Origin of the sequence: Methylobacterium adhaesivum, assembly GCF_022179065.1 — a bacterium.
Classification (GTDB): Bacteria; Pseudomonadota; Alphaproteobacteria; order Rhizobiales; family Beijerinckiaceae; genus Methylobacterium; species Methylobacterium adhaesivum.
Genome location: NZ_BPQD01000045.1, coordinates 1 through 48574, shown reverse-complemented (window position 1 = coordinate 48574; position 48574 = coordinate 1). Strand labels below are relative to the sequence as shown.

General features: G+C 67.8%; 32 protein-coding genes and 2 pseudogenes. 25 read left to right on the top strand and 9 right to left on the bottom strand.

What is annotated here, in order from left to right:
- Both MFF01_RS21295 and MFF01_RS21290 read left to right on the top strand, forming a co-directional pair.
- On the top strand, positions 1 to 190 hold a 190-nt coding region (locus tag MFF01_RS21295; protein WP_238228398.1), incomplete at its 5' end, for a hypothetical protein.
- A gap of 106 nt (positions 191 to 296) precedes the next feature.
- Positions 297 to 1988, top strand: a complete 1692-nt coding sequence (locus MFF01_RS21290; protein WP_238228396.1) for a methyl-accepting chemotaxis protein — start codon at positions 297 to 299, stop codon at positions 1986 to 1988.
- A 318-nt stretch (positions 1989 to 2306) separates the two neighbouring features.
- Here the strand turns inward: MFF01_RS21290 and MFF01_RS21285 are convergent.
- A pseudogene (locus tag MFF01_RS21285) lies at positions 2307 to 3109 on the bottom strand (IS5 family transposase); the annotation flags it as partial.
- Positions 3110 to 3248: 139 nt separating this feature from the next.
- Here MFF01_RS21285 and MFF01_RS21280 point away from each other — a divergent pair.
- Positions 3249 to 4061: an IS5 family transposase gene (locus tag MFF01_RS21280; protein ID WP_238228394.1), complete on the top strand. Its 813-nt coding sequence runs from the start codon at positions 3249 to 3251 to the stop codon at positions 4059 to 4061.
- A gap of 39 nt (positions 4062 to 4100) precedes the next feature.
- Here the strand turns inward: MFF01_RS21280 and MFF01_RS21275 are convergent, their stop codons facing one another.
- On the bottom strand, positions 4101 to 9194 hold the full coding sequence (locus tag MFF01_RS21275; protein WP_238228391.1) for a beta strand repeat-containing protein: 5094 nt from the start codon (positions 9192 to 9194) through the stop codon (positions 4101 to 4103).
- Between the two features lie 1672 nt (positions 9195 to 10866).
- Here MFF01_RS21275 and MFF01_RS21270 point away from each other — a divergent pair.
- The 10 genes from MFF01_RS21270 (at position 10867) to MFF01_RS21225 (ending at position 26817) form a co-directional block, all read left to right on the top strand.
- Positions 10867 to 13143, top strand: coding sequence for a response regulator (locus tag MFF01_RS21270; protein WP_238228390.1), 2277 nt, complete (start codon positions 10867 to 10869; stop codon positions 13141 to 13143).
- 206 nt (positions 13144 to 13349) lie between these two features.
- Positions 13350 to 14072 carry a cellulose biosynthesis protein BcsS gene (gene bcsS / locus MFF01_RS21265; RefSeq protein ID WP_238228401.1) on the top strand — a complete coding sequence of 241 codons (723 nt, stop codon included), beginning with the start codon at positions 13350 to 13352 and terminating at the stop codon, positions 14070 to 14072.
- A 75-nt stretch (positions 14073 to 14147) separates the two neighbouring features.
- Positions 14148 to 16574, top strand: coding sequence for a UDP-forming cellulose synthase catalytic subunit (gene bcsA / locus MFF01_RS21260; RefSeq protein ID WP_238228388.1), 2427 nt, complete (start codon positions 14148 to 14150; stop codon positions 16572 to 16574).
- Positions 16575 to 16679: 105 nt separating this feature from the next.
- On the top strand, positions 16680 to 19202 hold the full coding sequence (locus tag MFF01_RS21255) for a cellulose biosynthesis cyclic di-GMP-binding regulatory protein BcsB (RefSeq protein WP_238228387.1): 2523 nt from the start codon (positions 16680 to 16682) through the stop codon (positions 19200 to 19202).
- Positions 19199 to 20386, top strand: coding sequence for a family 8 glycosyl hydrolase (locus tag MFF01_RS21250; RefSeq protein WP_238228386.1), 1188 nt, complete (start codon positions 19199 to 19201; stop codon positions 20384 to 20386). The genes MFF01_RS21255 and MFF01_RS21250 overlap by 4 nt, the downstream gene beginning before the upstream one ends.
- Complete coding sequence (locus MFF01_RS21245) at positions 20371 to 22335, top strand: tetratricopeptide repeat protein (RefSeq protein ID WP_238228385.1); 1965 nt, start codon at positions 20371 to 20373, stop codon at positions 22333 to 22335. Before MFF01_RS21250 ends, MFF01_RS21245 begins: the two co-directional genes overlap by 16 nt.
- Positions 22336 to 22388: 53 nt before the next feature.
- On the top strand, positions 22389 to 23351 hold the full coding sequence (gene bcsN, locus MFF01_RS21240; RefSeq protein ID WP_238228384.1) for a cellulose biosynthesis protein BcsN: 963 nt from the start codon (positions 22389 to 22391) through the stop codon (positions 23349 to 23351).
- Between the two features lie 187 nt (positions 23352 to 23538).
- Entirely contained in the window at positions 23539 to 23688 is a 150-nt protein-coding gene (locus tag MFF01_RS21235; RefSeq protein WP_238228383.1) for a hypothetical protein, read from the top strand.
- Positions 23689 to 23703: 15 nt separating this feature from the next.
- Entirely contained in the window at positions 23704 to 24510 is an 807-nt protein-coding gene (otnI, locus tag MFF01_RS21230; protein WP_238228382.1) for a 2-oxo-tetronate isomerase, read from the top strand.
- A 342-nt stretch (positions 24511 to 24852) separates the two neighbouring features.
- Complete coding sequence (locus tag MFF01_RS21225) at positions 24853 to 26817, top strand: alpha/beta hydrolase domain-containing protein (protein ID WP_238228381.1); 1965 nt, start codon at positions 24853 to 24855, stop codon at positions 26815 to 26817.
- Between the two features lie 73 nt (positions 26818 to 26890).
- Here the strand turns inward: MFF01_RS21225 and MFF01_RS21220 are convergent, their stop codons facing one another.
- The 6 genes from MFF01_RS21220 to MFF01_RS21195 all read right to left on the bottom strand — a co-directional run bounded on the left by MFF01_RS21220 (position 26891) and on the right by MFF01_RS21195 (position 35131).
- The gene (locus tag MFF01_RS21220; RefSeq protein ID WP_238228379.1) at positions 26891 to 28363 is read right to left on the bottom strand and encodes a methyl-accepting chemotaxis protein; all 1473 of its coding nucleotides are present in this window, start codon (positions 28361 to 28363) and stop codon (positions 26891 to 26893) included.
- Positions 28364 to 28893: 530 nt separating this feature from the next.
- On the bottom strand, positions 28894 to 29097 hold the full coding sequence (locus MFF01_RS21215; RefSeq protein ID WP_238228377.1) for a hypothetical protein: 204 nt from the start codon (positions 29095 to 29097) through the stop codon (positions 28894 to 28896).
- Positions 29098 to 29318: 221 nt separating this feature from the next.
- Positions 29319 to 30938, bottom strand: a complete 1620-nt coding sequence (locus MFF01_RS21210) for a porin (protein WP_238228375.1) — start codon at positions 30936 to 30938, stop codon at positions 29319 to 29321.
- 370 nt (positions 30939 to 31308) lie between these two features.
- Complete coding sequence (locus tag MFF01_RS21205) at positions 31309 to 32367, bottom strand: ABC transporter ATP-binding protein (protein ID WP_238228373.1); 1059 nt, start codon at positions 32365 to 32367, stop codon at positions 31309 to 31311.
- Positions 32360 to 34030: an ABC transporter permease gene (locus tag MFF01_RS21200; protein ID WP_238228371.1), complete on the bottom strand. Its 1671-nt coding sequence runs from the start codon at positions 34028 to 34030 to the stop codon at positions 32360 to 32362. Before MFF01_RS21200 ends, MFF01_RS21205 begins: the two co-directional genes overlap by 8 nt.
- Before the next feature lie 3 nt (positions 34031 to 34033).
- Complete coding sequence (locus MFF01_RS21195) at positions 34034 to 35131, bottom strand: ABC transporter substrate-binding protein (RefSeq protein WP_238228370.1); 1098 nt, start codon at positions 35129 to 35131, stop codon at positions 34034 to 34036.
- 152 nt (positions 35132 to 35283) lie between these two features.
- Here MFF01_RS21195 and MFF01_RS21190 point away from each other — a divergent pair, with 152 nt between their 5' ends.
- Together MFF01_RS21190 and MFF01_RS21185 are read left to right on the top strand one after the other, a co-directional pair.
- Positions 35284 to 35967 (top strand): response regulator, encoded by a 684-nt coding sequence (locus MFF01_RS21190; RefSeq protein WP_238228369.1) that lies wholly within the window; start codon positions 35284 to 35286, stop codon positions 35965 to 35967.
- Positions 35964 to 37400, top strand: a complete 1437-nt coding sequence (locus MFF01_RS21185; protein ID WP_238228368.1) for a sensor histidine kinase — start codon at positions 35964 to 35966, stop codon at positions 37398 to 37400. The genes MFF01_RS21190 and MFF01_RS21185 overlap by 4 nt, the downstream gene beginning before the upstream one ends.
- An 88-nt stretch (positions 37401 to 37488) precedes the next feature.
- Here the strand turns inward: MFF01_RS21185 and arsH are convergent, their stop codons facing one another.
- Complete coding sequence (arsH, locus tag MFF01_RS21180; RefSeq protein ID WP_283207220.1) at positions 37489 to 38235, bottom strand: arsenical resistance protein ArsH; 747 nt, start codon at positions 38233 to 38235, stop codon at positions 37489 to 37491.
- Between the two features lie 50 nt (positions 38236 to 38285).
- On the opposite strand from arsH, the gene MFF01_RS21175 reads away from it, so the two are divergent.
- From MFF01_RS21175 to MFF01_RS21130, 10 genes and pseudogenes are all read left to right on the top strand, one after another.
- Positions 38286 to 38645, top strand: coding sequence for an ArsR/SmtB family transcription factor (locus MFF01_RS21175; protein ID WP_238228367.1), 360 nt, complete (start codon positions 38286 to 38288; stop codon positions 38643 to 38645).
- Between the two features lie 7 nt (positions 38646 to 38652).
- Positions 38653 to 39078, top strand: a pseudogene (gene arsC, locus MFF01_RS21170) (arsenate reductase (glutaredoxin)).
- A gap of 118 nt (positions 39079 to 39196) precedes the next feature.
- The gene (locus MFF01_RS21165) at positions 39197 to 40492 is read left to right on the top strand and encodes an arsenic transporter (RefSeq protein ID WP_238228366.1); all 1296 of its coding nucleotides are present in this window, start codon (positions 39197 to 39199) and stop codon (positions 40490 to 40492) included.
- A 174-nt stretch (positions 40493 to 40666) separates the two neighbouring features.
- Entirely contained in the window at positions 40667 to 42598 is a 1932-nt protein-coding gene (locus MFF01_RS21160) for a methyl-accepting chemotaxis protein (RefSeq protein ID WP_238228365.1), read from the top strand.
- Entirely contained in the window at positions 42591 to 44063 is a 1473-nt protein-coding gene (locus tag MFF01_RS21155; protein WP_238228364.1) for a chemotaxis protein CheW, read from the top strand. Before MFF01_RS21160 ends, MFF01_RS21155 begins: the two co-directional genes overlap by 8 nt.
- Positions 44060 to 45154, top strand: coding sequence for a chemotaxis-specific protein-glutamate methyltransferase CheB (gene cheB / locus MFF01_RS21150; protein WP_238228363.1), 1095 nt, complete (start codon positions 44060 to 44062; stop codon positions 45152 to 45154). The genes MFF01_RS21155 and cheB overlap by 4 nt, the downstream gene beginning before the upstream one ends.
- On the top strand, positions 45154 to 45702 hold the full coding sequence (locus tag MFF01_RS21145; RefSeq protein WP_238228362.1) for a HEAT repeat domain-containing protein: 549 nt from the start codon (positions 45154 to 45156) through the stop codon (positions 45700 to 45702). The genes cheB and MFF01_RS21145 overlap by 1 nt, the downstream gene beginning before the upstream one ends.
- Positions 45703 to 45706: 4 nt before the next feature.
- Complete coding sequence (locus tag MFF01_RS21140; RefSeq protein WP_283207219.1) at positions 45707 to 46570, top strand: CheR family methyltransferase; 864 nt, start codon at positions 45707 to 45709, stop codon at positions 46568 to 46570.
- The gene (locus MFF01_RS21135) at positions 46563 to 46967 is read left to right on the top strand and encodes a response regulator (protein ID WP_238228361.1); all 405 of its coding nucleotides are present in this window, start codon (positions 46563 to 46565) and stop codon (positions 46965 to 46967) included. Before MFF01_RS21140 ends, MFF01_RS21135 begins: the two co-directional genes overlap by 8 nt.
- Positions 46964 to 48574 (top strand): Hpt domain-containing protein (locus MFF01_RS21130; protein ID WP_238228360.1); only part of this gene is annotated, 1611 nt, incomplete at its 3' end. The genes MFF01_RS21135 and MFF01_RS21130, both read left to right, overlap by 4 nt.

Sequence of the window (48574 nt, the reverse complement as noted above, 5' to 3'; positions counted from 1 at the left end):
ACTTTTCAGGAGGCAGGCCATCGGCAACTTTGCAGGCGCTCAAACTGTCGAGGATGACGGTATCGCCGACCCTGAGCACAGGAATCTTGGTGTCGGTGATATAGGCTCCAGCGCTGACGTGTTCATTGCCCGATCAAAGATCGTGTTGGCGGTCACTGCCGTGGTACGCCGGATTTTTGACGTCGAATGAAATGTTCTGTTCCATTGTTCGAAGGAGACGTAAATTTTTTTACATCATTTGTTAGCTCGCATGCCTGCACAGTCATGATTGCCATTGTGTTAAACGGTGCACGATCATGCTGCGCAACACCAACGCCCTGCTCAAATCAATCATTCCGATCCTGCTGATGACGGCGATCTCCAGTGGATTGATTTACTATGCTGTTGCAAAATTCAACGATCTGGCAAAGCAAACGCGCCAGATCGTTGATCTGCAGGCCGTCCGATTGGAAAAAATCCTCAGTATCCGAATAAATGTGAATGAATCCGCGGTCATGACCCGGAACATCATTCTCGAGATGCGTGAGGACCAACTAGTCGGCCACAAGGTACGCTATGACGAGGCGGTGAAGGCATCGCTCGACGCGGCAGACACGCTGATCGCACTGGCGGATTCCCCCGATCGAAAGACAACAAATCAGACGCTCAAGGGCTTGCTCAAGGAGTTCTTCGCCGCCATCGAAACGTCGAACGCGCTCGGTCTCAAGGGCGATAAGCAGGCCGCCGCTCGCCTGCTCCTGACCGATGGAGCGGCGGCCCGTGCCAAGGTCCGGGATTTCGTTCAAAATCGCATCGATCGATTGACGGCCGAGTTGCGGCAGGCGCGCGACAACGTTGAGCAAGCGGCGACCACGATGATGATGGTCCTCATCGGCGCTGCCGTGGCTGGCCTTCTCGGAGCGGTCGCTCTGTCTGTCCTGATCGTCGTCTTGGGTATTACGCGCCCGCTCGGTAGTCTGGTGAATGTTCTGCATCGCATGGCCCGCGGCGAGCTCGACACCGAGATCCCGGAGGCCACGCGCGGAGACGAGATCGGCGCCGTCGGTAAGGCGGTGGAGGGCATCAAGGCCATGGTTGCCCGCAAGGCCGCCGAGGAGGCCGACCTCAAGCTCCGCGCCGACGAGGCCGCTGCGGCCGCGCGGAAGCGCACCATGATCGAGCTCGCCGACGGTTTTGAGCGTGCCGTGGGTGGCATCGTCGGCTTGGTGGGCAACTCGGCCACCGAACTGCAGGCCACCGCCCAGCAGATGACCGCCACCGCCCAGCAGACGGCAGCGCAGTCCACCTCCGTGGCCGCCGCTGCCGAGGAGGCCGCCAACAACGTCAACACCGTCGCGGCCGCCGCCGAGGAGCTAGGCTCGTCGGTGCTCGAAATCAGCCGGCAAGTGACCGGCTCGGCCCATCTCGCAAAGGCGGCGGTGGGCGAGGCGAATCAGACCGCGCACCTCGTCCAGGCGCTTAGCCAGAACGCCGCCCGGATCGGCGATATGGTTGGAATGATTTCTGGCATCGCCAGCCAGACGAATCTCCTGGCGCTCAACGCCACGATCGAGGCAGCACGAGCCGGAGAGGCCGGTCGCGGTTTTGCGGTGGTTGCGTCGGAGGTGAAGGCCCTGGCTGAGCAGACCGCCAAGGCGACCGAGGAGATCGGCCGCCAGATCGGCGAGGTGCAGGGCGTGACCGCTCAGGCGGTGACATCGATCGGCGGTATCACCGGCCGGATCCGAGAGATCGACAGCGTGGCGACCTCGATCGCAGCGGCCGTGGAGCAGCAAGGCGCGGCCACGCAGGAAATTGTTCGCAACGTGGCGCAGGCCTCGGCGGGGACGAACGAGGTGACCGGCAACATCGCGGGCGTGGCCCAGGCCTCGGAGGAGACCGGCACCGCGGCGACTCAGGTTCTGTCGGCGGCCTCCGAGTTGTCGCGTCAGTCCGGGTCCCTCGGGTCTGAGGTCGCCCGCTTCCTCGCGACCGTGCGCGCCGCGTGAGGGTGCAATGGCCGAGATCAGCATCTTCCTGATCCGGCCTGACGGCTCGGAAAAGACCGATCACCGAGTACCCGGGAGGGACCCCAGAGCGATCGGACTATCTTCCGGTCGAGGGCAGCCTTTCACAGGGTCAAGCTGATTAAGCTCCGATCTCAGCTTGCTCGAGTACAACGTACACGTTCCTCAGCGAAAATGCCGAGGGCGCGAGCAATGGCCGTGGATTCCCCCGCCGCTTAGTGGCGTCGGCGGATCTCTCACGCGATCAGGGGTTTCGGCAAGCTTATGCCGGCAAGGGCGTCCGCTGTCTAAGAGCGCCTGACAGAACCGTTTGATCTGGTTGAGGGTGATGAGGCTGGCGGCGAGGCTTGTGAAGGCCTTGGAGATGTCAGCTCTGCGCTCGTGGCGGATGGGGAGGCGTCGGAAGCGGTTGAACCACGCATGGGTTCGCTCCACGACCCAATTGTGACGACCGAGCTTCTCGCTGCTGTCGATGCCGCGTCGAGCGATGCGCGGCACGATCCCCCGTGCCCGGCACTCCTGGCGGCGGGGTCCGGCATCGTAGGCCTTAGCAGCGTGCAGCTTGTCCGGACGGCGTCGCGGTCGCCCGCGCCGGCCGTTGCGCCGGGGCGGGATGGCATCGAGCGCCTCCGCCATCATCGCGCTGTCGTGCCGGTTGGCTGCGCTCAGGCAGAAGCCGAGTGGCGTGCCCCGCGCATCGGTGACAAGGTGGCGCTTCGTCCCCGGCTTGCCCCGGTCCGTCGGGGTTGGGCCGGTGGCAGGCCTCCTTTTTGGGCCGGGACAGACGCGCTGTCCAGGCAAGCCCGGCTCCAGTCGATCTCACCCGCCGCGTGCAGGCGCTCCAGGAGCACGTGATGCAGGCGGCGCCACACGCCCGCCGCTTGCCAATCCCGCAGCCGACGCCAGCAGCTCATGCCGGAGCCGTAGCCCATCTCGGCCGGCAGCATCTCCCAGGGCAGCCCCGAGCGTAGCACGAACAGGATACCCGTCAGCGCAGCCCGGTTCTCGATCGGACGACGCCCACCCTTCGGACGCGGCCGAGGCGGCGGGAGCAGCGGAGCGATCTCATCCCGGAGATCATCGGGGAGAAGCGGTCTGGCCATGCCAAACCAACGCGGAAAACCACTCTCAGTGCCGTTCTGTCAGGCGCTCTAGGAGCCCGCCCGATGATGTTCGACCGGGGTTGAGTGGCCGGGATGGCGGTGATTCCAGAAGGGTGCTGAAGCCTGATCTGGACGTGCCGTGTGGACCCTGACCGATCGCCGGCAGCATAACCGTGCGAACCGTCGATACGAAACCGACCTGACAGATGCGGAATGGGCGGTGATCGCGCCCCTGATGCCGGATCCCGACACGCGGGGTCGTCCGCCCGTCTGGACGATGCGGGAGGTCCTGAACGCGATCTTCTACGTTCTGCGCGGCGGTATCGCGTGGCGGTTGATCCCGAAGGATCTCCCTCCACGCAGCACGACGTTCGGGTACTTTGCCCGCTGGCGGGGCGAGGACCTGTTCGGCCGGATCAGCCACACCTTGGTCATGGCCGACCGTGAGCGGGCCGGTCGCGCGGCGTCGCCGACGGCGGCCGTGCTCGACAGCCAGAGCGTGAAGACCACCGAGCGCGGCGGACCGCGCGGCTACGACGCTGGAAAGAAGGTCAACGGCCGCAAACGCCAGGCCCTGGTCGACACGGACGGGCGCGCCCTCGTGCTCGATCCGCAGGCCGCCGACATCCAGGATCGCGACGGCGCCGGACCGGTGCTGCGCCTGTCGCGGCGGACCTTCGCGTTCATCGTCAAGGCCTTCGCCAATGCCGGCTATGCCGGCGACAGGCCGGCGACCGCCACGCGCGTCACCGTCGAGATCGTGCGCAAACCCAAGGATCGGGTCGGCTTTGCCGTGCATCCACGCCGATGGGTGGTGGAGCGCTTCTTCGGCTGGATCAGGCGCAACCGCAGTCTCTGGAAGGACCCGGAGGCCACACTCGCTTCCGCCCAGGCCTTCCTCTACGCCGCAGCCGTCATGATCCTCATCCGGAGGCTGGGGCGGACGCTCTAATTTATCGGACGGACTCTCACTCTTTGCTGAACCGCCGGATCACCACGTCACATCGAGCCTCGCTCGGGCATTGTAGTTGGAGGCGAGCGTGGGGCCTGTCGTTCGTCCTCCCTCGATCAAGATGCTGACTTGATCGTGCATGCGGATGCGGCCACCGATGCTGTAATCGACCGAGAGGCGGTTCTGGTCCAGGATCGTCGGTGAGATCGTGCCGTTGTCCTTGCTCGCCGTAAGAACGAGGTTGTCGCCGAAGGGCTGCACCAGCGCGACGCGGGTGTAGAGGTTCAGACCGCCCCGGAGGGTGGTGTCATCCTGATAGCCGAGTGTCAGGCCGGCCGTTCCGGAACCGGTCATCAGTTTGTCCGACCGGATGGAGACGCCATTGCTGTCGATGAAGTCCCTGACCACGAAGGTGCCGTATCCGAGGGTCACGTCGGGTGCGAGATAGAGGCCGTCGAGCAGGGCAAACTTCGATCCCAGCGAGACCGCCACATCGCCGGCCAGAACGCTCGTTCGACCACGCGCAGTGTTGCCGAACGCGTTGCCGGAGCCGTAGTCGAGGGACATGCTCGTGAGGCGGCCGATGGCGGCGAGGAAGATGCCGTTGTCGGCAATCCACGTCGAATGAACGCTCGCCGCGATATCGGATGAGAAACCGGTTCCGGTTTCGAAGGAAGACCGGCCGTAGGTCTGCTTCAGCGAGAGGCCGAGGTAGTTGCGGTAGCCGTCATAGTCGAAGCGCCGATCGCTCCGCGAGCTGATCTGGGTGAAGCCCTGCTGGAAGCGTCGGCCGTAGGCGGTGCCCCCCTCAACGGTGCCGACCGAACTGACGACCGACGACGTGATGGCCGGAGCGTTCGGATCGAGACGATAGATGTCGAGATCGCGAAGGGCCTGGAGGGCACCGAAGCGCCAGGAGGTAACGGCGGCGAGGGTCGCGTCCTGTGCGGTTAGCACGGCGTCGGAAGGGCGGATCGCGGCGTCCGCAGCGGCGGTCGCGGCTGCAACCGCGGTCGCGGCCTCGGGCGTGAGAGCCGGAGCCGACGACGTTACCGCCCCGGCCGTGGCGGTCGACGCCGTCGATGTTGCGGCCTCGGGCGCGGCGGTCAACGCGGCCGAAGCCGTGACCACGGCGTTGGCGCTATCCGTCGAGGCCAAGGTGACGGACCGGACCGCGGTGGTGGCCGAGCCCGAACCGATGGTGATGCCCGTCAGGACGATCGTCTTCCCATCGGCGCCCAAGGCGACGTTCGGGGTGTAGCCGAACCGGACCAGGGCGTTCTCGTAGGTTCCGCTCCATTGGCTCGTGACGCCGGCAGCGGCGGCGAACCTGGCGTTGCCGCCCGCGGCGGCGCTCGCATCGACTACCGTGATCGGCGCGGAAGCCGCCACGGTCACACCCGTCCTGAGCGTACCGGCATTCACCCAGGCGGCGTTCTGCAGGACCGGATCGTAGGCGATCCGAATGCCCTGCGTGCCGGCGGCCGTGAACGCGGTGATGCCCGATCCGAAGACGACCTTGTCGGCCGTCCCGCCCAGAATATTGCTGAGGATCGTGAACCGCGCGCCGTCGCGCAGATCGACGGTGGCGCCGCCCGTGGCGCCGCTGCCGATGTTGAGCGTCCGGTACTGATGTGCCGGGACGCTGCCGGGCGCGAAACTCCCCCACGCTCCCGACAGGTCGATCCCGCCGGACGCGCCGAGCACCAGCGCACCGCTGCCGAAATCGTTCGTCACCGTGCCGGTTCCGGTCGGCATCCACTGCGCGCCGTTGAGAACGGTCAGCCGCATGGCGCCGCTGGCATAGGTCGTGGCATCCCGGACGTTCGGGTCGACGGGTGCGACGAGCCGCCCGCGGAAGTAGGAGTCGGACGTGTCGAGGCGCGCCGCGACCGTTCCCGTCGTGGTGTTGCCCCGCGTGGTGAGGTTGGCCGCCAGGATGTCGCCATCGATGCGGACCCGCTGCCCTCCACCCTGGTTCACGGAGATTGCGGCCTGTTGTGCGCTGCCGAGGCTCCATAGGGCATAGGTGCGGCCGGAGCCCGTGCTCGTCGCGCTCACGTCGAGGCCGCCCGCCACCGACACGATGCCGTTCTCGTTGCGGATGCCGTAGGTCGCGCAGGTCGCGCACGTCGTCGCGACGCTCAGGGACGAGACGTTGTTCGCACCGCCGAGGGTCAGCGTCCCGGAGTTACGGACCGCGTTCGCCTCGCCGTTACTCGAGACCGCGACGGTCGTGGCGCCACCGATCGAGAGGGTCGCGTCCGTCTGCGTGTTGTCGAGGCCGAAGGCCGGGCCGGGACCGCTCACCGTCAGACCGGCGTTCCCGCCGATGGCGAGGGTGCCGGCATTCCGGATGCCCGTCACGTTGCCGCCGGTGGCGGTGGCCGACACGGACAGATTCTTGGTGATGGACAGGCCCTGCCCGGTCGCCTGATTGGTGATGCCGGCGACCTCGCGGCTCACGCCCGTGCCGGTTGCGACGAGGGTCGCGTTGCCGTTGACGACGATCTGATTGGACGCACCGCCCCGGTTGTAGATCGCGAAGGTTTCGTAGAGGGGCGCCTGCGTCGTGATCGACAGGTCGCCATTGACGGTCACCCGACTGTCCCGCGACCAAAGTCCTTGCGAGTACCCAGGCGTGCTGGTGCTGATGGTCGTGGCGCCGTTGAAGGTCGCGCTCGATTTGTCGACCCAGACGCCGAGGGCGGCACTGGTGGCCTTGTCCGTCGTCGCGCTGATGGAGGTCGCGCCGTTGACCACGAGGTTGGATCCATCGACCACCCGGACGCCCGTGACGTCTCCCCACGCCCCGACCCGTGTCCGTTGAGTGGCGATGCTCAGGAGCCCGTTGCCGGCGGCACCGACCTGCAGGACGGCGTTCGCACCCTGCAGAGACACCCCCTGGATATTCTGCGCGGTCGTGGTGGCGGTGGTGATCGCGTCGCCGCCGATGAAGTTGTAGACGCGCACGCCGTTGCCGCCCGAGGTCGCCTCGTAGGTGGTGTCGGCGGCGGTGCCGGACAGGGTCGAGGTGAAGGTCTTCGGCGCCGACGTGCCATTGCCGCCCAGGGTAATGCCGGTGAGCACGACCTGCTTGCCGTCCGCGCTCAGAGAGACGACGGGCTTATAGTTGAATTGGACGAGGGCGTTCTCGAACGTGCCGCTCCACTGGCTGATGGCGCCCGCGATGGCCTTGAAGCTCGCGGTGCCGCCGGCGGCCGCGCTCGCGTCGACGATCGTCATCGGGGTCGCGGCCGCGATGGTGGTTCCGCGCCGCAGGGTGGTGGCGTTGATCCACGACGTGTCGCTGAGGACCGGATCGTAGGCGATGCGGATCGACTGCGTGCCGAGAGCCGAGAAGGCGGTGATGCCCGAGCCGAAGACGATCTTGTCGGCCCCGCCGTTCCGCACATCGCTGAGGAGCGTGAACACGGCCCCATCGGCCAGGGAGACGCTCGCACCCGTCCTGGCGGTACTGTCGACGGTGAGCGTCCGGAAGCCATGAGCAGGCGCGCTGCCGGGCGCGAAGCTGCCCCAGGCGCCCGCCATATCGATGCCGCTGCCCGCCCCGACCGTCAGGGAGCCCGTGCCGAAGTCGCTCGTGACGCGCGTGCCGCCCGTGGGCATCCACACGGCCCCGTTGGCCAACGACACGTTGGTCCGGCCGGCGCTGAACACGTCCGTGTCGGCGGTGTCCGGATCGACGTAGCCGAGGACGTTGCCCTTGAGGTAGGACGCGGCCGTATCGAGCTTCAGGTCGGTGACGCCTTCGTAAGATATCGTGCCGCGCAGGTTGGTGCCGGTCACGACGTCGCCATCGATCCGGACCAATTGCCCGCCGGCCTGATTGGCGCTGACCTGCGCGCCCACGCCCGTCGCAAGGTTGAAGATCGCGGTGCGCGCGCCCGTCCCGGTGGTGCTGACCGCGACATCCAGCCCGCCCGCGACGGTGACGACGCCGTCGTTGTTGTTGATTCCGTAGGATCCGCAGGTTGCGCAGTCGACCGCGGTACGCAACGTGACGAGCTTGTTCGGATTGGAGAATGTGACGAGGCCGGTGTTGTCGATGGCATAACTGTCGGTCACGCCCTTGACCGAGACGGACGCAGCGCTTCCGAACGTCATCGTGCCGCCGCGCCCGTAGAGGTTCGAGAGTCCGGTCGGCAGGCCGAAGGGCGTATAGCCGCCCGTATTGGTGACTTTGACGCTGAGATCGCCGTCGATGGCGACGCGGGCGGTCCGATGGGTGTTGCTGATGCCACGGGCCGAGCGCGGGCCCGTGGCGTCCACGTCGGCCGTGCCCGTGACCGTGAGGTAGCCCTGGTTGCGGACGCCCATCACCGTCGAGCCGTAGGATCGGGCCGCGATGGACAGATTGCCGTCGATCGCGATGCGGCTGTTCTGACCATCGTTGTAGATGCCGTGCACGTTGTCGCTCGGCCATATCCCGGAGGAGGCCACGTTCAGGTTGCCGTTGAACCCGATGAAACTGCGTCCGCCACCGGAATTGTAGACGCCTGTCGTGGATTCACCTTTTGCCTGAGCCGAGATATCGGTCTGACCGTTGAAGACGACGTTGCCCTGATAGACCCACAAGGCGCGCCCCCAGCCCGGCGAATAGGCCGTGAGCTTCGTGTCTCCGTTGAACGTCGCGGCGGACTGGTGGACATGCAGGGCGTGCGACTCGCTTCCGCTCCCCGCCGTACCGAACACGACAGCACGATCGGACCGGGCGGAGATGGTGCTGTTGCCATCGACGACGAGGTTGGCGCCGCTGGTCAGGTCGATGCCGAAGGCGGTCCCGAAAGTGGTGAGATCGGAACGGATCGTCGAGATCGCGAGTGATCCCTTGCCGTCCGCCCCGGCGCGAAGAACGACCGGTGAGCCGCCCGCGATGTCGATGGCCGTCATATCCTGTGCGTTGGCCGACTGGGTGCTGATCGCGTCGCCGCTGCCGAACGTATAGGTCCGCGTGCCGTTCGCACCGACCGTCGCCGGATAGCGCGTGTCGGGGCTCGTTCCGGTCAGCGTCGTCGTGTAGGTCGTCTGCCCGACCGCCCGATCGGGCAGTCCTGTGAGCACGAGCACGCCGAGGGGCGCGTATAGAACAGTCTGTCGGATTGCGGACATGGTTCTCGCTCCACAAGGCCCGGCAGCGGACTGCGTCTGGTGGCGGTCTCGATGGCGGAACGCTTCGCTCTGGAGACGCTCGGAGACTCGGCTCATAATCCTACCCGTCATTCGCGCATCGCGGCACGACACATCGATCAGACTTTCAGCATGACTTGAATGTCATGACACCAGACCGTCAAGTCAAAATTAGTCTAAGTTTAGCTACATTTGAAATATAGACCCGCCCAATATCGACCCTCGCGCATTCTTGTCGATATTTATCAACATAATCTATATTATAATGGTTAATGATTTCTTAAATTTATAATCTTTTGTCGGACAATGGAATTGTACTTGTATCGAGAACGATATTGTCTTGCGATCGAGCGAGGATCTACGCGCTCCAGACGACGCGCTTGTCTCTCCGGATGGCGCAGACGGCCGCCCCACACCGAAATAAGGCTACCAATGTGCGAATGACGGGAGACTTCGGCGAGTGTACCCACGCGCTCGAGGCCGCCATGTTCGACCACCGACAGCGAAGCCCGTCGCCGCTCCGACGATAGCCGCTTGGGCCGCCCCTCCCCTCTTGGCTGTCCGTGACGGGTCGGACGCGGGCCCTCGCCGTTCGCACCGGCCCTGGACCGCCAGGGCATCAGGATCAACACCGGTCGGCCTCCCCGCGCTCGCTCACGGGTGTTTTGCCTCCGGCGGACCAAATCTTTACGGCCTGGGCACACCCGGGCGGTAGGTTCACCGCGCAAGCGGGACACACAATGCTCGAACGACTGTTGGACCATCTCAGATATGCCGTCGCCCTCAGGGCGTGCTCGGAACAGGCTCGGCATCCCGCCGAACGCCACCTCTTCATGACCCTTGCTGCGGTGCATGAAGCGCAGGCGCGCAGGGCGATGCGAAAGGTACAGCAGGCTCGATCGGCCAAGGCGGACACCACGACCGTCCCGGATCGCGAACGGCGCGATCCGGCCACGACGGGCATCGGGAGCCGGGCGCGGAATGCGTCGCATGGTCACCCACGAGCCCCCCTGTCAGGGGCACGCCCCCGATATCGGTGAGCCCCCACAACGCCACGGCACGCGCGCGCTTGGCGGCGTTCTCGGCCTCGATCCGCCCGGCCGCCGCACGGACCTCCCCGAGATCGGTGTTGTCGATAGCGGCCTCGGGCGCCCATCCACCCTTAGCCGGAGCGGTCGGAATCGCCGATTGGAAGTCATCGTTCGGTGCAATCTTCGGCTTACGACCGATCGTTATTGAATCCGGCGCGCCGAGCCTGAAGTCCTGAGAATGCGTGCCTGGATGGTAGCGGTTTTCAAGCCCGCGCCGCCAATCCGAGCGCGCACCGGTGAAGCGACGAATTCCGGGCGATACACCTCGTCGGCGCAGCCGGTCGGCCTGTCGCGGGAACTGCGACGCTTCGCACCCCCGGCCCTTCAGGCGGCACCCTGACCGCCCACGCCGGCGGAGGCGGGTCACCCGTGGGACGCTCCTGCACGAGCGGGACGCTTCGATCAGGACGTTGCTCGGCGTACGAATCACAATCCCGAGTGGTATTCGTCGATCGACCGGCAGGGCCAATATTTATGATCTGTTAACCAGTTTTAACGAAAGTCGGATGGTTGGCGGCCCAGCTGTCGGTCGTGCCTGTCTCGCACTCGTGTGCCGCGCTCCAATGAGCCATGGACCCTTTTCCTCGTTTCGCAGTCTTCTTCTCGTCCTGCTCGCGTCGGCGGCGGCCTTGGGCGGCCTGCCGCTCCTGATTCTCGACCCTGGTCCGAGCGGCTTTCAACCTTGCTGCGAGGCCGATCTGCGCATCCGAACGTCATCGATCGCAGAGCGCATCGATCAGGCGCTTCGCTCGGTGGAACGGGATCTCGGTCTCGTGACGGAAAGCTTGGCGATCCATCCGCCCGAGAGGGATGCCGACGGCGCCGACCGTCTGCTCGTGGCATGGCGCAGACTGCGTCCGGAATACGCGGACCTGTTGTTCACGGACCGAGCCGGGCGCATTCTCGCGGCCGCGCATCCGCGCATCATCGGCGCTGATGTCTCCGGCAGTCGATGGTTCGCCAGGGCGCAGGCGGGCTCGGTGATCGGAGAGGCCCCAGCCGAAAGTCAGACCGGCACGGCATCGGCGCGCAACATCATCGTCGCAGCGCCGGTGCGCGAAGGAGGTAGCGCCATCGGCGTCGCGGCCGTGCAACTCGCGCCGGACTGGATCGATGGCGTCGTCGCCGAAGCGAGGCGCGTCCAGCCGGATGCAAACCACCGTCTCTCGATCAGCGTTCTCAATGGCACCGGACACGTTCTCCACAAGTCGGGTCCCGACGTGAGGGGGCCAGAGTTCAGCGCCACGGTGGGTGATGTGAATCGGGGCGGCGTGGGCTGGCTCGTCACCGTACGCATCCCGGAGCCGGCGGCGCCCACCTCACCCGCCTTGGCGCTGCTCTGCGCGATCGTCCTCGCGGCTGCAGCGGGATATCTGATCGGCGGACGGCTCAAACGAAGCCTCGATGTTGCCGAAGCCCTCTGTGGACGAGCGGACACTACCCCTCCCGCGTGTTGGCCGCTGACGCGCGATCTGCACCACCTCACCGCCACGATCCGCTCGGAAATCGAGAGAAGCCTCGTTCGCGAACGGCTTCTGCGAGAAACCCGGGCGGCCCTCGCGCGCAGCCGGGACCGGATTCAGGCATCGCGTGTCCTATCGGGTTCGACCTGCTGGGAGATCGATCTGGCCACCGGGCAGGTCGTCTGGACCGACGGCGATGGCGCACAGGCGGAGCGCGTCTGCGTGCTCGATGACATTCTCGTCCACATCGAGCCCGCCGACCATGCGGTGATTCATCGGGCACTGAGAGAGGTCCATGCGCAGAGTGGAACGGTGCGCGAGATGGTCGTGCGAACGCGCGCCGGCACGCAGCGCATATCCGGACGTCTGCTGGCGCTTCGCATCTCGAAGATGGCCGGACCCAACTCCTCCCGCCTCTACGCCTTGAGCCGGGCCTCCATCGAGCCTGCCGTGAGCGGCCCATCATCCGTCCCTACGCTCAGGCACGCCGAGCATTGGATCGCCCCTTCCATGTTGCGGCGGACCGCGGAGCTGGCCTCGGGCGATGCGTCCGTCGACGGTGGGACGATCTCCGCCGCGACGAGCGACGCTCTGTTCGCGAATGACTTCGCATCCGCCCTGGATCGCATCGTGACGTTTCTGCGCGGGGCGACCCCCGCAGCCACGTCGATCGCCGTATCGCTCGATGCCGATCTGCCGCCTCTTTGCTGCCAAAGAAGCGTTTTGGCCCTTCTTCTCTTTAACCTTCTCGGTGCCTCGGGGGACACCGAGGACACGGACGGGTCCGTCACGCTTCGGATCGAGGCGGGGAGGAGGAACCAGGAGGACGGGATTCACGTCAGCGTGTCGGCAGGCTGCGACCTCTCCATCGGTGAAGGCATGCGCGCCACGCGCTTCCTCGTCGACGAACTCGGTGGCGGCATTGAAGTCGGCGGACATCCGTATGGGTGCGCAGTGACGGTCTGGCTGCCGATGAGACCTCTTCAGGTCGACCTCCGGACGACGACGCGGCTTGACTCGATCCTGGTTCTTGAGCCGGACCCGGCTCTGCGTGACGGTCTGACCCGGATGCTGACGGATCTCGGGTGTGAAATCACATCTGTGCGGGACACCGGGCGTGCCGCCGCCCTGATGGCGACGGACCGGCTCTTCGACCTCATCTTGTGTAGCCATGCCTTACCTGCGACGGACCGAAGCCAACTCGCGGCGATTGCTGCCCTTCAGGAACCTCGCATTCGGCTTTTGACGACCACGACGCGGGATACCCATCGGACAGATGTCCGCCATCCGAACGTCGTCTTCCGTGCGCCGTCAGATCCTGATCTGGTCCGTGCGTCCGCCGAATGGTCACCGCCCAGCAAAGCCAGGGCGGCATGAGACCGGCGCACACCGAGACTCAGGTTTCGAATTGTCGATGCCCTATACACATTGGATTTTATACTTATCACCCACTTGACATCACCGAAACATCATTAATGGACAATTAACCATACTACGCTCCTATGGTGCACCGCACGAAACGCAGTGACGACGCGCGCTCAGGGGGTTGCACCGTGTCCTTCCGTCCACAGACGTTGCCGGCCATGCTCGGCTTGCTCACGGTGACTTCGACGACCGCCGTCGCGGCGGATTGGTATACCGGCGCGGAACGTGAGGTCGCCGGGGAGGAATGGATCGTGGCGGTCGATGCCGGCGCGACGGTCACCACGAACAGCTCCGCGTTCGGCTCACTCACCGCGACCATCGCCCCCGTCGGTCATCTCTTGGAAAGCGGACCTCGCGTGCGCCTCCAGGGCGTCGCCGGCACCTACTCGTATCCGGGCGCGGCGGTCCGGCAGACCGTCACGGGTGTCCAACAGGAAGGTACGGTCCTGCTCGGATACGAATGGATCTGGCAGCAGGCCGCCCTGGCCGGCTTCATCGGCATGAACGTCCGAAGCAACGAATTGTCGATCCTCGATCCCGGCAACCCGGTGGTCGGGACCGGCATCGGCGTGAAGGTTGCCGCCGATCTCTATGTCACGCCAACCGAGAACACGATGCTTGCCGTGAACGCGTCCTATTCGACGCTGTTCAATGCCTATTACGCCCGTGCGCGTGCCGGCATCGCTGTCTCACCAGGCGTCTTCATCGGGCCTGAAGTGACGTTGCTGGGCGATGATTTCTTCAACGGCTGGCGTGCGGGCGGTCACGTCACGGGCTTCGCGATCGGCCCGATGAAGTTCTCCCTCGGTGCCGGCTATGCCTACGATCGGGTGCGCAAGGGTGGATACTACACGAGCATCGATAGTCGAATCGCCTTCTGAGATCGCGCGGTCGGCCCGTCGCAGTCCGGCATCGCTTCCATTCCATCCCACCATCGATCGACATGGACCGGTCGCATGCCGCCGTTTCTCGCACGTACAATCTGGCTGGCCAGTGCTGCGCTGACCTTGCTGCTGCTATCGCAGCCGTTGGGAACCACGGTTCAGCTCGAGATGAGCATCGGCGCCATCGTGCTCATGGGCATCGTCTGGCTGTTCGGCCGGGGGCGCAGGAGCAGGCTGGTCTTTCTCGCCATCGGCAGCCTCGTCGTCCTGCGCTACATCTACTGGCGGCTTTCGAGCACGCTTCCGCCGACCAGCGATCCGCTCGGCTTTGCGATGGGTGTGATCCTCATCGCGGCCGAATTGTATTGCTTCTACATCCTGGCGCTCAGCCTCGTCATCAACGCCGATCCCCTACACCGGGCGCCCGCCCCCCGCGACGAGGACGAAGACCTTCCGACCGTCGACATCTTCGTTCCGAGCTATAACGAAGACCGGCACATTCTCGCGACCACGCTCGCTGCCGCGAAATCCCTCGATTATCCAGCCGGGAAGCTCACCGTTTGGCTTCTCGACGACGGTGGGACGGATCAGAAATGCGCCGATGGGGATGCCGACAAGGCCGAGGAGGCGCGGGCGCGCCGCCAGGTGCTGCAGAGCCTCTGCGCGGATCTCGGCGTCTCCTATCTGACCCGACGCCGCAATCTGCATGCGAAGGCGGGTAATCTCAACAACGGCTTGCAGCATTCGGTCGGCGAGATCGTCGTCGTCCTCGACGCGGACCACGTTCCGTTCCGCTCGTTCCTGCGAGATACGATCGGACATTTCGGTGCCGATCCGAAACTGTTCCTCGTCCAGACGCCGCACGCGTTCCTCAATCCGGACCCGATCGAACGGAACCTGAAGACGTTCGACAGGATGCCGTCGGAGAACGAGATGTTCTACGCTGTGGGACAATGCGGTCTCGACAAGTGGAACGGCTCGTTCTTCTGCGGATCTGCGGCCCTGTTGCGACGCCGCGCCCTCGATGAAGCGGGCGGGTTTTCCGGAATCACCATCACGGAGGATTGCGAGACCGCGTTCGAGCTGCATTCGCGCGGCTGGACCAGCATCTACGTGGACAAGCCCCTGATCGCCGGCCTCCAGCCGGAGACGCTGTCGGCCTTCATCGGGCAACGATCGCGCTGGTGCCAGGGCATGCTGCAGATCATGATCCTGAAGAACCCGATGTTCAAAGGCGGTTTGAAGCCGATTCAGCGCCTCTGCTACCTCTCGAGCATGACGTTCTGGTTTTTTCCGTTCCCGCGCCTGATCTTCATGATCGCGCCGTTACTCTATATCTTCTTCGATATGAAAATCGTCGTCGCCAACGTCGACGAGGCGATTGCCTACACGGCCACATACATCATCGTGAATCTGATGATGCAGAACTACCTCTACGGACACGTCCGGTGGCCGTTCGTTTCCGAGTTGTACGAGTACGTCCAAGGGCTGTTCCTCATCAAGGCGACGGCCGCGGTGATCGCCTCCCCGCGCAAGCCGACCTTCAATGTCACGGCCAAGAACGTCAGCCTCGACCACGATCACCTCTCGCCCCTCGCGCTGCCCTACGTCGTCGTCTTCGCGATTCTCTTCGTGGGAGCGGGTGTTTCGATCTATCGCTACACGTTCGAGCCGGGCATCACGAATCTGATGCTGGTGGTCGGGCTGTGGAACCTGTTCAACCTGATTACCGCCGGCGCTGCCCTGGGCGTGGCGGCCGAACGGCGTCAATCCGAGAAGGCCCCCTCCCTGCCCGTCGATCGGACGGCCGTTCTGACGCTCAACGGCTCGGCCATCGATGTTACCGTCGAGCGTATCTCGAGCGCGCGCTGCCGGATACGGATGGACGCGATCGTTCCCATGCGGCGCAGCGACGACGGGTCCATCGGCACCCTGTCGGCCCGCGACCACGGCCCCCTGCCGCTGCTCAGCCATGCTCGCGCGATTCCGGTCCGCGTGGCCGGCGTGACGGCGGCCGGCGAGGAATCCGTCTGTGAGCTCGTCTTCGAAACCCTCACGCCCGGCAGTTACCTTGCCCTCGCGGATCTCATGTATGGCGACGCGGAGGCGATGACCCGCTTCCAGCAGCGCCGTCGCGGCCACAAGGGGCTGGTGTCCGGCACGGTGCAATTCATCGCCTGGGGGCTGATCGGGCCCTTCCGCGCCTTCGCCTATATGATGAGCGGATCGGCGCTGCGGCCAACGGCCGAGGCCGATCCCGCTCCCACGCAGCGGCGTGAGCGGCTCCGTGCGGTCGACCGCACGGTACCGGCCGATCCGGCGCCCGTCCAACGCAAGGCGGAGAGGCACGAGGAGGCTGATCTCACGCCGCGCCGAGCCGGGGAAGCGGCGAGCTGGCGCCAGATGATGGCCGATGCGGCGGACACGACCATCGGTTCCGAGCAGCGTCGGCGAACTTCGGACGGACCGGTGCCAGCGCCGGCGGGGCTGTCCGGTTGATACGCCCCGGCAGTGGAGCGGACGGCGGTCCACCGCCGGGGCGCCACGACCTCCGGGATAATCCACACAGAGCCAAGTTTTCAGCCTCGAGACCGAGCCCTGCTCATGCCCGTCAAATCCTTTCAGCGCCTCAAGCTGCAGCGTCTCTCGGCGCTGACCCTGACAGGCTTGTGCATCGCGGCCGCTCAACCGGCATGGGCGCAGAGCTTCCTCGGCCGCAGCGCACCGAAGCTGCTCACCGTTCCCGACTCCGCCTCCCCCTCCGGTTTGCCCGGAGCGGCCCGCGCCGAGAGCGAGACGACGACAGCTTCGGTTCCACCACTGCCACAGCGCTCGTTCCACGTATCCGCGACGGGCCTGCGCCTCAGCGGGGAGGAAAGCAGCCTGCAATGGCCGGTCTACCTCACGGAGGCTCAGGCCAGGGAGCCGACCCGCCTGCGCATCGGCTATCTCGCCGCGATCTCGGTGGTGCCGGACACCTCCTTCCTGACGGCGACGGTCAACGGCACCGCCATCGGCCGGAGCGAGATCAAAGCCCCCGGCGCGATCCGGATCATCGAGTTCGACATCCCCGCCGATCTTCTGAAAGCGGGCTACAATGCCGTCGCGATCACCGGCGTCCAGCGGCACCGGGTCGATTGCTCCCTCGACGCGACCTATGAACTCTGGACTCAGATCGACCCGGCCTGGACCGGCCTCGTCTCCACGTCGGGCAACGCGGTCGCCGCATCTCTCCGGGACCTGCCGGCCATCGCGCCGGACGGGCGCGGGGTCGTCCCGATCCGCATCGTGCTTCGCAACCGTCCCGGCTTCGGCACCTTCGAACGTCTCATCGGCCTCGTCCAGCGGCTCGCGCTCGCCGGAGGGTTCGGCCAAGTCGCCGTCGAGTTTGCGGCCGAGGCTCAAGGTCCGGCAGGCCTCGACATCGTCGTGGCAGACACCAATGCGGGTCTCGGTCGCCAACCGTTGATCTTCGAACCCGCGCAGGGGGAACGCGCGGCACGCATCGTCCTTCCCGGCGATTCACCGGCCGACATCGAAGCCGCCATCCAGATCGTCGGCGGGACGACGACGCGCGAACCGACGGGCAGTCCGGCGGGGCTTCGGGCCCTCGCCCTCACGCGTGGCGTTCCGGCTGAGGTCGGCGCGGTCCAGCCTCTCGCGGCCTTCGGCCTGGAGAGCCGGGACTTCGCCGGCCGCCTGTTTCGCACCGGCTTCGACATGACCCTGCCGACGGATTTCGTGCCAGCCGATTACGATAGGATCACGCTCGATCTCGCGGGGGGCTATGCGGCGGGCCTCGACCTCGGGGCTCAGGTGATCGTGGATATCAACGGGCGCAACGTCGCGAGCATGCCGCTCGCGCGAGCGGGGGGCGAGATCTTCCGCGACGCGACGATCGCGCTGCCCCTCAGCCGGTGGCGGCCCGGGCGCAATCGGGTCGAGATCAAGGCTCTGTTGCCGACGGCGTCCGATCGAGCTTGCGGCGAAGGACCGGCGCGCCAGCGCTTCCTCATCCTCAACCGTTCGACCCTGGCGGTGCCGCCGCTCGCCCGGGCCATGCGTCTTCCGGATCTGGCCTCGACCCTCGGGCGCGGTCTGCAGACGATCGCACCGGGCCGCCGCCCCCGCCTCGTCGTGCCGGCGCCGGACCGCGACTCGATGGCAGCGGCCGCGACCCTCGCCGTCAAGATGGCCCTGGCCGCCGACGGACCGATCGATTTCGAACTCGCCAACGACAGGGTTCTCGGGGGTCGGGCACCCACCATCGTCGTCGCACCCGCCCGCGCCCTCGATCCTGGCATCCTACGGAGCACGGGTCTCGATCCGGATCAGATCCGCGAGATCTGGCAGGGGCGGGCGGCGACGCCGACGCTCGGCGAGCCGACCGGTCGTGTCCCGATCATGGATGGGGCGAGCCTCGACCGTCTGCGCAACGGCCTGCCGCCCGCCTGCGCGCTTCCGGCGGCGGCCCCCCGGCCCGCCGGCACCGTGCCGCCCCGCAACTGGCCGGATGCCGACGCACGGCGCGAGCGCGATCTCGTCGCCGATTGGAACGGCACTCCGCCATCCCAAGGCCGTCTCGCCGATCAGCTCACGCGCATTCCCGCCAGACTCGCTGCCGCCGCCCACGAGGGGTGGGCGACCGCCACGACCTGGGTCGGCGATCAGGTCCGCGAGGCCGATATTCCCGTGGAGGCTCAGGCCTCCCTCGTCGTCAGCCAGGGTTTGATGGGCCGCGATCCGGCCGGATTGCTGACCGTCTTCACCGCTCCCAATGCGGCGAGCCTGCAAGCGTCGGCCGTCTGTCTGACGACGCCCGCGATCTGGAATCGCCTCGAGGGCCGGCTCGCCACCCTCGACGCCAATACGGGAGCCCTCACCGTCCACGAAGCAAAGCAGGTCCGCTTCCTGGAGAATGGCCCTCTGTCGCTGGCGAATCTGCGCCTCGTCGTTGCCGGCTGGTTCTCGACCAATCCCAGCATCTTCTCGCTGATCCTCTTCGCTGCGGCGATCAGCCTTGGCCTCAGCACCTCCACGATGCTGCGCAGCGTCGGCCGCGTCGATCGCGACGGCGGCGGCTCCACGCCCAAGAACGGGAACCGGGGGCGGGAGGAGAAGCGATGATGCGGTTTCGAGCGTACACCCTCGCGGCGGCTGCCCTCATGACCACGGGCCTCATCCTCGCGAGCGCGGCCCCCTCGGTCGCCGCCAGCGAAGTCAAGCCTGGCGAGATCGCAGGAACGGAGCTGCAACCTTCGGACGCGAAGCGTGGGAAGCCGGCAAATGCCGAACCCGCCGAATTTCTGCCCCTGCACAACAGCCTGGGCAGCACGGCGGCCTGGCGCAGCTACAAGGCGCGTTTCGTCACCGATCAGGGCCGTGTGGTCGATACGGGGAACGGTCGCATCAGCCATAGCGAGGGGCAGGGCTACGGCATGTTGCTCGCCGTCGCGGCTGGGGATCGCGAGACCTTCCAGCGCGTCTGGAGCTGGACGCGTGCCAATCTGATGGTGCGCGACGATGCCTTGCTCGCCTGGCGTTGGGAGCCGGACAAGCGTCCCGCCATCGCGGACATGAACGATGCCACGGACGGCGACATTCTGGTCGCCTGGGCGCTTGTCGAGGCGGGCGAGGCCTGGTCGGATGAGGGCTACCGCCTCGCCGCCCGACGCATTGCCGTCGATGTCGCACGACGGACGGTCTTGTTCCGCACCGACGGCCCCTCTCTGCTGCTTCCAGCCATGAGCGGCTTCTCGGCCGAGGACCGCGCCGATGGACCGGTCGTCAACCTATCCTACTGGATCTTCCCGGCCTTCCCGCGCCTCGCCACGGTCGCGCCGGAGTTCGAATGGGCGCGTTTGAGCGCCGCCGGCCAGGAACTCGTCCTCCAGGCCCGGTTCGGCCAAGCCCGCCTCCCCACGGAGTGGATCGCGATGCGTGGCGGCCAGCCTCAGCCCGCCTCGGGATTTCCCGCTCACTTCTCCTACAACGCCGTGCGAGTGCCGCTCTATCTCGCCATGGCGGGAGTCACAGAGCGTCGCTATTACGAACCTCTGCTCAAGCTCTGGGCCGAGCCCGATCCGGCGGGACTGCCGATCATCGACACCGCCAGCGACGCCGTAGCGGGACGCATGAGTGAACCCGGCTACGCGGCGATCCCGGCCCTCGCGGCCTGTGCGGTCTCGGGCACGCCCCTGGCCGCAGGGCTGCTGGAGCCGACCCCGACGGAAAACTACTACCCGGCCACGCTCCATCTCCTGGCCCTCGCGGCCGCCAACATGAGGTACCGGCCATGCCTTGGACGGTAAGTTCACAGCGCAAAGGTGCCCCCGCCCTCCTCGCCCTCGCCGGCACGTTGGGCTTGGCCGTTCCCGCGCTGGCGCAGCCCGCCCCCGTTCGCACCGGTGTGCTGCAGTTCAACGAACGGCACGCCCCGGTCATCCTCGAGACGCCCCAGACCTCGGCCGGAGGCGCGGAGATCATCGACGAGAGTGCCCTGCGCTACTACGCGGCCCAGCGTCAGGGCGAGCGTGTCCAGGCCGAGATCGCGCGCCTGAGACGCCGGTATCCGAACTGGACCGTCCCGACCGATCTCGACACGCTCAAGCCGAGCCCGCCCGAGGAGGCTCCGATGTGGGACCTCTTCACGGCGGGCCGCTTCGACGAGTTGCGCGCGGCCATCGCGGTTCGTCAGTCGGTCGATCCCGGCTGGCAGCCGTCAGAGGACCTCGCGCTGAAATTGAACCGTGGAACGTTGCGCAGTGCCGCCCGAGCCGCGGCCCGGGACGGGGCCTGGAGCGAACTCATCAGTCGAGTGAAGGCATCGCAGGAAAATATTCAGACCCTCGATATCGATATCGCCTGGACCCTCGCGGAAGCCTATGCGCGCACCGGCGACCGCGCATCCGCCGTCGCGCTGTATCGAACGCTCCTGACGGACCAGTCCGATCCGGCGTTGCGCCTCGCGACGCTTCAAAAGGCAATGGCGTCTCTTCCGATGTCCTCAGTCGAGCCGCTGCTGGCCCTGGGGCGGCAGGGCGCTGCCGGAGCGGACGAGTTCCAGGGTCTTCGCCACGACATCACGCGGGCCCGAATCGTGGCGATTCTCCATGGAGAGACGGCCGGACGCATCGAGGCAGCCGATCTCGCGGCCCTCGGCGAACAGACGCGTCGCGTCGGCGACCCATCGCAGATCGCGCTCCTGGGCTGGTTCGCCTATCACCGCCGCCAGTTTCGAGAGGCCCTCGATTGGTTCAGGGCAGCGCAGAGCCGCGGTGGCGGCGACGCGGCGGCGGCGACCGGACTGACTCTCTCCCTGCGCGAAATGGGACAGGACAGGGAGGCGGAAGATCTCGCCTTCGCGTGGCGAAGCTCGACCGTCACGAACCTCACATTGTACCTCGACATGATGGAGCGGCGTCTCTCCGAGGGGCCGGCGGCGGCCGTCGAGCCCGAACGGCTCGACCGTTTCGCCAAGGTCGTCCTTGCGGCGAGCGCTCCGGATGGCGCTCAGGCCTTGGGATGGTATGCCTACAACGCCTGCCAATTCGAGGCCGCTGCCGAGTGGTTTCAGCGGGCCGTGAGCTGGCGGCCCCGTGAAGCCTCCGTACTCGGCTATGCCTTGAGCCTCTCACGCCTGAAGCGGACCCGGGACTACCTCGAGATCGTCAATCGCTACGATGGATTGTTCCCGAAGGTTGTCGACCTCGTCTTCGAGGAGCCGCAAGCCCAAGCGAGCACCGCGGGGCCGTGTGGTCCGGTGGCCTCGCTTCAGCAAGCCGGCCCCGTGGCAGCGCCACGCGTCAAGGTCCCGAAGCCGAATGGAACCGCTGCCGTGAAGGTGGAGCGCCCGCCCGCCGTGGCACGCGGCGAGTTTCCCATTGCCGTGCCACTCGAGAATCCCCTGCGCTTCGGAGAGGGGACGTCCGTACCGGCACGGGTACGGGATGGGGAATACCTTCGCGAGCCGCGCGGGGCCCAGCCCCTCATCGCCCGGCGGGTCATCGGCGTCGGATCGATGCCCTACGAACGCTATGGGTTCACACTTCTCCCGAGCTGGACCGGTATCGCCCGGGTAAGTCTCCAGGCCGGACCGCCGACCCCGCCGATCGGTACCCTCGCGCAGGCGGATGCCGGCATCTTCGTCCAGTCCGCCACCGCCCGGCCGCTCCAGCCTCGCGACGGCGACCGCTTCGGTCCGTTCGATACGACCACCATCGGCCGGACCAGTTCGAAAGTCGGAGGACAGGATCAGTGAGCGGCCTCGTACCCTTCCGCCATCGCCCGCGCGCCGCGACGGCGAGAGCCGTGATGCGAACAGCCTCGATCCTCCTGGGACTGACGCTGGTCGGGGCCTGCCAAACCGCGACGGCGCGCCGGACGAGCCCCCGTTTCGAGACGGCGTTCAGCTCCACGGGAGCGATCAGCCCTCGCCCCCTCGTTTCGGTCCCCAACAGTGGGCCGGTGACCTCCGTCGAGGAAACCCGCTCGTCCGCCGGCTTGCGCCAGCGTATCCTGTTCGGGCAATCCCGCGACCGGATCGACGTGACCATCGCCTCGGACCGGACCTGGGATGATCCGGCCATGGCGAAGCCGAGCCGGGCCGGGATCACCGCCGAGCTTGCGACCCTCGACGGGTCCTACCGCGTCCTGCGTCAGCCGGTGCAGAATGCCTATGGCCCCCTCGGCGTCGCCGTGAGCGAGCACTGCGCCTACGCCTGGCAGTGGATTGATGCGCTTCAGCGGGTCGAGCTCGGACACGATGCGCTGCGCGGACCGGTGGCGGTCTCGTTGCGGGTGCACCATTGCCGGCCTCGGTCGACGAATGCCGACGCATTGCTGTCTGACCTCACGAGAATACGGCTTGGCGTTGTCGCGGATGCGCCGGCGAGCAGGTCCAGGCTCCGCGCGGCACGCCCGAGACCGCCGGCGGCATCCGCCGAGGTGATCCGACCGAGCGTCGCACCGAGCGCGCCAGCGAGCCCCCCCTCGGTGGTGGTGAACAGCAGCCGTACCCTCGTGAACCTGCCGCCGACCACGGCGACGCAACCCTATCTGGTGCAACCCGCGCCGCCGCCGGCCGAGCCGGCCATTCCGCTGGTGCCCCGCCCCTCGGCCACGGGTGGCGCCTCCGATCGAGCCCGCTTCCTCACCGATGCGATGCCCGCTTCCAGCCGTCCTGCGACTCCCACATCGCAGACGTCGCAATCCGGATCGAACGAGCAGCCGGTGCGCGCCGCCAGCGGATCGAAATCGCCACCACCCGGATGGTAGACCTCGATCCTCTCCGCTGACCGCCGTTTCCCTGCCAGGGCAGGATGACGCAAAGTCCACGAGGTCACCACCGCCTCGGCCGGCCCTTCCGGACGGTCCGAGCACCGCTTACCGCCCGAATTCGACGGCGGGCACAGCCCCGGGTACGCCGTCGGCATCTTCGCGATGAATCTCGGGATCGTACCGTATGGGGCGCGGGCGCGGACGATCCGGTGGCGGCGGCCGCCACTCTCCACACGGTTCGGTGGCGTCCCGTGCCGGCATGGGCCACGCCGCCGCCACCCTGGCACGCCTGGACATCCGGGTCGCCGGCATCACCCGGCCCGCCGGGGCCTGACGGAGTTTGTGAAACATGCCGCGCTTTGCCGCCAACCTGACCCTGATGTTCACCGAGCGGCCGTTCCTCGAGCGATTCGAAGCCGCCGCTGAGGCCGGGTTCACGGCCGTCGAGTTTCTGTTTCCCTACGAGCATCCCCCGGGAGCCATTGCCGAGCGGCTGCGGACGTTCGGGCTCACCCAGGCGCTGTTCAACCTGCCGCCTGGCGACTGGGCGGCGGGCGAGCGCGGCCTCGCGGCCCTGCCCGACCGGTTCGAGGAGCTGAGGGCGGGCGTCGAGACGGGCCTCCGCTACGCGAAGGCCACGGGCGTCGCGCGGCTCCACCTGATGGCCGGGGTGGCGCCGGCCGACGATTCGCAGGCGCAGGCCGCCTATCGCCGCGCCGTCGCCTGGACCGCCGAGCGGCTGGCGCGCGAGGCCCTCGACCTCGTGTTGGAGCCGATCAACGCCCGCAACATGCCGGGTTATTTCCTGAACGATTTCGATGTCGCCGCTCGCCTGATCCGGGATCTCGGCCTGCCGAACCTGAAACTGCAGTTCGACCTCTACCATTGTCAGATCCTGCACGGGGACGTGACCATGCGCCTGCGGGCGCTGATGCCGATGGTCGGGCATGTGCAGACCGCGAGCGTGCCGGGCCGCCACGAACCCGGCACCGGCGAGATGAACGATGCCCGCCTCTTCGCCGAGCTCGACAGCCTCGGCTACGACGGCTTCGTCGGTTGCGAGTACAACCCTGCCGGCGGCACCCGCGAGGGCCTGGGCTGGTTCGAGGCCTACCGTGCCTCCCAAATCCGGCAGCCGCCTTCGGAGGCCCCCTGATGACCATCGCCCTCGGATCGTCTGCAGACGAAGATTCGGCGTCCCGAATCTTGCCGACAGGCTGACCATGGCGGCCCTGCGCCGGGTGCCGATCATCGGCAACCTCGCCGGGCGATCGGGCAGGCGCGGGAAGTCCATCGATTACCCTGTTCGACGGCACCTCGAACAGCGCGCATCCGAAGAAGATTCCCGCACCGGTCGAGACGTTTGCGCTCGAAACGCCGATTGCAGCGGACGGCGGGCCGGAAACCCGATCTCCCCTGGACAGGGCCCTCGACGCGGGGGCTCAGCCGTGGTTGCTGAAGGGACCGGCCATCGTCGAGCCGGACATCAGGGGGAACCATGCCGATTGGCCGCGCCATCGCCGCCACGCTTGGCTGCGCGCTTTGCATCGCACCAGCACACGCCCGCATCGTCGGCATCGACATCGCCACGATCGAACCCTTCGCCGACGGTGCGGAATTCGGTGCCGCCGGCGCCTACGAGCGCCTCACCGGGACGGCCCGGGGCGAACTCGATCCGGCGGATCCCGCCAATGCCGGGATCGTCGATATCGCCCTCGCCACGCGAAACGCCCGGGGCATGGTCGAATACAGAACCGACCTGTTCATCCTGCGACCCAAGGATCCCGCCCGCGGCAGCGGGACGCTGTTGTTCGAAGTTCTGAACCGCGGTCGCAAGTTCCTGTTCAACTGGGTGCTCGATGCGCCGCCCCAGGCGGCGCAAGCCGTGAACGATCCCCGCACGGTCGCCGATGCCGGGACCGGCTTGGTTCTGCGCCGAGGCGATACCCTCGTCTGGTCCGGCTGGGAGGCCGACGCGCTGCGCCAGCAGGGCGGCATGGCCATCGATGTTCCGGTGGCGACGCTCAACGGCAAACCCATCGTCGAGACGGTCCGCGACGAGCTCGTCAGCGCGACGCGCGGGCCGGCCGAGGCTCCGTTCTTCCTCACCTTCAAGACGGCCAGCGCGGACAAGGCGCACGCGCAGCTGACGGTCCGCCGTCGGGAGAGCGATCCGCCCCGCCCCGTACCGTCCGAGGCCTGGCACTATGCGACGCCCCGCGAACTCGAGCTCCTGCCCAAGGGCACCAAGCCGCTGCCGGGATCGATCTATCAGTTCACCTACCAGGCGACGGAACCGAAGGTGCTCGGCATCGGCTTTGCCGCCACCCGCGACGTGGTGGCTTACCTGCGCGGCGAGGCGGCCGGCGGGGCCAACCCGGCCGGCGGTACGATCAGACACGCCGTCGCCCTCGGCATCTCGCAGAGCGGGCGTTACCTGCGCGACTTCATCCACCAGGGCTTTAACCGCGACGAAACCGGCCGCCGGGTCTTCGACGGGGTGCTGTCTCACATCGCGGGCGTCGGCGGCGTCTTCCTCAATGCACGGTTCGGCCAGCCCTCGCGCACCAACACGCAGCACGAGGACCACTTCTACCCGGAGAACGCCTTCCCATTCTCCGCCGCCCATCGGCACGACGCTGTCACGGGGCGGACGGGCGCGCTCCTGCGCGACGACGGTTTCGATCCCCTGTTGATCGAGGTGAACACCGGCACCGAGTATTGGCAGAAGGGCGCCTCGCTGCTCACCACCGACTCCCTCGGCCGCACCGACCTGCCGCTGCCGGAGACGGCGCGCGCCTTCCTGATCTCCAGTGGCTTCCATTATGGAAGGGCCGGCCTGACATCGACCAAGGGGCCGTGCGCCAACCCGCGCAGCATTCTGAACCCGGCGCCGGCCGTGCGGGCGCTCCTCGTCGCCCTGGAAGAGTGGGTGATTTCGGGCACGCTGCCGCCGGACAGCAAGGTTCCCCGCCTGTCGGACGGCACCCTGGTGGAGGCCGCCGCCATCGGCTTCCCATTCCTCGTGGGTGTACCGGTTCCAACGGCGCCGAACGCCATCGCGCGGTTCGACACCTACGTCGATCCGCGGCCCGAGAGCGGGCCACAATACCGGCCGCTGGTGCCACGGGTCGACGCGGACGGAAACGATGCGGCCGGTATCCGCCTGCCCGCCGTGGCGGCGCCGCGCGCGACCTTCACCGGGTGGAATCTGTATGCCGATCCGTTCCCCGCCGGTGCCTTGTGCGACCGGGAGGGCAGCCAGCTTCCCTTCGCGCGCACCCGGACCGAACGCGAGGCGGCCGGGGATCCGCGTCCCTCCATCGAGGAGCGCTACGCGGATTCGGACGCCTATGTCGCGGCCGTGACGAAATCCGTCGACGGCCTCGTGTCGGACCGGCTGCTGCTCCGGGAGGACGGCGATCGCCTGATCGATGCGGCGCGTCGGGAAGCCACGCCCTGATGTCGGTGTCCGGCCGCCGCGATGCGGGCGGCCGGACTGGCATCCGTCACGCGACGGCGGATGCCCCGGAGGTTCAGGCCGCCGCCGACGCTTGACGCACCTTGGCGGTCGACCGATCGACCTGCTCGGCGGCGTGAGCGATGGCTTCCATGCTGCCCGCGAGGCTGTTCGCGCCCCGCGACGCCGTCTGCATCGAGGCCGACATTTCCTGCGTCACCGCCGACTGCTCCTCGACCGCCGAGGCGATCGCGGTCGCGACCTCATCGAGGGTGCGGATGGTGCCCTGAATCGCCCCGATGGCGTCCACGGCCTGCTGCGTGGCCCCCTGCGTCGCGCCGATCTGCTGGCGGATCTGTTCCGTCGCCTTGGTTGTCTGCTCGGCGAGCTGCTTGACCTCCTGCGCCACGACCGCGAAGCCACGGCCGGCTTCTCCGGCGCGCGCCGCCTCGATGGTGGCGTTCAACGCGAGAAGATTGGTCTGGCTCGCGATCGCCTGGATCAGGGCGACCACTTCGCCGATGCGCATGGCCTGTTCGCTCAAGCCCGACACGATCGTGCCGGTCTGCTGCGCCTGTTGAACGGCCTGACCGGCGATCTGCGAAGCGTGCTGCACCTGCTGGCTGATCTCAGAGACGGACGCGGACAACTCTTCGGCACCCGAGGCAACGGTCTGGATGTCGCCCGAGACCTGATGTACCGTGCCGGCGGCGGCCACCGTCTGCTGGGTCACGCCATGGACGGCATCGCTGATCGCGTTGAGGTCGATGCTGATGGCCCGCGCCTTCTCGGCGCGCTGGCGACGCTCATGCACCTGCGCCGTCACGTCGGTGGCGAACTTCACCACCTTGACCAAGCGTCCATCATCGTCCCGGATCGGGTTGTAGGTCGCCTGGATGAAGATCTCGCGACCGCCCTTGGCGATGCGGCAGTACTCGCCGGCCTGATATTCGCCCTGTCCGAGGGCCTGCCAGAACGCCTTGTAGGCGGGGGCTTCCCGCTCGTCGGGATGGACGAACAGGCTGTGCTTGCGACCTTGGATCTCGCCGAGTTCGTAGCCGAGTGCGGCGAGAAAGTTGCCGTTGGCCTCGAGGATGGTGCCGTCCGGAGAGAAGGCGATCACGGCCTGCGAGCGGTGCAGCGCGGCGACCTGACCGTTGGTGTCGATGCTGCGCGTCTTCTGCGCCGTGATGTCGGAGGCGAACACGACGATCCGGACGGGCTTGTCACCGCGTCCGAGGACGGGATTGTACGAGGCAAGGATCCAGATTTCCCGGCCGTCCTTGGTCAAGCGCTTGAATTCCCGCGTCTGGGGTTTGCCCGCCCGAAGATCCGCCCAGAACGCCTTGCTCTTGACGCTGTCGCGCTCGGCTGCCGGTGTCAGAACGCTGTGCGCCTTTCCGATCAGTTCCTCACGGGTGTAGCCGACGAGGGAGAGAAAGTTGCCGTTGGCATTGCGGATCGTGCCGTCGAGATCGAGATCGAGGCAGCCGCGCGAGCGGTTGATCGCATCCGTGAGAGCGCGAAGGCTCGACCGAAACAGAGACATGAGCTTTCCCGGCGCGTACTGACAGCGATCTTGCAGATCAGTGCATCTCACCGGCATGATCTGAAACAAGCGTTAAACCCGTCGCCCTTCGTATCAATTTCGATCTCCCATCGACATCGCACGTGTTCGCCCGCCCTACGCCATTCCGAAGACCTCGGCCCGGGGCGCCCATCTCGCAGGATAAACTACGGCGGGCACCGACTCATCGGAGGCAGCGCCGCCGGGCAGGGGGCGAAATCGGCAGCCTCCCGCGCGGCAGAACGAGCACGAACGCCCCAGCACGATCGCTTACGCCCATCCGTAGTCCTGGACCGAAAAACCCGCCTCGGATTGCTCCGGGCGGGTTACCGCTGAGGCCCAACGGATGATCGGGCTGCGGGCCGCAGCGTCTGCAGTTTCACAGCATCCCTGCGCGCAACGCAGCAACAATCCCGCAACAGAGACCAAAATTTAATGTGACCAGAGGCCGACCGGTAGACGTCGCGAGTCGTTGCGGTTGGTGCGCCTGCACGGGAACCTGCGATTGCTGCCTAGTTGTTGGGTTGCCCGAAGCGCTGAACGAGGCCATTCTCATCCCAGAGATCGGTACGGATGTCGGAGCCCCTTTCGATCACGATCCGGATCGCTTCCGCGTCGCTCGTCGCCTGGATGACGCGCACATGTATGATGCGACCATCGCTGTGCCGGGTGATGGCGCGGTAGACCCGCTTTGGAGCGTCATCCTGTGCCGCCATCGTCGGTCTCGCATGCGTCAACGCAGTCACTCGCTACGAAATCGTACATTGTTGTGCGATGGGCGATTTAACAACCTCTTAGATCAGTTGATCGACTCTCCTCGTCGGCTTCATCTCCCGGCGAAAGACCATCACGCGCCGCGGCCGAAGCCGGGCGCGTGATGGTGCCGATGCAGCGGGTGGACCGAACCGATGGTGCCGGGCAAGACCGTGCGCCGACCTCAGAAATCGCGCTGGACGCGGGCTCTGACCTGGACCGTGTCTTCGGCGGTCTTCGTCCGGATCGTATTGGCCAGGTTGTTGACGAAGGCCGCGTTCTGCGCCGGGAAACGGCTGAGGTCGAGCACGCGGCCGGACGTGACGCCGTACCGGGTGTAGATCGACTCAACACCGATATCGAGGTCGCGGACGGGGGACCAGATCAGGCTTGCGCCGACCACGAAGCGGTAATTGTCCCGGAGGACTTGGCTGACTTCGTAGAAGCGCGTTCCGGGAACCCCCGGTCCGGTGCCCGTGATGCCGTAATAGGCGCCCTGTCGGGCGCGGGCACCATTGGCGAAGTTCAGCTCTCCATAGGATCCGAAGGCGGCCGAACGCAGCTCGGGCGTCCAATAGTGCAGGTACGACGCCACGGCCGTGAACGTCGTCGAGAGTTCGAGCCGGTTCGTGAACGGGTTGAGAACGGCATCGTTGAAGTACTGATTGAAGGCCGAACCCTGGATCGACGACGTGTTGCCGATGTAGGAACCGGTATAGGACGAGAACCCGGTATACATCCCGGCGCCCTCGCCGTAGGAGGCTTGCAGGTAAAGCGTGTCGCCGTCCGCGATGAACGGCATGTTGATCTTCACGCCGCCCTGGACGGCCCAGCCATAGGCCGTGGCGAGGCTTGGCGCCGCGACACTGTTCGTCGCCGTGACGGCGCTGCCGAGGTTTGTTCCCGTGAAGACGCCCGCGATCGGGTTGGCGTAGTTGAGTTCGTGCACGGCCGCCGAGAGCTGCGCCGAGCCCCAGCTCGAATCGTAGCGCAGGACGCCGACGAAGTCTGGCAGGCGGTTGCGCTGGACGACGTCGATGTAGCCGACCCCCGTGGGGGTGCCGTTGGCCGAGAAGCCGATGAAGACCGGGCTGGCGGCCAGGGAGGTGCCCGGCGCGTTGGCGGCCGTGAAGAGCGGGGTCCGCCGGAAACTCGGATCCTCCATCGACACCGTCGCGGTGAGTCCCGCCGTACCGAGCTTCGCGGTGTAGGCGGCGAGATTGGTGGAGTTCACGTCCGAGCTCATTGACGATGCGATGATCTCGAAGTCGTGGGCATAGAAATCGAAGAACGAGGACGCGCGCCCGGCCGTGAACCCGGCGAACTGAATGAAGGCCTTGTCGGTGTTGAAGTATTGCTGCACGCGACCGGCCTGGTCCTGTCCCGTCGCCGCGAAGGCGTTGCCGATCCGCTCCGTCGTGCCCGAACGGATCGTCGGGATGCCGGTGCGGCTCGCGGCTTCGACCCGCAGGAAGGCCCGCAGGGTGCCGTAGCTGGTCTGCGTGCGGGCGTCGACATTGATGCGGGCGAGGCCGCGATAGCCGGTGAGATCGCCCGGGGTCGAGGTGCCGCTCGACGTGCGGCTGTAGGAGGTCTGGTACCCGACTTCGAAGCGCGCCCGGCCCGAGAGCCGGATGCAGGTGTCGGTGCCTGGAATGTAGAAAAAGCCGGCACCGTAGGTGTTACAGACCCGAACGAATTCGATCGGTGCAGCAGCCTTGGCTGGCAGGTCCGCCGCGCCGGCGGCAGACGTTCCGGCAATAACCGTTACGGATACTAGGAATGTTTTGTTGATTTTTCCCACGCCTATCTCCCCCGAGATTTTTTATTATTTAAATAAAAACGTTCTTTTACATGATGACTGGCAGCACAGCGTCCGAATCTAGCTTTCTACTAAAATCAAATCGCGTAGAATTTTGTGATTTGTCATGACTACGAACAAATTAGTCATCCATTTGTGCAAATATCAACAATAGTCTGCCGACAAAAGTTGAATTTGCCCGCCGTAGCACAAGTTTATCACAATGGTTCCCGTGGCCGATTGTCTTGGAAGGGATCCACGGGGGAGGGTTTCCACGCGGCGTGGGCCGGCGGATCGTTCCTGGCTTCGTCTGGCCCGTCGATGGCCGTGACCGGGTGGGACGCCGCGCGCGGTCGACGCGGCGTCCGGCCGTTCAGAACACCCAGAGCTTGTCCGGCGGGCATTCCACCCAGTGCGTGCCGGGCCCCACCCGCTGCTGCGAGAGGACGCGCAGGCTCTGACCGCCGCAGCGGAACAGGTGCTCGAACTGATTGCCGAGGTAGATCGAGGTCTCGTACTCGACCGGCACCCGGTTCTCGCCCGCCCCGTCGACGAGGCGCACGGCCTCGATCCGGATCACTCCCTTGGCGTCGCCCTTGGCCGTGCCGCTCTCGGCCCGGTCCGTGCCCCAGAGACTGTGCTGGCCGAGGGTCACCCGGGCACGCCCGGCTCGGCGCTCCGCCACGGCGACGCTCAGGGTGTTGTTGGTGCCCATGAACTCGGAGGCGAACAGGGTGGCGGGGCGCTCGTAGAGCTCCTCCGGCGTGCCGGACTGGATCAGGCGGCCGCCGTCGAGGAGCACGATCTGGTCGGCGATGGCCAGCGCCTCGCTCTGATCGTGGGTAACAAACACCGCCGTGATGCCGAGCCGCTTGATCAGGGCGCGAATCCAGATCCGGGCCTCTTCGCGCAGCTTGGCGTCGAGGTTCGAGAGCGGCTCGTCGAGGAGGATCACCGGCGGCTCGTAGACGAGGGCCCGGGCGATGGCGACGCGCTGCTGCTGCCCGCCGGAGAGCTGGGACGGATAACGCTCGCCCAGGGCCCCGAGTCCGACGCCGTCGAGGGCCGCCTGCACCTTGGTGCCAATGCCGGCCTTGTCGGTGCCGCGCAGGCGCAGGCCGTAGGCGACATTCTCGAACACGGTGCGGTGGGGCCACAGGGCGTAGGACTGGAACACGAAGCCGAGGTCGCGCCGCTCCGGCGGCAAGTTGACCTTCGCGCCCGCGTCGAAGACCGCGCGGCCGTCGATGCGGATCGCCCCGTGGGACGGCTCCTCGAGGCCGGCGATCGAGCGCAGGAGCGTGGTCTTGCCGCTGCCCGATCGCCCGAGGAGGCAGACCACGGAGCCTTCCTCGAAGCGGGCATCGATGCCCTTGAGGACCTCGACGGAGCCGTAACGGAGATGAAGGTCTTCGATGACGAGCTTAGGCATGACGCTTGTTCCCGAGTGCGAACATCAGGCCGAGGCCGACGAGGATCAGGGCGAGGTTGACGGTGGACAGGGCGGTGACGAGGTCGACGGCGCCGGTGCCCCAGAGGGAAACCAGGAGCGAGCCGATGACCTCCGTGCCGGGGCTGAGGAGGTAGACGCCGGTGGAGTACTCGCGCACGAAGGTCACGAAAATCAGCACCCAGGAGCCGATCAGACCGGCCTTGATCAGCGGCAGGGTGATGTCGCGGCTGACCTGGGCGGGACGCGCGCCGGAGACCCGGCCCGCCTCCTCCAGTTCGGGGCCGATCTGCAACAGGGAGGCGCTGACGAGGCGCATGCCGTAGGCGAGCCAGACCAGCGTGTAGGCGAGCCACAGGCTGAACAGGGTCTGGCGGAAGGGCTGCAGGACCGGCGTGAACAGGAACAGCCAGAACATCGCGAGGCCGGCGATCAGCCCCGGCATGGCGCGCGGCACCAGCACGAGGTAGTCGAGGACCGCCGTCCAGCGCGAGCGCCAGCGGTGCAGGGCGAGGTTGACGAGGGCGTAGAAGCCGACCGACAGCGCGCCGCCGACGGTGGCGATGAGTAGGGTGTTGACGATGCCCCGCACGAGGTTGGGGTAGTCCATCAGTTCGCGGAAATGCGCCGTCGTCAGGTTCTCCCAGATGCCGACGCCTTCGCCCCAGGAGGCGAGGAACGAGCGCAGCACGAGGGCGGTGACGGGAATCACCACGGTGACGCCGAGCCAAGCCACGATCAACCCGAGGGCCGGCCAGCGCCAGGCGCCGATGGCGAGCGGGCGCTGTGCGCTCGCCTTACCCTTCACCGCGACGTAGCGGCTGGCGGCGGCGAGCAGTTTGCGCTGGGTGTAGACCAGGGGCAGCGTCACGAAGATGATCGACACCACCACCACCGCCATCAGGTCGTAGGACGGGGTGCCGAGCTTGTTCGTGAGCTTGTAGAGGTAGGTCGCCAGCACGAGGATGCGCTCGGGGTCGCCCAGCACCAGGGGCAGGCCGAACAGCTCGAAGCCGAGGAAGAACACCAGCACCGAGGCGTAGAGGATGCTCGGCATGATCATCGGCAGGCTCACCGTCATGGCGACCCGCAAGGGACCGGCGCCGGCCGAGCGGGCCGCCTCCTCCACATCCGAGCCGAGCGAGCGCAGCGCCGAGGACGCGTAGAGGAACACGTGCGGCACGTGCGTGAGGCCCGCGATCAGGATCAGCGAGGTCTTGGAGTAGAGGTACCAGGGGATGCTCCCCGTGAAACTCTTCACCCAGAGGCTGACGAGGCCGACGGGACCCAGCGCCACGACGAAGCCGAAGGCGAGCACCACGGAGGAGACGAACATCGGCACCAGCACGAGGGGCTCGATGAAGCGCTTGCCCGGCAGGTCGGTGCGCACCAGCAGGAAGGCCATCATGCAGCCCAGCGGCACCGCGATGGCGGTCATGCCGACGGCGATAATCGCCGAATTCACGAACGCCTCGCGAAAGTCCTCCTCCTCGAAGAGGACGAATTCGTAGGCCTGCGTCGTCAGCGTGCTGTTGGGCTGGAAGAACGGCCCGCTGAGGAAGCTCTGGTAGACCACCAGCCCCACGGGGCCGAGGATCAGGAGCGCGGTGATGAGGACGACCGCGATGCGGAAGGCGCGGGGCATCGCTCAGTTCGCCGCCAGGGCGCGCTGCCACTGCTTGAGGAAGCGCAGCCGGGTAATCTGGTCGAGGTAGGCCAGAAGCTCGGGCCCGACGCGGATCGGCTTCAGGGTGACTTCCGTGGCGCCCGGAAGGCTCCTGATCCCGTGGGTCTCCTGCAGGTCGTCGCGCACCGACGTCATGGCGTGGCGCGCGAGCTCGACCTGACCGGCCTTGGAGAGGATAAAGTCGAGGAACAGCTTGGCACTGGCCGGGTGCTTGGCCTTGGCCGAGACGAAGGCGATGCGCGACATCACCTGGGTGTAGTCCTTCGGCAGGACGAAGCTGAGGTTCGGATCCTTGCGGTTGCGCTGGAGGACGTAGGAACCGATCATGTTGTAGGCCAGGGTGTGCTCGCCCGAGACCACGCGTTCGATCATCGCGCCGGTGGAGGTATAGAACTTCGCGTTCGCCTTCCCCATCGCCTTGACCGTGTCCCAGGTCGTCGACGGGCTGATCTGTACGTCCTGGGTGATGTACAGAAAGCCGACGCCCGAGCGTTCCGGATCGTAGGAGGTCACCTTGCCCTTCAGGGCGTCCGGCTGCGCCGCCAGGAGCTTGGCAAAGTCGGCATGGCTGCGCGGCACCTCCGCTTCGGGCACGAGGCGCCTGTTGTAGGCGAAGACGATCGGCTCGGCGGTGGTGCCGTAGGCCTGGTCCTTCCACTTCGCCCATTCGGGCAGCGCGCTCTTCTCCGGGGAGGCGTAGGTCATTGCGTAGCCGTCGTTGACGAGCTTGATCTGCAGGTCCATCGCAGAGGACCAGATCAGGTCGGCCGTCGCGCCGGCGGCGGCCTCCGCCACGTAGCGACTATAGAGTTCCGTAGAATTCTGATCGGCGTACTCGACCTTCAGCTTCGGATAGAGAGCCCTGAACTGGGTGAGAAGCTCGGAAACCTCGGCCGCGTCGGCGGTCGAATAGATCGACAGCGCACCTTCCTTGTTCGCGGCCTCGATCAACTCGGCATAACCCGCCGGATAACCGGGTGGCACCGGCGTTTGAGCCTGAGCCGGAGCGACGAAGCCAAGTATCGATAGCGCGAGCGACAATGCGAGCCGCTTGTTCATGGTATCCTCCCGGGCGATGGTGTGTCTCGTTGCACACCTGTCGACACTTACGGTACCCACGGGACCTTGCATCATCCTGACACGGCCGCCGCCGCGTCGAGAAACATAATTCATGGCCGGCGTCGCGGCCGTCGGGGAAATCGGGGCCATCCATGCGGATCCTCATCGTGGAGGATGATGCCGCGCTCGCCCGCGGGATCGTCGCCGCCCTGCGCCTCAGCGGCTTCGCCGTCGACCATGCGGCGCGGGGCGCGGAGGTCCTCCCCTGGCTGCGCCAGGAATCCTACGCCCTGGTGGTGCTCGATCTCGGACTGCCCGACGGGTCCGGGTTCGATGTCCTGCGCGACATCCGCCGTGCCGGCCTCGTGGTGCCGGTGATGATCCTGACGGCTCGGTCGGCGGTGGCCGACCGGGTCACGGGCCTCGATCTCGGGGCCGACGACTACCTCGCCAAGCCCTTCGATCCGGCCGAACTCGAGGCGCGGGTGCGGGCCCTCGTCCGGCGCGGCGTCGGCCAGCCCGATCCGATCCTGACCTGCGCCGAGCTCGTCTACGACCGCTCGGGCCAGGTCGCGACGCTCGCCGGCCGGGTCCTGCCCCTGCGCAAGCGCGAGATGGCGATCCTCGAATCCCTCATCACCCGGGTCGGCCGCGTCGTCTCCAAGGAGCGCCTGACGGCGGAGGTGTTCGGCTACGACGAGGAGATCACGCCCAACGCCGTGGAGGTCTACGTTGCGCGCCTGCGCCGGCACTTCGGCGAGACCGGCCCGCGTATCGTGACCCTGCGCGGGCTCGGCTACCTCATGGAGCCCGGGCCGCCCGGGGAAACCCGGTGAGCATCCGCTCCCTGCGTCTACGGATCGCCGCCTATCTCCTCATTCCCATGGCCGCCCTCGCCCTGACGCTCGCGGCCGGCGGCACTTGGTTCGTGGACGCCTTCGTGACCAGGGCCTACGACCGGGTGCTGGCTGGCTCGATCCTGTCCATCGTCGAGCGGCTCTCGGTCCAGGACGACCGCGTCACCGTAGACATGCCGGCGGCGGCCTTCGGCATGCTCTCGAATTCCGAGCGCGACAGCATCTTCTACAACGTCACCGCCGACGGGGACTTCGTGACCGGCTACAAGGACCTCGGCCTGCCGGCGACGCTGCCGCCGCCGGAAACCCTGGCGTATCGCGACGGCGTGTTTCTCGGCCAGCGCGTACGCATCGGGCTCATGGTCAAGCCGATCTACGTCACCAACCACACCGCCCTTGTGCAGGTCGCCGAGACCACGCATGGCCGCGACCTGCTGGTGCGGCGGATGCTGACCGCCCTGACGATCCTGGGCTCGACGCTCGCCGCCATCGGCCTCCTCCTCGTCTGGTTCGCCGTGCAGATGGGCCTGACGCCCCTCGACCGCCTGCGCCGCGAGGTCGAGCAGCGCCGGTTCGAGGGCCGCGGCGCAGTGCCGGCCTTCACCGTCGCGGGCGTGCCGCAGGAGGCGCTGCCCCTGGTCGGCGCCCTCAACGAACTGCTGCGGCAGCTCAACCACGCGCTGGCGGTGATGCGCGAGTTCACGGCCGATGCGTCGCACCAGCTGCGCACACCGCTGGCGATCCTGAAGGCGCATCTCAGCCTCCTCGACCGCCACTCCCCCGGGAGCACCGCCTGGACCGTCTCGCGGGCCGATATCGATGCCGCCGTCCATCGCCTCGATCATCTCATCGCCCAGCTTCTGACGCTGGCGGCCATCGAGGAAGGCGCCGCCCGGCGCCCGAAACCGGACACGATCGATGTCGCCGGCTTGGCGCGTGACGCCGCAGCCGATTTCGCCGGCCTCGCGCTCCGGCGCGGCATCGACCTGTCCTTCGAGGCCCTGAGCCAGCCCTCCGTCACCCTCGAGCCGTTTCTCCTCGAGGAGATCCTGCGCAACCTCATCGACAATGCCCTGCGCTACACCGATCCCGGCGGTCAGGTCGCGGTCACCGTCGCGTCGGTGGAGGAGCCGGACCCTGCCGAGGTCCGCATCACCGTGGCGGATAACGGCCCGGGCATCCCGGAAGCGGAGCGCGAGCGGGTGTTCGAACGGTTTCACCGTCTCGATGCCGGCCGCGACACGGAGGGCAGCGGCCTCGGGCTCGCCATCGTCCGCGCCTTCTCCGAGCACCTCGGCGCGGTGGTCACCCTCGCCAGCGGCGAGGGCGGGCGCGGCCTGCGGGCCGAGATCCGCTTGCGGATCGACGGCGAGAACGCCGCGTGCCCGCAAGTCCGCTCGATCGGGACCTGAGACCCCAGCGGGCGCTTCGATACATCGAACAGAGCCCCCGAATGGCGCGAACCATCGCCTCCCGCACGCGCGGCGCCGTCACGTCGGGCTACCGCTTCACGAACCCGATATCGCCCGCCACGGCCGCCAATCGCTCCGGCTCACGCTCGTTGCGCTCGGAATAGCGATCGACGAGGTAGCCGGCGTTCTCGCGGGTCAGCAGGGTGAACTTGAACAGTTCCTCGCAGACATCGACCACCCGGTCGTAGAGCGGACCCGGCTTCATCCGCCCCGCCTCGTCGAACGCCTTGTAGGCCATCGGCACCGACGACTGGTTCGGGATGGTGATCATCCGCATCCAGCGTCCGAGGATGCGCAGGCCGTTCACGGCGTTGAACGACTGCGAACCACCGGAGACCTGCATGACGGCCAGGGTCCGCCCCTGCGTCGGACGGACCGAGCCCTCCGAGAGGGGAAGCCAGTCGATCTGGCTCTTCATCACACCGGTCATGGCGCCATGACGTTCGGGGCTCACCCAGACATGGCCTTCCGACCATACCGAGAGGTCGCGCAGCTCTTGGACCTTGGGATGGTCGGCCGTCGCGTCGTCGGGGAGCGGCAGACCGTGGGCGTCGTAGATCCGGACCTCGCCACCCATGGCCTCCAGGAGGCGCGCCGCCTCGTAGGCCAGGAACCGGCTGAACGATCGCGGCCGCAGCGAGCCGTAGAGGATCAGGAAGCGCGGGGCGTGCCGGATGCGGTCCCCGGGAACGAGGTGATCCGCGGTCGGCACCGCGAAATGGCCCTCGCTCAGGTTCGGCATCCCGTCGGTGAAAGGCTGTCTCGGCTTGTCCACGCGGTCGCATTCCTCTATATTTCAAGAAACGTTGATATATTGGAGCCGAGATGGACGAACGGCAAGCCTTGGCCGCCTTCGCGGCGATGGCCCAGGAACATCGGCTTCGGATCGTGCGCCACCTCGTCACCGCCGGGCCGGACGGTCTGGCCGCCGGGGTGCTGGCCAATGCCGTCGAGGTCTCGACCTCGAATCTGTCGTTCCACCTCAAGGAACTCGATCACGCCGGCCTGATCCAGTCCCGGCGCGAGGGCCGGTCGATCATCTACAGCGCCGTCTATCCGGCCCTCTCCGGCCTCATCGCGTTCCTGATGCGCGATTGCTGTCAGGGCCGCCCGGAGGTCTGCGCCCCGGCCGTCGCCGCCCTGTCCGCCTGCTGCACCCCCGCCGGAGAGACCGCCCATGCCTGATCGCGCGATTGATGTCGTGATTTACCACAACCGCGATTGCGGCACGTCCCGCAACGTCCTGGCCCTCATCCGCAACGCCGGCATCGAGCCGCACCTCGTCGACTACCTCACGTCGCCGCCGACGCGGCTCATGGTGCGCCGGCTCGCGGAGCGGGCCGGGGTCACGATTCGCGACCTCGTACGCCAGAAGGGGACGCCTTACGCCGAACTCGGCCTCGCCGACCCCGGCGTGACGGACGAACAGCTTCTGGACGCCATCGCCGCGTACCCGATCCTGCTCAACCGGCCGATCGTGGTGACCCCGAAGGGCACGCGCCTGTGCCGGCCTTCCGAGACGGTCCTCGATCTCCTGCCGGCCCAGTAGGGTGCCTTCGTCAAGGAAGACGGCGAACCCGTCGTCGACGCGCAGGGTCACCGTGTCGCGACCGCTTGAGACCCGACGCCCGATCGAATGTCTTTCGCGAAACGCCCGCCACGCCGCCGTCTCGAGAATGAGCATTGGTGATGGTCCGGTGTTTCGTGAGGTCCGCTAAGAACAAAAAACGGTCCCGATGCTCGCCTTCGCCATCTTCACCGTCACCCTCGTCTTGGTCATCTGGCAACCCGGGGGGTTCGGGATCGGTTGGAGCGCCCTCATCGGGGCGGCCGTCGCCCTCGCCACGGGCGTCATCCATCCCGGCGACATCCCGGTGGTGTGGGGGATCGTCTGGGACGCCACCTTCACGTTCGTCGCCCTTATCGTCATCTCGCTCCTCCTCGACGAGGCCGGGTTCTTCCATTGGGCCGCCCTGCATGTCGCCCGATGGGGTGGCGGGCGCGGCCGCCGCCTGTTTCCCCTGGTCATCCTCCTCGGGTCGGCCATCGCGTCGGTCTTCGCCAATGACGGGGCCGCGCTTCTCCTCACCCCCATCGTCCTCGCCATCCTGCTGCGGCTCGACTTCAAGCCGGCGGCGGCCCTCGCCTTCATCGTTGCCTGCGGGTTCGTGGCCGACAGCACCAGCCTGCCCCTGGTGATCTCGAACCTCGTCAACATCGTCTCGGCGAACTTCTTCGCCATCACCTTCAGCCGCTACGCCACCGTGATGGTGCCGGTAAACCTCGTTTCCCTCGCGGCGACCCTGGTGGTCCTGTGGGTGTTCTACCGTCGCGACCTGCCGGCGACCTACCCGATGGATCGACTCGAGCCGCCGCGCAGCGCCATCCGCGACGCCGCGGTGTTCAGGGCGGCGCTCCCGCTGCTCGCCGTTCTTCTGGCCGCCTACTTCGTCACGGCGCCGTTCGGCGTACCGGTCTCGGTGATCACCTGCGCCGGAGCCCTGAGCCTGCTCGCCCTCGCCCGCCGCAGCCCGGTGATCTCCGTCCGCAGGGTCCTGGCGGGAGCGCCCTGGCAGGTCGTGCTGTTCAGCCTCGGCATGTACCTCGTGGTCTACGGCCTGAAGAATGCCGGCCTCACGGATGCCCTGGCGCAGGGTCTCGCCTGGCTCTCCGGCCAGGGCTCCATCGCGGCCACCGTGGGAACGGGCTTCGCCGCCGCCATCCTGTCCTCCGTCATGAACAACATGCCGGGAGTGCTGGTCGGAGCGCTGGCGATCCAGCAGGTGCCCGACCTGTCGCCGCTGACGCGGGAGCTGATGGTCTACGCCAACGTCATCGGCTGCGACCTCGGACCGAAGCTCACACCGATCGGCAGCCTCGCCACCCTGCTGTGGCTGCACGTCCTCGCGGCCAAGGGGCAGACGATCACGTGGGGGCAGTACATGAGGGTCGGTCTCGTCATCACGCCGCCGGTGCTGCTGATGACGCTCCTCGCCCTCGCGCTCTGGCTTCCCGTTCTCGCGACGCCGTAGGGATCGCGGTGTGCGCCCGGCCGGTGAAACGGCAACATCCCCATGCAACCGCGCGGGACGGGCGGGTTATCCTTGACCGGAGCGCCGTCGGGCTTAGAACCGCGGACTCTGGTTTCGCACCATCCTCACCCCTGCCTCCCGCAGGAAGGACGGTCGAGCGCGGGTGACCCGTCCATGGCGCTGGTAAAGAGGACGCGGCTCGCGCCGCAGGGAGAGCCCGCCGATGCCGGCGTGAGCGCTCCGAGCCCCGCCCCGGCCATGCCCCTCTCCGCCGGACGATCGCGCGAGCGGTCCCGCGCACGACGGGAGAAGGCCACGGAGCGTCTCGCCGCCGCGACGGAGGAACTCGCGGCCGGCGTGACAGAGGCTTCGGCCGCCGCGGAAGAGCTGCGCCGCTCGATGGAGCAGATCGCCTCCGGCGCCGAGGAAGCCGCCGGGGCCGCGCAGGAATCCCTCGGGGCCATCGCGGGCATCGCCGAACGGCTATCGGAGGCCCGGGAACGGGCGGACGCTTCCCGCCAGTCCACCGCGGCGTTCCAGACGCTGCTGGCGGAAACCGGTGTCCACGTCACCGCATCGGTGGCCGCCGTCCAGGCCAATTCCCACCGGCAATCCGCTTCGGTCATGCTGATCGAGGAACTCGACCGCGGCGCGACCAGCATCGGCGCGATCACCGGTACGGTGGAGCACGTCTCCGACCAGACCAATCTCCTGGCCCTGAATGCCGCCATCGAGGCGGCCCGCGCGGGCGAACTCGGGCGCGGTTTCGCGGTCGTCGCCGACGAGGTCCGGGCTCTGGCCGAGACGTCCGAGGCGAGCGCGGCCGAGGTCCGCACGCTCGCCGAGGCGATCCGCACCGAGATCAGAGGCATCGGTGAGATCATTCGCGACGCGGCCCGGACGGCGACGGCCGAGGCCGAAGCCGGAGGCCGCGTGACCGAACGCCTGGAAGCGGCACGGTCGGAACTCGGCGCGGTATCGGAGAACGCACAAGCCATCCTGGCCGCCGCCCTCGAGGCCGAGGCGGCTATACGGGAGGCGCAGCGCGGCGCGGAGCAGATCGCCGCCGCGGCCGAGGAGCAGGCCGCCGCCGCGGGCCAAGCCCAGCAAGCCGTGGCCGAGCAGACGCAATCCCTCGACCAGGCCCAGATGACGGCCCAGGCCCTGGCCGGCCTGGCCGACGACCTGACCGGCAGCCACGCGGTCGGAGATCGGGCCGAGGAGGTCGCCTCGGCCGCCGAGGAACTCTCCGCCACGGTGCAGGAGCTGTCGGGCGCGGCGGGCGAGATCCTCGCCGCCATCGATCAGATCAGCCGTGGAACCGGCATCCAGAGCGCAGCGGCGCAGCAATCCAGCGCCGCCATGGCGCAGGTCGAGCGCGGCGCCGCCGTCTTCCGGGCGAACGCCACGACGGCCCGCGAGAGCGTCGCCGGCATCGGCACGATCCTGAGCGAGGTGCGCACGGCGGTGGGCTCCCTCGCCGACGGCGTCGAGCGCTCCCTCGACGGGACCCAAACCTGCCTCGCGCGCATCGGTGCCTTGGAGGTGAGCAATCGCCGCATCGAGAAGATCGTCGGCTCCATCGCCCTGGTGGCCGTGCAGGTGAACATGCTCGCGGTCAGCGGCGCCATCGAGGCGGCACGCGCGGGCGAGAGCGGCCGGGGCTTCGCCGTGGTCTCGAACGACATCCGCGCCCTGGCCCGGGACGCCGCCGAGAACGCCGACCGCATCCGCGAGACCGTACGAAACATCCAGGATGGCGTCGCGGCTGTCCGCCGGGCCCTGGAACTTGTCGTCGTCGCGTCCGAGACGGAGGTCCTGCGCAATCGGGGCCTGGTCGCCACCGTGGCGGGCGTCCAGGGCGACGTCGGACGCCTGGAGGCCGGCAACATCGACGTCCTGTCCGGTGCGGAGGCCATCGTCGTCGCGGCCCGGGAGGGGCTGAAGGGCGCGCAGCAGATCGCCGCCGCCGCCGAGCAGGCCGACCGTGCGTCCAGCGAGGCGGCGACCGCGGCGCGTCAGCAGTCGAAGGGGGCCGAAGATCTCGCGGCGAGCATCGAGGAGATCGCGTCCCTCGCCGACGAATTGCAGGTCGCGGATGCCTGAGGCCGACGGGACGGACGACGGGCGCTACCTCATCCTCACCCTGGGCCTGGACGATGTCGCCCTCGATGCGGGCCTCGTGCGCGAACTTTTAAGGCCGCCCAGGCTGACGCGGGTGCCCGGCGCGCCCGCCGCCCTGGCCGGGCTCGCCAACCTGCGTGGCGCCGCCCTGCCGGTCCTGGACCTCCGGCGCCTCGTACGGCCCGACATCACCCTCGTGACGGAACCGACCCGGGTCGTCGTGGCGGAGGCGGGGGAGGCGTTCGGACTGATGGTCGATCGCGTCGTCTCGTTCTCGGGCGGCACGCAAGCCGTTGCGCAGGATGGCGCATCGGAGGTCCGGTATCTCACCGCCTCGGGCGACGTGGGGCGGGCACGTCTCCTCGATCTCCCCGCCCTGGTCGCCGAAGCGTTTCCCCGCCGTCGTGCGCGTGCGGCCACCTCCACGGACGCCCGGCCGGACGTTGCCGTGGCGATCGAGGAGGAGCGCGTCGCCCTGGTCTCCTTCACCGCCGCCGGGCGATCCTACGCCCTGCCGCTGGAGCGGGTCGCGGAAGTGCTCGCCCTGCCGCCCGACATCGTGCCGGTGCCGCGCGCCGGCAGCGCCACCCTGGGCATCGTCGCGTCGCGCGGTGGCGTGCTGCCGCTGCTGAGCCTGCCGGCCCTGCTCGGTTTTCCCGCGCATCGGCCGGGCGCGGAAGCGCGCATCGTCGTCGCGCGTCTCGGGGCGGCGGAGACCGGCCTCGTCGTCGATACCCTGGGGCCGATCCTGCGGCTCGCTTCGGACGCCATCGACCCGGTGCCGTCGGCCCTGAGCCGGGGCGGCTCGACGGCCATCGACGCGATCTGCCGGATCGACGCCGCCGGTACCCTCGTCTCGGTTTTGTCCGCCGACTGCCTGCTGGAAGGGACGACCGTGACCGCCTCGCCCGTACGCGCCCATGACACCGCATCCGTGAGCACCCGGCAGGGTGGCACGATGGAGCAGGTCGTGGTCTTCGATGTCGCCGGCGAAAGCTATGGCCTCCCCATCGGCGCGGTCCGGGAAGTGCTGCGCGTGCCGGACGTCATGACGCGCCTGCCTCGCTCACCGGATCTCATCGTCGGCGCCATCGACGTGCGGGGCACCGTCCTCGCCGTGGTGGACCAGCGCCGGCGCTTCGGCCTGCCGCCCGGCGAGGTCAATCGCAAGCGGCGCATCGTCGTGCTCGAATCCGGGGGCAGCGTCGCCGGCCTCCTCGTCGACGGCGTCTCGCGCCTGCTGCGCCTGCGCGCGGACACCATCCGGGAGGCGCCCGATTTTTCCGGCGATGCCGGGACCGGCGTCGACCGGATCGCGACCCTGGAGGACGGCAGCCTCCTGCCCATCCTCGACGCATCGGCCCTGCTCGCGGGCACGGACCGGTGGGTGCGCGAGGCGACCAAACGGACGAACGCGCGCAGGGCCGACTCGGACCCGGAGGCATGATCCGCCTCCTGATCGTCGACGACTCGGCGCTGATGCGCAAGCTCCTCGGCGGTGTGTTCGCGCAGCAGCCGGACTTCGAGATCGCCTTCGCCCGGAACGGCGACGAGGCCCTGATCGAGCACGCCCGCTTCCGCCCCGACGTGATCACCCTCGACGTCAACATGCCGGGCCTCGACGGCCTCGCCTGCCTCGACCGCATCATGCTCGACCGGCCGACGCCCGTGGTGATGGTGTCGTCCCTGACCGCCGACGGCGCCGAGGTGACGTTCGACGCGATGGAGCGCGGGGCCATCGACTTCGTCGCCAAGCCCGGCGGAGCGGTCTCCCTGGAGATGGACCGGCTCGGTCCGCTGATCGTGCAGAAGGTCCGTGCCGCCGCCGGGGCGCGCCTGCGTCCGACGCTGCGCCTCGCCGAACGCATCCGCGCCCGGTCAGGTGCCGCAGCACCCGTCGGGACTCCCCGCCCCCTCGCGCGGGCGCCGCGTCCCGCGCCGTCGTCCGAGCGCACGGCAAACCCATCCGAGGGCGTCGTCCTCGTCGGGACCTCCACGGGCGGCCCCCCTGCCCTCGATGCCCTGCTGTCGCGCCTGCCGGCCGACTTTCCGTGGCCCGTCGTGATCGCCCAGCACATGCCCGGCAGCTTCACGGGGCCCCTGGCGCGTCGCCTCGATGGCCTGTGCGCCTTGCGGGTGCAGGAAGCCGCGCGGCCGATGCCGCTGGCGCCGGGCCATGTCTACGTCGGCAAGGGCGACGCCGACGTGATGCTGGCGCGCCGTCCCTCCGGGCTGGTGGTGCAGCCCGTGCCGGCCCATGCCGACTACCTCTGGCACCCCAGCGTCGACAGGCTGGTGGCGAGCGCCCTCGACCTCGTGGAACCCCAGCGCCTCGTCGGCGTCCTCATGACGGGCATGGGCCGTGACGGAGCGGCGACGATGACCGAGATGCGGGCGAAGGGTGGCCGCACCATCGCCGAGAGCGAGGAGACGGCCGTCGTCTGGGGTATGCCGGGCGAACTCGTCCGGGCAAACGGCGCCACGGTCGTCGTCCCCCTCGACGGCATCGCCGACGCGCTCCTCGACATGGTGCCCTGATGCCCCTCGTCCGCCACGATCCGCTCAAGCCCACGATGGCCTCGGCCGCCTCCGAACCCACACCTCGCCGGAGCGCGGAGGAACTCGGACGCGCGCTTGCGACCGAGCGGGACCTGCGTTCCCGCGACGCTCTTCTCGCGGCGTTGCTGGCCATCGCCGATCCCGCCGCCGCCGCCGTGCTCGCCGGACACCTGCGCTCGGAAGATGCCGGTTTGCGCAATGCCTGCATCGAGACGCTTCAGGCGATGCCTGCAGCCGCCGGCGCGGTCCTGCCCGACCTCCTGTCCGACCCGGACCCGGACGTTCGGCTGCTCGCGACCGAGATCGTGAGAACGCAGCCGACTGACGTCGCGAACGAACTGCTCGCGGGATTGCTCGACGGCGAGACCCATCCGAACGTGTGCGGTGCGGCGGTCGAGGTCCTGGCGGAGGTCGGGACGGTGGCGGCGGTTCCGGCGCTCGAGGCCGCACGGACCCGGTTCGCCGCGCAGGCCTTTCTGCCGATGGCCATCGACACCGTGCTGGTCCGCCTCGGCCAGGGACGCTGAGGGCGTGTCGGACCTCCCGTCGCCGGTCACAGACGCCGATTTCGCGCGCTTCTGCGAATTCCTCTACCGGCGCACCGGCATGCTGTTCACGCCGGCCAAGCGTTACTTCGTCGACCGGCGCCTGGCCGAGCGCATGCGGGCGACGGAATCCCGCTCTTTCGCGGTCTACCTCGCCCGGCTGCGTGCCGACCGGGACGGAGAGGTCGAGGCCCTCATCAACGCCTTCACCATCAACGAGACCTACTTCTACCGCGAGGACCACCAGCTCCGCTGCCTGACGACCGCCCTCCTGCCCGAACTGGTGGCCGGCAAGCCGCCCGGTGCGACCGTGCGGATCTGGTCGATGCCGTGCTCGACGGGCGAGGAGCCGTATTCCGTCGCCATGTGGCTGTTGGAGAATTGGCCCGAGGTCGACAGCTACGACATCGAGATCGTCGGCTCGGACATCGACACCCGCGCCCTCGCTTCGGCCGAGGAGGGCCTCTACGGCGAGCGGGCCCTGATGCGCCTGGGGCCGGACCTCGTCGCCCGCTATTTCGGGCGCGAGGACACGCGCCTCGGGCCGGCCTGGCGCATCCTGGCGGACCTGCGCGACTCCGTGCGGTTCACGTCGTGCAACCTCACGGACGCGACCACGATGGCCTTGCAGGGCCGGTTCGACGTCGTCTTCTGCCGCAACGTCCTCATCTACTTCGACGAAGCCTCCCGCCGGATCGCGGCGGACAACCTCTTCGATGCCCTCCTCCCGGGCGGTTTCGTCTGCCTCGGCCACACGGAGAGCATGAGCCGGATCTCGCCGTTGTTCAGGGTCTGCCGCTACGATGACGCCATCGTCTACCGACGGCCGCGAGAGGGCGAGCATGTCTGAGACCCCGCTCCGCCCCGTCGACGCCCCGCGCGTGCTCGTCGTCGACGATGCGAGTCTGGTGCGGATGTACTATCGCGGCGTCCTCGAAAAGGCGGGCTTCGCCGTCGACGAGGCGCTCAACGGCATCGAGGGCCTGGAGCGCGTCCTTCTCGCGTCCTATGACCTTCTTGTCGTGGACGTGAACATGCCGAAGATGGACGGCTTCAGCTTCCTGCGTGCGGTGAGGGGGCGCGAACCGCCGATCCGATCCATTCCGGCCCTGATGACCAGCACCGAGGCGGGAGACGATGACCGGGAGGCGGCGCGGGAAGCGGGCGCGAACTTCTACCTCGTGAAGCCCCTGCCCGAGGATGTGCTGATCGCGCATGCCCGCGCCTTGGCGGGGCGGCGCCCATGAACGACCTGTTCGAGCAATTCCTCCTCGAAACGCGCGAGCTCGTCCAATCCGCCACGGAGGACCTGCTCGCCCTCGAGGCGGCGCCGGGCGATCCAGAGGCGGTGAACCGCGTGTTCCGCGCTTTTCACACCCTGAAGGGGTCCGTCGGGCTGTTCGACTTCCCGCCGTGGTTTGCCCTACTGCATGCCGCCGAGGACGGGCTCTCGGCGGCGCGGGGCGGGACCTTGGCGGTCGATGCCACGCTCATCGACCTTTCGCTGGAAGCCCTCGACGCGACGTCACGCTGGGCCGACGCCGTCGAGACGACCGAGCGGCTGCCTGCCACCGCCGAAACCGAAGCTGGCGTCCTCGCCGGCCGCTACCGCGCCCTCCTGTCCGGCGAACCCGTCACCCGACAAGCGGACGCGACGGCACTCCCCGATTGGGCGGTGGCTCTGGCGGAATCCGTACCCGATGCCGCCGGGGTGGCGCTGATCGCCGTGCGCTACCGGCCCCGCGGCGATTGCTTCTTTAGCGGCGACGATCCCCTTGGGATCGTCCGCAAGGTCCCCGGCTTGCTCGCGGTCTCGGTCGAACCGGCGGCACCGTGGCCCTCCCACGGCGATATCGATCCCTATACCTGCAACCTCGAGATCACCCTGCTGACGCAGGCGGCGCGCGCGGACCTGGACACGGTCCTGCGGCTCGTCGCCGACCAGCTCACGGTCGTGGACATCCCCGCCGAGACGCGGGCCGGGGCGGGTGCGGCGGAAGTGTTCGCAGAGGCAGGCGAAAGTGATCCCGTCGTCGCGGCGATCCTCACGGAACAGCTTCGGGTGCTGGCCGCGACCCGCGACGCGGAAACAGGCGCGGGTCGTCTGGAATCCTGCGAGCGGGCGGCGGCGAATGCCCTTCGATTCGCCGGGCGTATCGGCGAGGCCGAGCGCTGCGAGCAGGCGCGCGAACGGGGTGCCGATGCCCTGCGGGATGCCATCGCGGCGATCCTGTCCAGCCAGGGGATTCCACCGTCACCGGCCGTCATCCAGGAAGGTCCCGGAGCGATCGAGGTCCACGGCCCGGATGCGGCCCGCACCCTGCGGGTCGATGCCGGCCGGGTCGATGCGCTCGTGGCTCTCGTGGGCGAACTCGTCGTGGCCCGCAACGCCCTCGGCCACCTCGCGGCCCGGGCCGAGGCGGGCGAGGAGGCCAGCACCCTCGCCCGGGCGATGCGTGCGGCCGATGCCGATATCGGCCGCCTCGCAACAGCGTTGCACCGAAACGTGGTCGCGCTCCGCCTCACGCCGCTGTCGCAGGTGTTCCGCCGCTTCGCGCGGCCGGTGCGCGAAGCCGCGCGTGGCCTCGGCAAGGATGTGGTCCTGGAAGTCACCGGCGAGGAGACGGAGGCGGATAGGGGGATCGTCGAGAACCTGTTCGAGCCACTGCTGCACGTCGTCCGCAACGCCGTCGACCACGGGTTGGAGGACGCGGCGACGCGGCGACGGGGCGGCAAGCCCGAGGCCGGCCTCATTCGCATCGCCGCCGCGCAGGAGGGGGACGGCATCGTCGTCTCGGTCGTCGACGACGGAGGCGGGATCGACCCGGCCTTCATCCGCCGCCGGGCCGTCGAG

Bases quoted from the DNA above. Each gene is read 5' to 3' on its own strand.
- MFF01_RS21290 (WP_238228396.1), top strand. From the start codon at position 297: ATGCTGCGCAACACCAACGCCCTGCTCAAATCAATCATTCCGATCCTG.
- MFF01_RS21275 (WP_238228391.1), bottom strand. From the start codon at position 9,194: ATGTCCGCAATCCGACAGACTGTTCTATACGCGCCCCTCGGCGTGCTC.
- MFF01_RS21270 (WP_238228390.1), top strand. From the start codon at position 10,867: ATGAGCCATGGACCCTTTTCCTCGTTTCGCAGTCTTCTTCTCGTCCTG.
- bcsS (WP_238228401.1), top strand. From the start codon at position 13,350: ATGCTCGGCTTGCTCACGGTGACTTCGACGACCGCCGTCGCGGCGGAT.
- bcsA (WP_238228388.1), top strand. From the start codon at position 14,148: ATGCCGCCGTTTCTCGCACGTACAATCTGGCTGGCCAGTGCTGCGCTG.
- MFF01_RS21255 (WP_238228387.1), top strand. From the start codon at position 16,680: ATGCCCGTCAAATCCTTTCAGCGCCTCAAGCTGCAGCGTCTCTCGGCG.
- MFF01_RS21250 (WP_238228386.1), top strand. From the start codon at position 19,199: ATGATGCGGTTTCGAGCGTACACCCTCGCGGCGGCTGCCCTCATGACC.
- MFF01_RS21245 (WP_238228385.1), top strand. From the start codon at position 20,371: ATGCCTTGGACGGTAAGTTCACAGCGCAAAGGTGCCCCCGCCCTCCTC.
- bcsN (WP_238228384.1), top strand. From the start codon at position 22,389: ATGCGAACAGCCTCGATCCTCCTGGGACTGACGCTGGTCGGGGCCTGC.
- MFF01_RS21235 (WP_238228383.1), top strand. From the start codon at position 23,539: ATGGGGCGCGGGCGCGGACGATCCGGTGGCGGCGGCCGCCACTCTCCA.
- otnI (WP_238228382.1), top strand. From the start codon at position 23,704: ATGCCGCGCTTTGCCGCCAACCTGACCCTGATGTTCACCGAGCGGCCG.
- MFF01_RS21225 (WP_238228381.1), top strand. From the start codon at position 24,853: ATGCCGATTGGCCGCGCCATCGCCGCCACGCTTGGCTGCGCGCTTTGC.
- MFF01_RS21220 (WP_238228379.1), bottom strand. From the start codon at position 28,363: ATGTCTCTGTTTCGGTCGAGCCTTCGCGCTCTCACGGATGCGATCAAC.
- MFF01_RS21215 (WP_238228377.1), bottom strand. From the start codon at position 29,097: ATGGCGGCACAGGATGACGCTCCAAAGCGGGTCTACCGCGCCATCACC.
- MFF01_RS21205 (WP_238228373.1), bottom strand. From the start codon at position 32,367: ATGCCTAAGCTCGTCATCGAAGACCTTCATCTCCGTTACGGCTCCGTC.
- MFF01_RS21200 (WP_238228371.1), bottom strand. From the start codon at position 34,030: ATGCCCCGCGCCTTCCGCATCGCGGTCGTCCTCATCACCGCGCTCCTG.
- MFF01_RS21195 (WP_238228370.1), bottom strand. From the start codon at position 35,131: ATGAACAAGCGGCTCGCATTGTCGCTCGCGCTATCGATACTTGGCTTC.
- MFF01_RS21190 (WP_238228369.1), top strand. From the start codon at position 35,284: ATGCGGATCCTCATCGTGGAGGATGATGCCGCGCTCGCCCGCGGGATC.
- MFF01_RS21175 (WP_238228367.1), top strand. From the start codon at position 38,286: ATGGACGAACGGCAAGCCTTGGCCGCCTTCGCGGCGATGGCCCAGGAA.
- MFF01_RS21165 (WP_238228366.1), top strand. From the start codon at position 39,197: ATGCTCGCCTTCGCCATCTTCACCGTCACCCTCGTCTTGGTCATCTGG.
- MFF01_RS21160 (WP_238228365.1), top strand. From the start codon at position 40,667: ATGGCGCTGGTAAAGAGGACGCGGCTCGCGCCGCAGGGAGAGCCCGCC.
- MFF01_RS21155 (WP_238228364.1), top strand. From the start codon at position 42,591: ATGCCTGAGGCCGACGGGACGGACGACGGGCGCTACCTCATCCTCACC.
- cheB (WP_238228363.1), top strand. From the start codon at position 44,060: ATGATCCGCCTCCTGATCGTCGACGACTCGGCGCTGATGCGCAAGCTC.
- MFF01_RS21145 (WP_238228362.1), top strand. From the start codon at position 45,154: ATGCCCCTCGTCCGCCACGATCCGCTCAAGCCCACGATGGCCTCGGCC.
- MFF01_RS21135 (WP_238228361.1), top strand. From the start codon at position 46,563: ATGTCTGAGACCCCGCTCCGCCCCGTCGACGCCCCGCGCGTGCTCGTC.